The following is a 55,969-nucleotide window of genomic DNA, read 5'->3' on the forward strand; positions in this document are numbered from 1 at the left end:
GCGGTCCTGGACGAGGACGCGCTGGCCGATGGCCCGGGTGAGCGACTCGGCGGCCTGGGTGAGGGAGAGGGCGTACAAGGTGCGGCCGAAGCTCGCCTGGTTGCTGCTGCCGAAGCCCAGCTCGTTGGAGAGCTCCATGAGGGGGTGCTGGATCAGGTGGTACTTCTCCTCGGTCTGGACGCCGGGGAGCTTGTCCGTGAAGGCGTTCGCGCGCAGATCCGTCAGCGCCTTCTCGCCGGTGCGAACCGCGGCGACGCGCTGGAGGAGGCGCGTCGAGCGCGGCATGTTCGCCACCGCCCTGTCGAAGTCCTCGCGGTCCTGGTCGGTGATCGCGCGGGCCTTGGTGATCGCGCCGTCCGACCGCTTCCCCGTCAGGAGCGGGACGACCGAGACGTCCCGCTCGTTGATGACGTCACTGGCGTATTTGTTGGCCGCCTGCACGAGTTGGGCGACCCGCACGGCGTCCTCGGCGTCCGCCACCGTGTCGATCGAGCGTTTCACCCGGAAGGCGCCGAGGGAGAGCGCGACGAGCACGGGGATGAGGAGGACGACGTACAGGCGTTTCGCCATACGCCAGTTCCGCATGGACAAGGGTGCCCGGCGTGCTGTTCTCACGTGCGTGACGGCCTTTCTCGGTCGGATCAGGTGAACCGGCGCAGCAGCCGGTCCTTGCCGCGGGTGAACGGCGGATAGGCCAGCCGCAGGGTGTCCGGCAGCCGCGGCTTGTCGAGTACGGCCTTGACGTGGCTGAACGTGTCGAGGGAGTACGAGCCGTGGTACCGGCCCAGACCGCTCTCCCCGACCCCGCCGAACGGCAGCCCCGGCACGGCGAGATGGGCGTTGGGCACCCCGAACGCCAGGGCGCCGGAGGAGGTTTCCGCCGTGAGCCGGCGCTTGGACGCCGCCGAGGCGGTGAACGCGTAGAGCGCGAGCGGCTTTTCCCGCGCGGTGACGAACGCGATCGCCGCGTCCAGGTCGGGGACCCGCACGACGGGCAGGATCGGCCCGAAGATCTCCTCCCGCATCACCGGGGCGTCGAGGTCGACGTCGGCGAGGACCGTGGGCGCGAAGTAGAGCCGGGAGCGGTCGTGTTCGCCGCCGACCACGATCCGGCCGCCGGCCGGCAGCGCGGCGAGCCGGTCGAAGTGCCGCTCGTTGACGATCCGGCCGTAGTCCTCGCTCGTGGCCGGGTCCGCGCCGTACATCTCCCGGATCGCGGCGGCGAGCGCGTCCTGGAGGCCGTCGGCCGTGTCGCCGACGGCCAGGACGTAGTCGGGCGCCACGCAGGTCTGCCCGGCGTTCATGAACTTGCCCCAGGCGAGGCGGCGGGCGGCCGCGGTGAGGTCGGTGCCGGGTTCGACGACGGCGGGACTCTTGCCGCCGAGCTCCAGCGTGACGGGAGTGAGGTGCCGGGCCGCGGCGGCCATGACGACGCGCCCCACGGTGCCGTTGCCGGTGTAGAAGACATGGTCGAACCGTTGTTCCAGCAGGGCTGTCGTCTCTGCCACTCCCCCTTCTACGACGGCGACGGCCTCGGGGTTCAGCACCCGGGGCAGCCATTCGGCCAGGGCGGCCGACGTCGCGGGTGCCAGCTCACTCGGCTTGACGACCGCGCAGTTGCCCGCCGCGAGCGCGCCGACCAGCGGGCCCAGGGCCAGTTGGAGCGGATAGTTCCAGGGACTGATGACCAGCACCGTGCCCAGCGGCTCGCGCACGGTGCGGGCCCGGGCCGGCGCCAGGGCGAGGGGTACGCCGACCCGGCGCGGACGCAGCCACCGGCCCAGATGGCGCAGGGTGTGGTCGATCTCGTTGACCAGGAACCCGATCTCGGTGGTGTACGCCTCCGTGCGGCTCTTGCCGAGATCGGCGCGCAGGGCCGCCGCGAACACCTCCTCGTGCTCGGTCAACATCCGGCGCAGCGCACGTAGTTGGGACGTGCGCCAGGCCACCGGGCGGGTCAGGCCGGTGGCGAAGGCGGCGTTCAGGCGGGAGACGGTGCGGGCCGCCGTGTCGGGGCGTGCCAGGTCTGTGGAGGAGGGCATGCGGGCGAGCATAAACGAAACGAAAGCTTTTCGTTTCGGTATTGGGTTATTCTGTGACCCATGAGTTCGGCCACTTCCTCCAGTCCTCCCGCCCTCCACGAGTCGGCGGCGCTGCTCCGCGGCGCCCTCGACCGCCCCGAGCGGGAGCTGCTCGCCCCCGGCGGCCCGTGGAACCTCTCCCAGACGCTCCAGCACTGCGCCCAGACCGTCCGCTACTCCGTCATCGGATACCCGCGCCTGAAGCCCGCCCTGTTCCGGGCCACCGCCGGAGCGCTGGCCAAGCGGCTCTTCCTGCGCCGCGGCGCGATGAAGCACCCGCTCGGCGCGGAGATCGACGGCGCCCCGCCGCTGGTCGCCGACCGGCCGGTGGCGGAGGCCGCCGCCGACTTCGAGGACGCCGTCGCCCTGTTCACCGCCCACACCGGGGACCACGCACCGCATCCGGCGTACGGCCGCTGCACACACGCGGAGTTCGAGCGCCTGCACGCCCTGCACCTCGCCGAACACCTCCCGGGACTGACGCGTGGCTGACGCGGCACCGCAGCGGGGCCGGCCCCGGGACGCCGCGCGCGACCGGGCCCTGCTGGAGGCCGCGCTCGCCGTCCTGGCCGAGAGCGGGTACGGCGGGCTGACCACGGCCGCCGTCGCCACGCGCGCCGGTGTCTCCACGGCCACCCTCTACCGCCGCTGGTCCTCCAAGGAGGACCTGGTGATCGCCGCCGTGGCCGCCTACGCCGGGGACCTCGGGGCCCAGCCCGACACCGGCACGCTCGAAGGCGATCTGCGCGACCTCCTGCGGGACAAGGCCGTCGCGCTGACCGGTCGCAGCGGTCAGCTGATCCGCACCCTGATCGGTGAGGCCGCCCACAACGACGCCCTGGCCGAGGCGCTCACCGCAGCACTGATGGCGCCGGTGCGGGAGCGCGTGGACGTGATCGTCGAGCGGGCGATCGCCCGCGGTGAGATCCCGCCCCTGAAGGACCGCGACCTGGTCGGCGACCTGGTCATAGGCCCGGTCGTCAGCATGTTCACCCTCGCCCCGCAGCCGCCCCACGAGGTCGCCGAGGCCACGGCACGGGCGGCCGCGGACCGGCTGCTGCCGTTCGTGCTGCGCGCGGTGGGCGGGGCGACGCAGGCATAAGGCCTGATGGCGTGCGACGGGTGGGAAAACCCTGTGGAAGCGGTGTCGGTGGTGCCGTTTATGCTGCACCGAACGATCAGGCGGGGCCAGGGGAGGGCACGGCATGTTGGGGAAGCTGTTCGGGAGAAGCGCGGCGTCGGCGGAGGATCCGCACGCGCTTCCCGTCCCGCGCAGGCCGCGGGGCGGGGTGTACAAACTGGAGGCCCTCGGGGACGCGCGGGTGCTGGCGCTGGTCGAGGCGGCCCGCGCGCGTGACTGGTCGGCGGTCAAGACGGCGCTGGCCCCCTTCGACCTCGGCCACGAGCAGGCGGTCCTCGGGCAACTGTCCGTGGTGGACGGTCTGGAGGAGTGGATCGTCCAGGCCGCCGACGAGGACAAGGGCGACGACGAACTCCGGGCCACCGCCCTGCTCATATCGGGTGCGCGCCACATCTCCTGGGGCTGGGACGCACGCACCTCCGCCCGCGCCGTGGACGTCAGCCGCGAGCAGTGGCAGACCTTCTACGAGCGGCTGAACATCGCCGAGGAGCACCTGCTGGAGGCCGCCGAGCTGCGGCCCGAGTGGGTCACCCCGTGGCGCCAACTGCTCACCTCGGGACGCGGCATGTCCCTCGACGACCACGTCCAGGACGCCCGGCTCGCGGCCGGCCTGCGCCGTGACCCGCTGAACCTGGACATCCACCTGGAGTGGGTGTCGCACCTCCAGCCCCGCTGGGGCGGAAAGGCGGGCGAGGCCCTGGAGTTCGCCCAGAAGGCCTTCGCCGCCGCCCCCGACGGGCACCGGCTCGGCTGTGTCGTCGCCATGGCCCGGATCGAGGAATGGGTGGAGTCCGACCGCCGCGACTGCCTCCAGGACCCGCGGATCCGCGCCGAGTTGAGAGAGGCCGCCGAGCGCAGCATCCTGCACCACGCCTACGAGCGCCGCCTCGGCTGGCAGGGCGACTACAACATCTTCGCCATGGCCCTCTCCCTGGCGGGCAGCAGCACGGCCTCCAATGTCTTCCGCGAGCTGGAGGGCGTGTACACCGAGTGGCCGTGGGTCTTCATGTCGGACCCGCAGAAGGCGTACTCCCGCCTGCGCAAGGCCTTCTGAGCCACGGCCACGCAGCAGGTGCACACCCGCCTGCGCAAGGCCTTCTGAGCCACGGCCACGCAGCAGGTGCACACCCGCCTGCGCAAGGCCTTCTGAGCCACCGGCCACGCAGGACTGCACACCCGCCTGCGCAAGGCTCCTTGGTCACCGCCCACCTCAGCCGTTCCCTTCACCCCGGACTGACCCATGCCCCTGCGTCACAACGCCGCCGAGCCCGCCGCCACCGACCGCACCTTCCAGGTCGACCTGCGCGGCCTCGTCGACCTGCTCTCCCACCACCTCTACTCCAGCCCCCGCGTCTACCTGCGCGAACTGATGCAGAACGCGGTCGACGCCCTCACCGCACGGCACGCCATCGAGCCCACCGGCGGCTTCGGCATCCGCCTGTACGCGGACGGCGCGACGGTACGCGTCGAGGACGACGGCGTCGGACTCACCGAGGCCGACGTGCACACCTTCCTCGCCACGATCGGCCGCAGCAGCAAGCGCGCCGACCAGGTCGCCGAGCAACGCGCCGACTTCATAGGCCAGTTCGGCATCGGCCTGCTCTCCTGCTTCCTGGTCGCCGACGAGATCCATGTCGTCAGCCGCTCCGCCCGCACCCCCGACGCCCCCGCCGTGGAATGGCGCGGCCGCGGCGACGGCAGCTACACCGTCCGCACCCTGCCCGCCTCCGCCCGCCCCCGGCCCGGCACGACGGTCACGCTGACGCCGCGCGCCGACGCGGAGGAGTGGACCCGCCCGACCCAGGTCCACTCGCTGGCCCGTCACTTCGGCTCCCTGCTGCGCCACCCGGTGACCTTCCACGACGGCTCGGGCGGCGCGGCCGTACCCGTGAACCCCGAGCCCGCGCCCTGGTCGGGCACGTACCCCACCCCGGGAGCCCGCTCCCGCGCGCTGGCCGCGTACGGCGAAGAGGTCTTCGGATTCACGCCGCTGGACACCATCGAGCTCGACCTCCCGGCCGTCGGCCTCAAGGGCATCGCCTGCGTGCTGCCCGAGGCGGTGCCCGCCGGGCGGCGCCACGGCCACCGCGTCCACGTCAAGGGCATGCTGCTGTCCGAGCAGGCCGAGGAGATCCTGCCCGAGTGGGCCTTCTTCGTCCGCTGCGTCGTGGACGCCGAGAGCCTGCGCCCGACCGCGTCCCGCGAGGCGCTCTACGAGGACGACACCCTCGCCGCCGTCCGCGACGCCCTCGCCGAACGGCTGCGCGACTGGATCGCCCGCGCCGCCGCCAGCGACCCCGAACTGCTGGGCCGCTTCCTCCAGGCCCACCACCTGGCCGTGAAGTCCCTCGCCGTGCACGACGACGAGATCCTGCGGATGCTGCTGCCCTGGCTGCCCTTCGAGACCACCGCCGGGCACTGCACCCTCGACGAGTTCGCCCGCACCCACCGCACCGTCCTCGTGACGTCCAGCGTCGAGGAGTTCCGCCAGGTCGCGGCGATCGCCTCGGCCGCCGGACTCGGCGTCGTCAACGGCGGCTACACCTACGACCGTCAACTGGTCCACCGGCTGCCCGAGATCAGGCCCGAGGTCACGGTCGCCGACCTCGACCCGGCCACCCTCACCGCCCACCTCGACCCCGTCGACCGGGAGACGGAGCTGGCCGCCGCGGCCTACCTGGCCCAGGCCCGCGACGCCCTCGCCGTCTTCGACTGCGACGTCGCCCTGCGCACCTTCCAGCCCGCGTCCGCCCCCGCGCTCCTCGTCGACAGCCGCGAGGCCCGGCACGAACGCACCCGCTCCCAGCTCGCCCGCGAGCAGGAGGGCGGCCTGTGGGGCGACATCCTCGGCGCCCTGCGCCAGGAGGCACCGCGCGCCCAGCTGATCCTCAACCAGCTGAACCCGCTGGTGCGCACCGCCGTCACCATCGACGAACCCGAACTGGCCCGCACCAGCGCCGAAGCCCTCTACGGCCAGGCCGCGATGCTGTCCCGGCGCCCTCTGCGGCCCGCCGAGTCGAGCCTCATCAACCGCTCCTTCCTCGACCTCCTCGCCCACGCCCTCCGCAAGGACAGCTGACGATGACGACCGCACCCCACCCCCAGACCACGGACGAGCTGTACCAGGCGCTCCAGGAGAACGACCGCCGCCCCTACGGCCGCACCCGCACCGTCACCGCCGAGGAACTCGTCGACGCCGCCGAGCAGTTCGCGGAGCCCGGCCCGCTCATCGACGCGCTCCTCGAACTCCAGGAGGCGTACACCTACGGCTCCGAACCCCGTAAGTCCCCTGTCGTCTTCGCGCGCCTGCTCACCCTCTTCGACGAGCAGCCCGACGTCTTCGACGAGCGCCTGCGCCACCAGCTGTTCTGGCGGTTCAAGTGGGTGGCCCACGCCCTGCGCCAGCTCCCCGAGATCCCGCTGACCAGCCTGCGGCAGTGGCTCACGGAGATGCGCGAGCGGTACGAGAAGGCAGGCCTCGGCCTCCAGCCGTACTACGGACAGGCGTACCAACTCGCCGCGCACGTCGGCGAGGACACCGCCCTCGCCTACGACCTGTGGGCGGCCCGCCCCCGCACCCGGCTCAGCGACTGCGAGGCCTGCGAGACCTGCCAGCGTGCCCGGTACCTGCTCCGGGCGGGCGACGACGAAGGGGCCCTGCGCGCCTTCGAACCGGTCCTCGCGGGCAAGGAGTCCTGCAAGGAGGAGCCCGCCCGCTCCGCCTCGTACGCGCTGCTGCCGCTGCTGCGCACCGGCGACACCGACCGGGCCCGCACGCTGCACCTCACCGGCTACCGGGCCTGCCGCCGCAACCCCTCGATGTCCGAAGAGGTCGGCCGGCACCTGGAGTTCTGCGCGCTCACCGGCAACGAGGCACGCGGGCTGGAACTGCTCGCCGAGAACCGGAACCTGTTCGACGAGGTCGACTCGCCGCTGGACCAGCTCGGTTTCCTCACCGGCGTGGAGGTCCTCCTCCAGCGCGTCGAGTCCCTCGGCCACGGTGACCTGCCGACCGCCGGATACCCGGGCCGCACCTGGACGGTGGCCGCGCTGCGCGCCGAGGTGCGCGGTCGCGCCGACGACCTCGCCGCCCGGTTCGACGCCCGCAACGGCACCACGACCCACGCCGACCGCCGCAAGGCCCGCCTCGACCGGGCTCCGCTGCTGGAGCGGCTCGAACTGACCCTGCGCACGCGGGAGCTGGACGACGTGGCCCAGGCCGCTCCGGCAGCGGCGCCCACCACCACCCCAGCGGCACCCGCCGTCCCCGAGTCCCTGCCCGAACTCATCCTCCGGGCGAGGGAGCTGGACGAGGTGGGGCACCCGGACGCACAGGCCTGCTGGACCCGTCTGCGCACGCTCGTCGCCGACCCCGGCTACCGCCACCCCGACGACCCGGCCGTGGGACCGCTCGTCCGCCTGCGCGCGGACCTGCTGGCCGAAGAAGCCCACCGGGCGGGCGCCAAGGACGAGTACGCCGACTCCGCCGCCCTCCACGAGGAGGCCGCGGCCCTGTACGACGCCGCGGGCGAGCCGGCCGACGCCGCGGTCTCCCGCGCCTGCGCACTGCTCACGACCGCCGAGATCCCCCCGGAGGGCGAGGACGCCGCCGAGGTGCGCGTCGCCGGGCTGACCGACGCCCACGCCGCCATGGTCCGGCTGCACGAGGAGACGCCCGGCCTCGCCCCGTTCCAGGAGGCCCGGCTGCTGCGGGTGCGGGCCACCGCGCTCGCCGTACGCCTGCAGACGTCGGGGAACGAGGAGCACATCGCGCCGGTCCACGCCGAGATCGACCTGCTGCACACGCTCGCCACCCGGCACGAGCTCGCCGGGCAGATCTCCGGGGCGCTGCTGCTGCGGGCCAGCACGCACGCCGTCTCCGGCGACCTGCCCACCGCCGTCACCGAGATCGACGCCCTCGTCGACCGGCTCAAGGAGCACGGCCCCGCCTGGCATCTGCCGCGGACGCTCGGGCTGCGCGGCCGGCTCCAGCTCGGCCTCCGGGACGCCGAGGCCGCGTACCGGGACCTGAGCGAGGCCGTGCGGCTGGCCGCCGACTGGCCGGCCGACACCGTCGACACCACCCGGCTCCTCGGCGACCTGGCCGAGACCTGCATGCGCCTGGGCCGCCCCGAGGAGGCCCTGCGTCACCTGACGCGCTCTGCCGAGGCGGACCTGCGCCGCGGCAGCCGGACCGACGCGTTCTGCTCCTACAGCAACGCGGCCCAGCTCAGCCTCGACCTCGGCCGGGTGGAGGACTGCATCGCGCTGCTCGACTCCCTGCTGATCGAACCGGACGTGGTCTCCGGCGAGTTGGACGACCGGCTCGTGGCCCAGCTGCGGCTGACCCGCGCCCGCGCGCTGCGCACGGGGGAGGACCTCAAGGCCGCCACGGCCGAGTTCGTCGCCCTCGCGGCCGAGTCGGCGGGCTGGGACGACGACCCGGGCAGCCACGCCATGATCGCCGCGGAGACGGCCGTACTCCTCGGCGAGTCCGGCGAGTTCGACCAGGCTCGCGCGGTCGCGGACCAGGCGCTCGCCGCCCACGCCAAGGAGCCGCGCTACGAGATGCTCAGCAGCTGCCTGCGCGAGCTGGCCCGCCTCCAGGCCCAGCAGCAGGGCCCCGACGGTCTCGCCGACGCCCGCGCCTTCCTCACCGACGCCGAGCGGATAGCCGACGAGGCCCGCGCCGCGGAGTACGAGGCCCACGGCCGCTCCCTCGACAGCGCCCTGGCCTACGAGCACGGCCGGGTCAACGCCTACGCCGGCGAGTACGAGGACGCGCTGACCGCCCTGGACAAGGCCCTCGCCCTGCTCGGCGAGCCGGGCCGGGAGACGGACCACGCCGGGGAGTGGGCCGAGTGCGTCCGCCTCGCCGGCGCCGTGGAGGGCCTCTACCTGGAACGCCCCGCCCCGGCCCTGACCCGCCTCGACGCGGCGATCGCCCGCCTGACCGCCCTGGGGCACACCGAGGAGACGCAGTCCCTGACCGCCCTGGCGGCCCGCCTGCGCGACGAGGCGTGACCCACCGGTGCCGGGGCCACCGACGGCCCCGGCACCGACACCCGCCTCCAGGGGATGGTCGCCCGAGGGGTGGGTTCTAGAAGAAGCCCAGCTTCCGGGGCGAGTACGACACCAGCAGGTTCTTCGTCTGCTGGTAGTGCTCCAGCATCATCTTGTGCGTCTCGCGGCCGATGCCCGAGCCCTTGTAGCCGCCGAACGCCGCGTGCGCCGGGTAGGCGTGGTAGCAGTTCGTCCACACCCGGCCCGCCTGGATCGCGCGGCCCGCGCGGTACGCCGTGTTGACGTCCCGGGTCCACACGCCGGCCCCGAGGCCGTACAGCGTGTCGTTGGCGATCTTGATGGCGTCGTCGAAGTCGTCGAAGGAGGTCACCGAGACGACCGGCCCGAAGATCTCCTCCTGGAAGATCCGCATACGGTTGTCGCCCTCGAAGATCGTCGGCTGGACGTAGTAGCCGCCCTTCAACTCGCCGTCGTGCTCGATGCGCTGACCACCGGTGAGGACCTTGGCGCCCTCCTGCCGGCCGATGTCCAGGTAGGAGAGGATCTTCTCCAGCTGGTCGTTGGAGGCCTGGGCGCCGATCATGGTGTCCGTGTCGAGCGGGTGGCCGGTCTTGATCAGCTCGGTACGGGCGACGGCCGCCTCCATGAACTCGGCGTAGTGCCCGCGCTGGACCAGCGCCCGCGACGGACAGGTGCACACCTCGCCCTGGTTGAGGGCGAACATGGTGAAGCCCTCGAGCGCCTTGTCGCGGAAGTCGTCGTCGGCCCTCCAGACGTCCTCGAAGAAGATGTTCGGCGACTTGCCGCCGAGTTCGAGGGTGACCGGGGTGATGTTCTCCGAGGCGTACTGCATGATCAGCCGGCCGGTCGTGGTCTCGCCGGTGAACGCCACTTTCGCCACCCGCGGGCTGGACGCCAGCGGCTTGCCCGCCTCCACGCCGAACCCGTTGACGATGTTCAGCACCCCCGGCGGCAGCAGGTCCGCGACCAGGCTCAGCCAGTAGTGGATGGACGCCGGGGTCTGCTCGGCCGGCTTCAGCACGACCGCGTTGCCCGCGGCGAGCGCCGGCGCGAGCTTCCAGGTCGCCATCAGGATCGGGAAGTTCCACGGGATGATCTGCGCCACGACCCCGAGCGGCTCGTGGAAGTGGTACGCCACCGTGTCGTCGTCGACCTCGCCGAGCGAGCCCTCCTGCGCGCGGATCGCGCCCGCGAAGTAGCGGAAGTGGTCGATCGCCAGGGGGATGTCGGCGGCCAGCGTCTCGCGCACCGGCTTGCCGTTCTCCCAGCTCTCCGCCACGGCCAGCGGTTCGAGATGGGCCTCCATACGGTCGGCGATCTTGAGCAGGATGTCGGAACGCTCGGTCACCGAGGTCCGCCCCCAGCCCGGTGCCGCCGCGTGCGCCGCGTCGAGCGCCCGCTCCACGTCCTCCGCCGTGCCCCGCGCGATCTCGGTGAAGGGCTGCCCGTTCACCGGCGACGGGTTCTCGAAGTACTGCCCGCGGGCCGGGGGCACGTACTCGCCGCCGATGAAGTGGTCGTAGCGCGCCTGGTAGGAGACGATCGCGCCCTCGGTGACGGGCGCCGCGTAACGGGTCATGCTGCTCTGCCTCCTCGCGAAGCGCTGCCCGCCGTTGGGCAGCTCTCGGCGCGAGGCTAGGAAAGCGGACGTTGCAACTACGTTGCTGCCGGCCGCCGCCAGGCGAGCTCGGACTCCAGGGCCGCGAGCCGGGCCCGCACCGCCGCCGTCGGCCGCGCCGCCGCCAGTGCCCGCCATACGTCGAAGTCGTCCTCGCCCCAGGGTGTGTGCACCCAGTCCGCCAGCAGGTCGGGGTCGCCGCGGGCGATCAGAGCCGTACGGAGCCCGTCGGCGAGCCGCTCCCGCAGCCGCACCACCGCCGGGGCCTGCGAAGAGGGCAGCAGCGGACCGGAGTACGCCGTCGCCGCGGCCGTCACCGCGCCGGTCTCCAGCCGTCGCTCCACCACGGCGACATCCGACTCGACCGGCACGGTGAGCCGGTACGGGCGGGACTCCAGCAGGCCCGGCCCGAGCACCCGGCGCAGCCGCGCCAGTTCGGCCCGGAGCGTCACCGGTGTCACCGACTCGTCCTCGTACAGCGCGCACAGCAGCTCGTCGCCGGTCAGCCCCTCCGGATGGCGGGACAGCAGCACGAGGAGCTCGCTGTGCCGACGGCTGAGCCGGATCGCGCGCCCGCCGACCACCAGCCGCGCCTCGTCCCGGCCCAGCGCGCTGAGCTCCGCCAGGCCGGCGGCCGGCATCTCGGGCGCGAGCAGCGCCAGCTGGGACTCGGCGGCCCGCGCCACCGCCTGCACGAACCCCAGGCTGTGCGGATGAGCGAGCCCGTCCCCGCCGGTGATGTCGACGGCACCGAGCACCCGGCCCGTGCGCGGATCGTGCACCGGGGCCGCCGCGCAGGTCCACGGCTGCACCTGGCGTATGAAGTGCTCAGCCGCGAACACCTGCACCGGCCGGTCCACGGCCACCGCCGTACCCGGCGCGTTCGTCCCGACCGCGGTCTCCGCCCAGCGCGCACCCGGCACGAAGTTCATCCGGTCCGCCCGCCGCCGGGTCGACGCATGCCCCTCGACCCACAGCAGCCGGCCGTGTGCGTCGCACACCGCGAGCAGGTGCTCGCCGTCCGCCGCGAACGTGCCCAGCAGTTCACGGAACAGCGGCATCACCCGCGCCAGCGGATGCTCGGCCCGGTAGGCGCCGAGGTCGCCGTCCAGGAGCTCCACGCTCGGGGTGGCGTCCGGACCGACGCCGGCCCGCGCGGAACGCCGCCACGAGTCCGCCACCACCGGGCGCACCGGCCGCGGCACGGTACCCCCCTCGGTGAACGCCTCGTGCGCCCGGCGCAGCATGCGCACGTGCTCGGCAGGGTCGGCCCCCGGCTCCAGGGCCACCCACGGATCGGTCAACTGGGCCTCCCCGGCAGGTAATGCGGCTGCTGCCATCGTCACTCCCGGTACGCGCCCGGACAACCTTTTCGACCGCAGTCACCCGAAGGAACGTGACCGGGCGGCCTGTTCGACCGCTCTCAGGTAGCGCCCCCAGTCCCAGTACGGCCCCGGGTCGGTGTGGTCCGTGCCCGGCACCTCGTGGTGCCCGATGATGTGCGCCCGGTCGATCGGGATGCCGTGCCGGACGCAGATGTCCGCCGTGAGCGCCGCCGACTGCTCGTACAGGGCGCCGGTGAAGGACTCCGGCCGGTCCACCCACCCTTCGTGCTCGATGCCGATGCTGCGCGTGTTGTACGCCCAGTTCCCCGCGTGCCAGGCGATGTCGGCCTCCCGGACGCACTGCGCGATGTTCCCGTCCCGCGAGCGGACCACGTAGTGCGCGGAGACCTGCTTCGCGGCGCTCCGGAAGACGCCCAGGGTGTTGCGGTAACTGGACTGTGTGACATGGATGATCACCAGGTCGACCGGACGGGGCGTGGGGCCGCCCGCGGTCGTGAAGTTGGCGGCGGTCGCGGGATGCCATTCGGCGGTGGCGTGGTCGACGGCGTGGGTCTCCGCTCCTGCCGGGGGGTCGGGCAGCAGGGCGTACGGGACGGCCGCGAGGGCGGCGCCCTTGAGTAATCGGCGTCTGCTGGGCAGGGGTCTTGCCCGTTCCATGGTCGAAGAGCCTTTCTTTGGTGCGGCGTTGACCGAGACGCGGCTCAGGTGAGGAGGGTTGCGGCCGTCTCCCGGAGTCGCGCGTGCACGCCGCGGTGGGTCTCCCGGGCGGGCAGCCACTCCTTGCGGATCTTCGCCACGCAGGTGTAGTTGGTGTCGCACACGTTGGCCAGCGGCGACTCGACGGCCTGGGTGGCGAACTGGTACGCGTCCAGCTCGCTGAACCCGTAGTCCCGCACCAGCCACTGCACCAGATCGAGCTGGGATATCCGGAACGCGTCCTCCAGCGGGCGTGCCGACCCCGTCGAGATGATGTGGGTGTCCGACTCGATGCGCGGCCAGGGGGTGGCGAGGCCCTTCAGCAGCTCCACGATCACCACCGTGTTCATCGCGCACTCGACGGCGACCCCGCAGGTCTCGCCCTCGCCCTGCCGGGCGTGTCCGTCGCCGAGGCTGAGCAGCGCGCCCTCCACGTTGACCCCGAGGTAGCAGGTGACGCCGGCCCGTATCTCCGGTGTGTCCATGTTCCCGCCGTGCGCGTCGGGCACCAGCGCCGAGCGGACCTCCAGATTGGCCGGGGCCACGCCCACGGTGCCGTGCATCGGGTCCATGGGCAGCTCGACCGCTATGTCGCTGTCGCGCGCCTGGAACAACGCCGTGCGACGTGTCCGGTCCAGCTGCCAGATCCACACCGTCTCGGGCAGCGGCGGCTGGAGGGTGGCCGTGGTGTGCGTGGAGGTGAGCGCGCCGAACAGGGGGACCGTGGTGGACGCGGCCCAGTCCCTCGCCGGTTCGATCGACACGAAGTGCACGGCGACCGTGTCGCCCGGCTCGGCGCCCTCGATGTGGAAGGGGCCGGTCTGCGGATTCAGGAAGGGGAACTCGCACACCTCGGACACCAGGTCCTTCTCTGACCGCACCCGGCCGGCGAAGCAGTCCTCGGTGTACAGGTCGAGGACCGTGCCGGGCGCGATCCGCGCCACGGCTGGGGCGCCGCCGAAGGTCCAGGCGTACTCGCTCGGTTCGGGTCGGACGGTGAGGATCCGGGGCTCGCTCATTGCTGCACTGCTCCGTTCTGCTCAGGGGCGCCCGCTGCCATGGCGGTTGCGCCTCGCGTGAATCACGGTACGGCGCGGGCGGGGTGGGCAGCGGGGCGAGGCGGGTTTCGGTGGACGACGCCCGGTCTGTGGATATCTCGATCACCCGCAGGGGTGAAGTGGGCCTCGATTCAGGGCCGTTCGGGCTGGGAGTGGCCGTGGGATGAGGGCCGTTCAGGCTGAAGGCCCGTGGGATTACTCCCGCTCCGACAGGAACCGCCCGTGGAATCGGACCCGTTCGGACAGGAACCGCCCGTGGGATCAGGCCCGTTCGGCTACTGCGGCCGGGTCGTCCAGGACCCCGCGGACCACCGAGTGCGCGGCGCCCAGCAGCGGGCCCTCGGGACCGAGCCGCGACACCGACACCGGACAGGCGGGGCCCGCGGTGCGCCGGTCCAGCTCGGCCTCCAGCGCGGGCAGCAGCCAGGGCGCGAGCCCGGACAGCGCGCCGCCGAGCACGACGCTCTCCGGGTCCAGCAGGTTCACCGCCCCGGTCAGCGCGACTCCGAGCGCCGCCCCCGCCTCGCGCAGCGCGCGCCGTACGGCCTCGTCACCGTCGGCGGCCCGGCCCGCGAGGAGCCCGACACGGTCCTCGCCCGGTTCGAGCCCCGCGGCCCGCAGCACAGCTTCCTCGCCGGCGTACTGCTCCAGACACCCGCGCCCGCCGCACGGACAGAGCGGGCCCTCCGGCTGCACCGGCACATGCCCGAGCTCGCCCGCGAAGCCGCGGGTCCCGCGCAGCAGACCACCGGCGACGACGAGCGCCGCACCGATACCGATCTCCGCCGACACATGCAGGAAGTCGTGCGGCGTGGCGTCCCCGAGCCACAGCTCCGCGAGCGCGCCGAAGTTCGCCTCGTTGTCCACGGTCAGCGGGTACGTGAAGGGCAGCAGGGCGCCGAGATCGGTGTCGTGCCAGTCGAGGTTCGGGGCGCGGACGACGGTGCGGGCGTCGCGGGCGACCAGGCCGGGCACGGCGACCGCGAGCCCCGCGGGCCACAGCCCCGCACCCTGCGCCTCGGCGACGACCCGGTGCACCAGCTCGGTCAGTTCCTCGATCACGGGACCGGGGGCCCTGCCGCGGTTCGCCACGTGCCGTTCGGCCCGCGCCCGCACCTGTCCGCGCAGGTCGACCGCGCAGACCGCGAGATGGTCGACACCGATCTCGGCGCCGATCCCGGCGGGGCCGTGCCCGCTGACGGCGAGGGCCGACCCGGGGCGGCCCACCCGGCCCGGCCGCTCCGGTCCCAGCTCCTCCAGCAGGCCGGAGCGTATGAGTTCGTCGACGAGGCTGGACACGGCGGCCCGGGTCAGCCCGATCCGGGAGGCGACCGCGGCCCGGGACAGCGGGCCTTCGGCGCTGACCGCGTGCAGTACCCGGGCCAGGTTGCGGCGGCGCATGCCCTGCTGGGTGTCGGGCAGCGCGCGCCCCGGACCGGCCGTGTGGGTGTCGTGCAGCGGTGCGGTCATGCCTCCCTCAGTCCCTCAGCGACAGTCCTCGGTCATCGTTCCCCGGTCATCGGTTGTGGTTCTCAATGACCGCCCGCCAGCAGCGGAGCCGCGTCGGAGAGTACCCCGGAGATCCTCGCCATCGTCGCCTCGTCCCGCTCCACGGCCTCCAGCACCGGACCGGCGGTGGTGTTCCAGCGCCGGGCGACCGCGGCCGGGTCCTCGCCGGTCAGCAGGCCGGCGGCCTGTGCGGCGGCGCCCAGCGCGACCAGTTCCTTGGCCTCCGGGATCTGCACGGGACGCCCCGACAGCCGTCGTACGGTCTCCTGCCAGGCCCGGCCCCGGGCGCCGCCGCCGATCAGCAGCAGCGGCGTCGAACGGTCCGCCTCCTCGTCCAGGACCAGGTCGAGCGCGCCGAGGAGGGCGTGCACGGCACCGTCGTAGGCGGCCTGGAGCAGCTGGCCGCCGGTGGTGTCGTGGCGCAGGCCGTGCAGCAGGCCCGAGGCGTTCGGCAGGTTCGGGGTGCGCTCGCCGTCCAGGTAGGGCAGGAGCGTGACGTCGGAGGTGGGCTCCACGGCCTCGCGGTCCAGGCCGAGGAGGGCGGCGACGCGGTCGACGGCGAGGGTGCAGTTCAGGGTGCAGGCCAGCGGCAGCCAGTCGCCGTGCGCGTCGGCGAAGCCGGCCACCGTGCCGGTCGGGTCGGCGGGACGCCGCTTGGACACCGCGTACACCACTCCCGAGGTGCCCAGGCTCAGTACCGGCGTGCCGGGGCGCAGGCCGAGGCCCAGGGCGGCGGCCGCGTTGTCGCCGGTGCCGGGGGCGACCAGGGTGCCCTTGGAGAACGGCAGGTCGTGGCTGTCGCGCACGGTGCCCGCCACCTCTCCGGGGCGGACCACGCGCGGGAGGAGCGCCGGGTCGAGGCCCACGTGGGCGAGGATCTCGGCGTCGTACGACTCGGTCGCCGACGCCCACCAGCCGGTGCCGGAGGCGTCGCCGCGGTCGGTCGTGCCCTGGCCGGTGAGGCGCTCGGTGAGGTAGTCGTGCGGGAGGCGCACCGACTTCGTCGCGCGGATCGCGTCCGGTTCGTGCTCGGCCAGCCAGGCCCACTTCGTGACCGTGAAGGACGCGCCCGGCACGCTGCCGGTGCGCTCCGCCCAGGCCTTGGGGCCGCCCAGCTCCTCGATCAGCCGCGCGGCCTGCGGCGCCGAGCGGACATCGTTCCACAGCAGGGCCGGGCGCACCGGCTCGCCCCGCTCGTCCAGCGTGACCAGGCCGTGCTGCTGGCCGCCGATCGACACCGCCGCGGCCTCGTGCGCGGCGTCGCCGCACTGGCGCAGGGCCTCAGCCAGGGCGTCCCACCACTGACGCGGGTCGCTCTCGCGGCCGGCACCGGACGACACGGTGTGCGGCGCCTGACCGCTCGCGACCACGCGGCCGGTCGACGCGTCGACGACCAGGGCCTTGGTGGACTGCGTGGACGTGTCCACGCCGACGACGAGCGGACCCTCGGCAGCTGACATCGGGTTTCTCCCTCATGTGCGGCGTGTCTCCCTCTGGAGACATCTTGTCTCTTCCCTGAGACGCGTGTGCATACTAATTTGTAAACCGCCATGACGAAATAGTCGTGGAGAGCAGTCGTCAGCGAGTAGGAGCCGCGGCATGAACTACCAGCCCACCCCCGAGGACAGGTTCACCTTCGGCCTGTGGACCGTCGGCTGGCAGGGAAGGGACCCGTTCGGCGACGCCACGCGGCGGGCCCTGGACCCTGTCGAGACCGTGCAGCGCCTGGCCGAGCTCGGCGCCCACGGCGTGACCTTCCACGACGACGACCTGATCCCCTTCGGGTCCTCGGACAGCGAGCGCGAGGGTCACATCAAGCGCTTCCGGGAGGCCCTCGACGCCACCGGCATGAAGGTGCCGATGGCCACCACCAACCTCTTCACGCACCCGGTCTTCAAGGACGGCGGCTTCACCGCGAACGACCGTGACGTGCGCCGTTACGCGCTGCGCAAGGTCATCCGCAACATCGACCTGGCGGTCGAGCTCGGCGCCGAGACCTACGTCGCGTGGGGCGGCCGCGAGGGTGCCGAGTCCGGCGCCGCCAAGGACGTCCGCGTCGCTCTGGACCGCATGAAGGAGGCCTTTGACCTCCTCGGCGAGTACGTCACCGAGCAGGGCTACAACATCAAGTTCGCCATCGAGCCGAAGCCGAACGAGCCCCGCGGCGACATCCTGCTCCCGACCGTCGGCCACGCGCTGGCGTTCATCGAGCGCCTGGAGCGCCCCGAGCTCTACGGCGTGAACCCCGAGGTCGGCCACGAGCAGATGGCCGGGCTGAACTTCCCGCACGGCATCGCGCAGGCCCTGTGGGCGGGCAAGCTCTTCCACATCGACCTCAACGGCCAGTCCGGCATCAAGTACGACCAGGACCTCCGCTTCGGCGCGGGCGACCTGCGTGCCGCCTTCTGGCTGGTCGACCTCCTGGAGAGTGCCGGTTACGCGGGCCCGAAGCACTTCGACTTCAAGCCGCCGCGCACCGAGGACCTCGACGGCGTCTGGGCGTCGGCCGCGGGCTGCATGCGCAACTACCTGATCCTGAAGGAGCGTTCGGCCGCCTTCCGTGCCGACCCGGCGGTCCAGGAGGCGCTGCGTGCCGCGCGTCTGGACGAGCTGGCGCAGCCCACGGCGGCGGACGGTCTGAAGTCGCTGCTCGCCGACCGCACCGCGTTCGAGGAGTTCGACGTGGACGCGGCCGCCGCGCGCGGCATGGCCTTCGAGCAGCTCGACCAGCTGGCGATGGACCACCTACTGGGTGCGCGCGGCTGACACGTGCGCGTGCGCACGTCATGAACGCACGCGCGCGTGGACCCGCGGCGCATCTGCCGCCGCGGGTTTTGTCAGGCACGCGCGCGTGTAGGGGCGATCGGCCTCCGCACGGAATGCTCCGGAATCATGCCGTCCATGGCATGAGTCCGTATCAACTTCCGTGCGGGGGTCGCGCCCTGCCCCCTTCGCGGCGACTCTGGTCGGTATGGCCATGCCGCCCGTACCGCCTCAGCCGCCCGGGCCGCCGGGTGGCACACCGCCTTCCGGCGGCGGTTTCGGACCGCCTCCTGAGGGCTTCGGCCCCGGGGCAGGAGGGGGCTACGGGCCTCCCGGAGGGTACGGCCCTCCTCCCGGAGGCAACGGGCCGCCGTCCTACGGAGGATGGCAGCCGCCCCCGCCCCCGCCGGACCCGCCCGAGGGCCCGGGCGGGCGGCGCGGTCCGGGACGCAACCCGCTGTTCATCCTGCTCGCCGTGCTCGCGGTGGGCGCCGCCGTGGCAGCCGTCGTCCTGATGGGGGCCGGGAGCGACGACGACTCACCCGGTGACAAACCGAGTGCCGGCGCCAGCAGTTCGCCCCGCCCCACGCTGAGCTTGCCCAGCAAGCTCCCCAGCAGGCTCCCCAGCGAGGTGCCTTCGCGGCTGCCGTCACAGTTCCCCACCGAGCTGCCGAGCGAGTTCCCGAGCGGCCTGGAGTCGCTGATCCCGTCCCTGGCGGCCGACGAGGTGCCGTACTACCTGCTCCAGGCCGGCGACTGCTTCGACACCGACGCCGCCCGGCCCGGACAGGCAGCCAAGCGTTCCTGCCAGGAGCCGCATGACGCCGAGGTCGTGAAAGTGACCGAGCTGGAAGGCGACTACGCGACCGACAGCGCCCTGGAGAAGGCCGCCTCGGACCTGTGCGAGCAGACCCTGAACAGCAAGGCGGAAAGCCAGCCCGAGGACACCGTGCGCGGCATCCTCGTGCAGTACCCGGACACCACCGGCTACCGGGTCGGCATCGACGACGTCGCGTGCAGCCTGGCTGCCGACACGGGTGCCGGCAGCCGCAAGCTCACGCAACCACTGACGTGATCAGATCCCGCGCGGCAGCCGCACGTACGTCACCGTCGTCTCCACACCGCTGTCGACCAGCCGACCCTGCGCGTCGAACGCGCCCGCGCCGTCGGTCATCCCGAAGTCGTTGTCGTTGATCAGGGCGAGCGTGTCGTGGTCCACGCGTGCGATCCCCTCGATCTTCCCGGGCACCCCGTCGACCGTCCCCAGGTCGACGGCGAGGCGCTTGCCGAGCACCGGCACCCCCGCGGCGGCCGGGTCGCCGAGCTGCTCCAGCGACGGCGACGTCGTGTCGTCGTCCCAGGCGCCGCCGAGGATGTCCGCACCCCGCTCCAGGCGCACGAGCTGAAGCCGCGCGGCCTTGTCGGTGCGCTCCTCGACCAGCAGCCGGTCGCCGCCCACGGCGACCACCGAGGAGATCTTCAGCTCCGAGGTGTCGTCCTCGCCCGGGTCGACGACGTCCACCGGGTCGAAGCGGTACGCGTACTCGGCCGTGACGGCCTGCCTCCTGGGCGAGAACCGCAGCAACCGGGTCGTGCGCGACGCCTCGCCCGCGGCGGTGTTCGGCAGCGACAGCGGGCTCTGCACCGCCATCACCAGGTCGCCGCAGGGGAGTTGGGCGAGCCCCTCGAAACCGCGGTTGATCTTCCGGTGCAGCAGCACGGAGGGCAGCGCCTCGATGACCGGGTAGTCGGTGCCGGTGAGGCCGAGCCCTTGGGGCACGTACCGGGTGAGCACCTTCCCGCGCGCGGAGACGTGCACCAGACTCGGCCCGTACTCGTCCACGAGCCAGAAACTCCCGTCCGCCGCCCGCACGATGCCCTCGGTGTCCAGCCCGTTCGGGTCGTACGCGAGCCGCGTGCGCGCGTCATAGGTGTACGGCGCTTCGTCGCGCCCCTCCTGGTTCGGCAACCCGGTGACGGATTTCCCGGACGAGGTGGTGATCGGGATCGCGTTCAGCACCTCGACGGTGTCCCCGGACACCCTGATCTTGACGATCGCCGGGTCGAAGCCGGGCACGGGGAACGTACGGCGCTTCTTGCCGTCGATCTTGATCTGGCCGTTGGGGCCGCGATCGGTGACCGTCCAGAACTCGCCCTTGCGGCCCGCCGGGTAGAGGTCGCTGCCGATGCCGCCGAGGTCCACGCCCCGGTCGTCGTCCACCGTGCCGGGCAGCAGTGTGTTGCTGAAGGTGCCCAGCGGGATGTTCCCGAGGGTCGCGGTACGCGTCACGTGCGCCGTCTCGGGCGCGGCGCCCTGCGCGGGGGCGGCCGCCACGAGCGCGGCCAGCACGGCGAGAGGCACGCCCGCAGCGACGGAACGGTAGACGCGGCGCCGGCCGGTGGCGTGCGGGGACATCGGACCTCCTGGGAACAAGTGCGCTGACAGCGGCCAGATTTGGGTCCCGCGCGGAACGCTGTACGACGACCGGGTGAACGGGGCGTGGCGGGGGGCTCGTCGAACTCGCGTGCAACACCTCGACGAGCCCCCTATGTCAACTCGTGGTGGCGGCCTCCTCCGCCGAAGCCAGCGCCGTCGCAGGGTCGTTGGCCGGTGGGCCGGCGGGCGTCCAGCGTCCCCGCTCCTCCCGGTACGGCCACCAGCGACCGTCGCGCCCCAGACGCAACTGGCTCCGGCTGTCGGCAACGGTCCATCGGCAGCCCCGCGCGGACAGCGACGGCCGTTCGTCCTCGTCCCATGCCGCGTCGAGGACGGCACGCGCGCGTGCGAGCTCCTCGCCCTCGACCGTGCGCTCCTCCTCCAGCACGGACAAAGCGGCCACTCCGCCGTACCGCCAAGCGCGCACGGCCGTCTCCAGCGCCTGCGCATCCCGCCCCGAGCCCGCGGCCAACCGGTCGGCCACGGCCCCGCCCGGGTCGCCGAGCGCGAGCCGGACCGCGTCCTGCCCGATCGTCAACTCCTCCTCCGCGGCCCCCTGTTCACGCAACGCCTCGATCAGCAGCCGGTGCGCCTCCGCGGCGGTCCGGGCCGCGAGGTACTCCAAGGCGGCCGGGTCGACGTCGGGCGGGGCCGGTGTCCCGGTGTCCAGGGACGGCGGTATGCCCGGTTCCGCGGGGAGTTCCGGCAGTGCCGGGAGCGGCGGCAGGATGTCCCCGGCCGCGAACGTCTCCGCCGCGTCCACGCCCTCCTGACGGGCAGCCGTCTCGACCGGCGCGGGGGCGGCGGTACGGGCCTGGAGGTCGTCCAGCACGGCCCGTTCGGAGCGTCCGCGCATCAGCAGCAGGACGAAGGGGTCCTGGTCCAGCAGGCGCGCCACCTGGTAGCAGAGTGCCGCCGTGTGCCCGCAGTGGTCCCAGGCGCCGCAGTCGCACTCCGGCTCCAGATCGCCCAGGCCCGGCAGCAGATCGACGCCCGTGGCCGCCGCGTCCTCGACCAGGAGCGGAGGCATCTCGCGGTCCAGAAGCGCCGCGATGTGCCCGGCCCGCTCCACCGCCGTCTCCAGGAAGCGGTCCCACTGTTCGCCGGACAGCTGCTCCAGCAGCACGTCCGCCCGGTGCGGGGTGCGGTCGCGGTCCTGGACGACGGCCGTGATCCTGCCCGGCCGCACCGACACCGCACCGACGGCTCCCGCGCGCGCGAGCGCGCGTCCCGTCTTCACCTGCTTCGTGTCCAGCGCGGTGACCTCCAGCGCCTTCAGCCAGGCCTGCCCCCACCAGGTCCGGGCGAAGCCCCGCCCCTGCGGGGGCGGGAACGCGGCGAACGTCCGCTCCGTCGTCCCCTCGTACGGGTTGGTCTCGTCGTACGGGTTGGTCTCGTCGTACGGGTTCATCGCGCGCCCCCTCGCAGTTCGACCAGGTCGGCCAGCTCGGCGTCGGTCAGCTCCGTGAGTCCCGCCTCGCCCGCCCCGAGCACCGCGTCGGCCAGCTCCCGCTTGCGGCTGAGCATGTCGGCGATGCGGTCCTCGATCGTGCCCTCCGCGATCAGCCGGTGCACCTGCACGGGCCGGTGCTGGCCGATGCGGTACGCGCGGTCGGTGGCCTGGGCCTCGACGGCGGGGTTCCACCAGCGGTCGTAGTGCACGACGTGCTCGGCCCGCGTCAGGTTCAGCCCGGTCCCGGCCGCCTTCAACGACAGCAGGAAGACCGGCACTTCACCGTCCTGGAAGCGCCGCACCATCGCCTCGCGCGCGGCGATCGGCGTCCCCCCGTGCAGGAACTGCGAGGACACTCCGCGCGCGGCGAGGTGTTGCTCGATGAGGCGGGCCATCCGCACGTACTGCGTGAAGACCAGCACGCCCGCCCCTTCGGCGAGGATCGTGTCGAGCAGCTCGTCGAGGAGCTCCAGCTTGCCGGACCGTCCGGCGATGGCCGGCCGCTCCTCCTTGAGGAACTGCGCCGGGTGGTTGCAGATCTGCTTGAGACCGGTGAGCAGCTTCACGACCAGTCCGCGGCGCGCCATGCCGTCGGTGCCGGAGATCTCCGCCAGCGTCTCGCGCACCACGGCCTCGTACAGACCCGCCTGTTCCGCGGTGAGTGAGACGGCGCGGTCGGTCTCCGTCTTCGGCGGCAGCTCCGGGGCGATCCCCGGGTCCGACTTGCGGCGGCGCAGCAGGAACGGGCGCACGAGCCGGGAGAGCCGTTCGGCGGCGGCCGGGTCCTGGCCGCCCTCCACCGCTTGCGCGTAGCGGGTGCGGAAGGTGCCGAGGCGGCCCAGCAGACCGGGGGTCGTCCAGTCGAGGATGGCCCACAGCTCGGACAGGTTGTTCTCCACCGGGGTGCCGGTGAGCGCCACACGCGCGCGTGCGTCGATGGACCGCAGCTGCCGTGCCGTCGCCGAGTACGGGTTCTTCACATGCTGGGCCTCGTCCGCCACGACCATGCCCCAGGACACGGCGGCCAGCCGGACCGCGTCGAGCCGCATCGTGCCGTAGGTGGTGAGGACGAACTCCCCGTCCGCGAGGGCGTCCAGGTCGCGGCGCGGCCCGTGGAAGCGGCGCACGGGCGTGCCGGGCGCGAACCTCTCGATCTCGCGCTGCCAGTTGCCCATCAGGGACGTCGGACACACCACGAGGGTCGGACCGGCGGCCGAGGGATCGGTCTGACGGTGCAGATGCAGGGCGATGAGGGTGATGGTCTTGCCGAGTCCCATGTCGTCGGCGAGGCAGCAGCCCAGCCCCAGGGAGGTCATCCGGGCCAGCCAGTCCAGGCCCCGCCGCTGGTAGTCGCGCAGGGTCGCCGCGAGCGCAGCGGGCTGCTCGACGGGCTCCTGCGTCTCCGGGTCCGCGAGACGCTCCCGCAGGCTCGCCAGCCACCCTGTGGGCTGTACGTCGACCCGGCGGCCGTCTACCTCCGTGGAGCCGGTCAGGGCGGCGGCCAGCGCGTCGATCGGGGTGACCTTGCGGTCCTGCCGGTCGCGGGCCCGGCGCACCTCCCGGGGATCGACCAGGACCCACTGGTCACGCAGCCGCACGACCGGGCGGTTGGCCTCGGCGAGCCGGTCCAGTTCCTCGCGCGTGAGCCGCTGCTCGCCCAGCGCGAACGACCAGTTGAACGCCAGCAGCGCGTCGGCCGACAGGAACGACGGAGTGCCGGAGAAGGCCCTGCCGGGGGCCGACTCCTCGTCCGGCGGGCCGACCACCGCGCGGGCCGTCAGCTTGCGGGCCAGCTCCTTGGGCCAGTGGACGTCGACCCCGGCGGCGCCGAGCGAGCGGGCGCCCTCCGTGAGGAGGTCGGTGATCTCGTCGTCGGCGAGTTCGACGGCGCCCGGCACGGGCGCCGACAGCAGCGGTGCGAGCGGCGGCCAGGCGTGTGCCGCGCGGCGCAGCGCCAGCAGTGCGTCCATCCGCGCGCGCGGGCCGAACGCGTCCTGGGCGCCGGTCCACACCGCGGCGGCGTCCGCGACCAGACCCGGGTCGCTCACGCTGTGCACCTGCGGTACGGCCAGGAGGACCGGGTCCGCGTCCTCCTGCGTCGCCGTTTCCAGGCCGGGCGCCTCGATCCGCAGCGACAGCCGCACACCCGCGTCATGGCCCGCGGCCACCTCGGCGGCCCAGGGGCGGAGACCGGGCAAGTGCCGAGGTTCCGGCACGGCATAGGCGGGCCCGCCCGTCACGAGCGAGGCCGCGGGGGAGCGGGGCAGGCCGTCGGCCACCGCGTCCAGGAAGGCCCGCAGCAGCCGCTCGGGGTCGGGCAGACGAAGGGAATCGAAGCCGCCCGAGTCCCCGCCGTCGCCCAGAGGCACGGCGTGCGCCTCGGGTGGCATCGCGGCGGCGAGCGCGCGGATGCGCTCCACGTCCTCGGTGCGCAGCGGCCCCGCCCGCCACGCGTCGTGGTCGCCCTCGGACAGGCCGGGCAGCAGCAGCCCGCGGGCCGCCAACTGGAGGGCGTGCACGGCGGCCGCGCCCCAGAACACGGCCGCCCGGTGGCCGTCGGCCACGGCACGCACGCGCGTGAGGACGGGCAGCGCCGACCGCACGGGCAGCAGCACCGCCGGTACGACCACCGCCGTCACGCCGCCCTCGCCGGGGACGACGACGCTCAGGTCCTCCACGGTCCCCGACGCGACACCGGGCGGCGTGTCGGCCTCGGGGTCCCAGAAGGCGACGCGGCCGGTACGAGCCGGGTCGCCGGGTACGAACACGGCACAGCAGCGCGCCAGTTGAGAGATCTCGGACGGTGTTGCCGCGGGAATCCTCGGCACAGGAATGCAGCACTCCTCAAATTTGACTACTCGATGCGCGACGGCCGAGAGTACAGCACGGCCAGGGGGAGTCCGGCATGACCCGGCTGTGAGCCGGGTCACTTGGGTGAGCGGATGGGTATCCCGTCCCAGGGACGCCTAACTCAGGGACGTGTACTTCAGGGACGAGCGCCTCAGGGACGCATAGGGGTCGCTCCTCAGGGACGTCTCAGGGTCGCGGTGCGGAACCGCCGGGAGCGCGGGCCCGTTTTCAGGACAGAGAGCGGCAGTGGCCGCTAAGGAGGCGACACATGTCGAAGAACGCGAAGATCGCCGCAGGCGGTGTGGCGGTAGGCATCATCCTGCTGTTCTGGCTGCCGTGGTGGGCCGCGCTCCTGATCGTCCTGGGAGTGCCGGCCGCGGCGTACCTCACGCTGGACCCCTCGCAGCGGCGCAGGCTGCGCCGTGTCACGCGCAAGGAGCTCGGTCGCTGAGACTCGCCGGTCACCGGTCCGCCGGGCCACCAGTCCGCCGGGCCACCGGGCCACCGGGCTACCGGGCCGCCGCGGCCCGGTGGTCCAGAGCGCAGGAGTCGACCACGTCGCCGCTCGCGGGCCGGTCCACGATCTGGTCCGCGGGCGGCGGGGTGCCCCGCTCCACCCATGCCACCAGCGCGTCGAAGGCCGTCCGGTAGCAGGGCAGGATCGGACGCAGCCGGTCCGGATAGGTGTCGTACAGCCCGTCGACGTGTGTTCCGCCCTGGACCGTGTAGTAGCGGTGGAGACGGCCCTTCCCGCGCGCGTCGATCATGCGGGCGTACACGTCGGAGTCCGCCGCCTTGGGCAGCAGCGCGTCCAGGTCGCCGTGGAGCGTGATCAGCGGACGTCCGATGCGCCCGGTCAGCGCGACCCTGGCCACGGCGCGCCGGACCGACTCGGGACGCGACGCAAGGTCGTAGGCGGCGTCGGTGGCGCAGGGCGACAGGATCTGTTCCGGGGTCGTCCCGGCCGTCGGGCCCGGGCAGGCGGGGTCGTAGGCCGGGTCGAACTCGGCGCGGTAGATCTTCTGCGTGACCCCCCAGTAGGCCTTCTCGTGGTACGGCCACAGGAACTCGGAGCCGCGCGCGAACCCCACCGCGTACAGGTCGTCGTCCGTCGCCGAACCCGTCATACGGGCCACGGCGGTGGGCAGCGAGGTGAGCAGGCCGGTGCCGTCCTCGGTCCACAGGGCGCCTTCCCAGTCCACGCCGCCGTCGTACAGCTCCGGGTGGTTCTCCAGCTGCCAGCGCGTCAGATAGCCGCCGTTGGAGATCCCGGTCATGTACGTCCGGCGCGGTGACCGCCCGTAGTGCCGAGCGACGGCGCGCTTGGCCGCGCGCGTGAGCTGGGTCGTGCGCGTGTTCCACTCGGCGACCGCGTCGCCGGGGCGGGTGCCGTCGCGGTAGAAGTCGGCGCCGTTGTTGCCCTTGTCCGTCGCGGCGTACGCGTAGCCCTGGGCGAGCACCCGGTCGGAGATCGCCTTGTCCGTCGCGTACTGCCTGCGCGTCCCCGGGGCGCCCGTGACGACCAGCCCGCCGTTCCAGTGGTCCGGCAACCGGATCACGAACTGGGCGTCGTGCCGCCAGCCATGGGTGGCGTTGAAGCCCGACGAGTCCGGGAAATAGCCGTCGATCTGCACGCCGGGCACCCCGGACGGCGTTCGTGTCCCCTGGGCCGTGAGCCCCGCCTGGTCGGCCGGGTCGGTGTACGGCGTACCGGCGAGCCCGGCCGTGGTCAGGTCCGCGAGGCAGGCGCTCTGCTGGAAGGCCGAGCCCGGTACCCGGGGCCGCTCCTGGTACGCGCAAGAGCCGCCCACGGCGTCCGTGCCCGCCGCGGGAGCGGGCAGGGCCAGGGCTGCCGTCAGGGCGGTCGCCACCAGGGCGGGGGCGACGACGGGAACACCTCGGGACACACGCATGACCGGCCTCCAGGACGGGACGGGGAGTCGAGAGCTGCCCCATCGTGCGAGGGCACCGCCCAGTCATCCATGGGGTGGGACCACATGGAATGACGCCGTGGCATGGGTGTTGCGCCGCGCACCGTCCGTCAGTTGGACCAGCCGTCCCGGCCGCGCCCGCTCGAAGGCGGCGTCTTTGGCGCCCCCGCTCAGAGCGGCGTTCAGGCCGCCCCGGCTCAGAGGGGTCGTACCGCCATCTTGTCGAGCGCCTCCAGCAGCCCCGGAAGCTCCGGGCCGCGGCCCACCGGGAGGACCTCGCCCGGCTCCTCGTCCAGCAGGACGAAGGCGATGTCGTCGGTCCTGGCCACGAGCGACCAGCCGGGGCCGTCCGCGCGCAACGTGCGGGCGTCCCCCGGTGCGAAGGACGACCGGACGCGGCCCAGCGGCGGCGGCGTGTCCACGTATCCGCGCGCCTCCGCGAGAACGCGCCGGATGCCCTGATGGCCGCCGTCGCCCCCGTTCCCCTCGGTCTTCTCCGCGCTCTCCGCATCCCCTGAGGCCTCGGCGGCCGCCCCCGGCACCGGGAACTCCGCGTCGTCGATCTGCTCCCGCCACAGCGACCACTGGACGGCGATCTCGTCCGCGCCCAGACGCCGCTGGGCCGGCCCCCACGTGGAGGTGTCCGGCGGCGTCAGCGGCGGGCGGTCCGCCACCTCCGGCCCGGGATCGTGCGGAGCGGGCACGCCCGGCGCGGCGACGGCCACGGCGAGCGGCCAGCCCGGCAGGGCGGCGACGACCGTGTGCTCGTCGGGAGACAGCTCGTACTCCATGCCGCAGTCCCACGACGCGATGGCGACGGCGACCAGTGAGACGTCGTCGATGACGACCGTCCAGCGGGAGCCGTCGCCGTCCTGGCCGAGCACCAGGCCGTATCCGTCGGCGAGCGGCGCGAGACCGAGCGCCGCACAGGCCTCCGGATAGTCGTCGCCCAGCACGCTCGGGAACTTCGCCGGCGTCAGCAGCACCGCCGTGAGCACATAGAGCGCATCGTCCGCGGCGGCGACGGCGTCCTCGTCCGTCCCGGCCATCCCAGCCTCCCCATCGGTTCGTCCAACGGCGCGCACCCTAGTGCGAGCGGAAGCAGCTTGTCACGACTCCCATGCACCCCGGAGCTGCAGTTTTCCGGTCGGACGGGGCGAATCGACCGCGGTTGACGTGCTTCAGGCCGCCGGAAGCCCCAGCAGGGCGCGGGCCACAGTCTGCGGCGACTCGTCGCGCTCACGCGCGAGCGCGATGACGGCCCGGCACGCCAGCTCGCTCACCCCGAACGACAACGCTTCCGGCGACACCCAGCCCGCGGCCTCGTCGATCTGCTCCTGGTCGTCCTCCGCGCAGGCCGACACATAGGCCGCCGCGGCCTCGAACAGGTTGTGCGTCCGCTTGTCCCGGCCGTTGTCGATGTCGGCGCGCACGGTGTTGACGAATCTGACGAACGACTTGCGCATCCTGCCCCACATGCTGACCACCTTCCCCCTGCGTGGTGTGACGCCTGTACTGATCGTTCATCTCCTCTTACCCAACGTAGAGTTGGAGCTTCGACGGCAGAAGGGGGGCGCCGCGGTGAAGCGGTACGAGCGGCTCGAGCGGATACGGCGGATGGACCCGTACGACGACGCCTCGGAGATCTACCGGCTGATGGCCGCGTACGAGTTCCCCTGGGACTTCACCCGCTCCCTGGAGCTGGCCCTCTACCGCACCTACGCCGTCCCGAGCATCGGCCGCCTGCTCGCCGAGACGGCGGAGCTCACGGACCGGCCGCAGAAGCGGTACGACGACACCTCGCTGCTCCTGGACGCCGTCGTCGAGCACGGCTTCGGCAGCGAGGAGGGCCGTACGGCGATCCGCCGCATCAACCAGATGCACCGCAGCTACGCCATCACGAACGATGACATGCGCTACGTCCTGTGCACGTTCGTGGTGATGCCCAGACGGTGGATCGACACCTACGCGTGGCGTCGACTGTCCCGTCACGAGATCGTCGCCTCGACCGTCCATTACCGCACTCTGGGGCGGCACATGGGCATCACGGACATCCCGGAGACCTACGAGGAGTTCGAGGACTGCCTCGACGCCTACGAGAAGGCCCACTTCGGCTGGGACGAAGGGGCGCGGCGCGTCTCGGACGCCACGCTCGACCTGATGGCGTCCTGGTATCCGCGCCCCTTGGCGCCCCTGCTGCGGACCTCGACGCTCGCTCTCCTCGACGACCCGCTGCTGCGCGCCTTCCGCTATCCGGCTCCCGGCGCGGCGACCCGCAGGCTCGTGCGGGGCGCCGTCCGCCTGCGCGGCCGCGCGGTCCGGCTCCTCCCGCCGCGCAGCGCACCGCACTTCGCCCGCCAGAACTGGGAGGTCAAGGGTTACCCGGACGGCTACCGGCTGGCGGAACTGGGCACCCGCCCCGTTCCGGGCGTACGCGGCTGCCCCGTGCGGCATCGGGACGGTTCAGCCGCCGAGTGAGGCCAGGGTGTCCCGCAGCCAGCCGAGTTCGGCGCGGGACGTCGCGCGCGCGATCGTCAGGATCCCCCGCCGGAAGGGATCGTCCAACTCCTCGGCGCGCAGGGGCCGGTCACCCTCGTAGAAGAAGCTCGCCGGCTCCTCCAGGAACGCCAGCCTGCGCCGCAGCACGGCCGCCTGCGCGGGCGCGTCCTCCAGGTGCCGGAGGAACGCGAGCAGCGTGAACCAGCGGTTCTCGTCGGTGATGTCGCGCTGCACCGGCTCGGCGAGCCGTCGGCGCAGTTCGTGACGACCGTCCTCGGTGAGGGTCAGTACGTGCCGCGGCGCGGCGACGGAGCCGGGCTCCGTCGCGCGCTCCAGCAGTCCGGCCTTCTCCAGGCGCTTGATCGCCGGGTAGAGCGTGCTCTCGGCGATCGGTTTCACGTGCCCGGTGAGCGCGGTGATGCGTTTGCGCAGCTCGTAACCGTGCAGGGGGGCGTCGTACAGGAAGCCGAGGATGGCGAGTTCCAGCATGCCCGCATTCTGCCCTACGCGCGGTGTACATCGCTCAGTGGATACATCGCTTACTAAATACCTCGTAGTCGATGTATTGTGTCGCTGACGCCGACAAGGGAGGACGCGATGCAGCAGGCCGAGTTCGACAGCAAGGGAAGCCGTGTCCGCTGGACGGAGGTGCCCGGCGACGAACCCGCGCGCGTGTACGTGCACGGGCTGGGGGCGATGTCCTCCGTGTACCACGCCCACATCGCCGCCCGGCCCGAACTCGCGGGCAGGCGCAGCCTGTTCGTGGACCTGCCCGGGCACGGCCTCAGCGACCGGCCCGAGCACTTCGGCTACACGCTGGAGGAGCACGCCGACGCCCTGGCGGCGGCACTGGACGCGGCGCAGCTCACCGGTGCCGAGGTGATCGGGCACAGCATGGGCGGCGCCGTCGCGATCGTGCTCGCCCACCGGCGGCCCGAGCTGGTCTCCCGGCTGGTGCTCACCGAGGCCAACCTGGACGCCTTCCCGCCGCCGACCGCGGGCAGCAGCGGAATCGCCTCCTACGACGAGGACGCCTTCGTCGACGGCGGCCACGCGCGCGTGCTGGAGGCGGTCGGACCGCTGTGGGCCGCGACCATGCGGCTGGCCGACCCGCGCGCCCTGCACCGCTCGGCGGTCGGGCTGCGGCGCGGCTCCGACCCCGTGATGCGCACGATCCTCGAAGGGCTCACCGTCGACCGCGTGTACCTGCAGGGCGAGTCGAGCGGCGAACTCGACGGCAGGGAGGGGCTGGAGAAGGCAGGCGTGCGCGTGGTGACCGTGCCCGGCGCCGGCCACAACGTCATGTTCGACCACCCCGAGGCGTTCGTGGCCGCGGTCGCCGGCCCGGCGTGAGGGCGGTCAGTCCTCGCGCACCGCCAGTGCCAGGAACCGCGCGTCCTCGTCGACGTACGAGGTCATCCGCCACCCGGAACCGGCCAGCAGGGACCGGAGGTTGGGCTCGGCGCGCAGATCCTCCGGAGTGATCCGACGGCCTTGACGCGCCGCGAGCGCCGCCCTGCCGATCGGGTGGAACAGCGCCAGGATGCCGCCCGGGCGCACTACGCGCGCCAACTCCCGCAGGTTCTCGGCCGGATCGGGCAGGTGGGAGATCAACCCCGCCCCGAACACCGCGTCCAGGGAGTGTGAACGCAACGGCAGTGCGGCCACGTCGGCGAGCAGCAGCTGCCCGTCGCGGTCCCGTCCCGCTCGTACGGCGGCCTGCAGCATGGCCGGGGTCAGATCGGCCCCGAGGACCGCTCCCGAGGGGCCCACGGCCGCACGCAGGGGCGTCAGGGCGCGTCCGGTGCCGCAGCCGGCGTCGAGCACACGGTCCCCTTCGCGCAGCCCGAGTTCGGCGACCGCGGCCGCGTAGGCGGGACCGTCGTCGGGGAACCGGGTGTCCCAGTCGGCCGCCCGGGCACCGAAGAACTCCTGGACATGTGTGTGGTCGTCGCTCATGTTCCGCATGATCCCTCACCGACAAGGGTGACGCTTTCTGTGCGCACGTTCGAGCGGGACGCGATCGTTCAGGTACATCGCTGCGTCATATTCCAGCAGCTTTCGAAATGCGCCCCCTTTGTGCACCCGTGCCCCGACTAGCGTCCCGGGGCCATGGGACACCTGGACCACGCAGCCCTCGGCTGGCTGACCCCCGTGCTGTCGTACGTGATGGCCTGCATCGGCGCCGCACTCGGCCTGCGCTGCACCATGCGCGCGCTCGGCGCCACCGGACGCTCGCGCCGCAACTGGCTCATCACCGCGGCCTCGGCGATCGGCACCGGCATCTGGACCATGCACTTCGTGGCCATGCTCGGCTTCAGCGTCAGCGGCACGGACATCCGCTACGACGTGCCGCTCACCATCGTGAGCCTGCTCGTCGCCATGATCGTCGTCTGTGCCGGCGTCTTCGCCGTCGGCTACAGCCGCGACCGCGCCCGCGCGCTCTTCCTCGGCGGGCTCACCACCGGACTCGGCGTCGCCAGCATGCACTACCTGGGCATGGCGGCCGTTCGCCTGCACGGGCAGGTGCACTACGACCCGGTGCTCGTCGGACTCTCCGTCCTGATCGCCGTGGTGGCCGCGACCGCCGCGCTGTGGGCGGCGCTCAACATCAAGTCGCCCGTCGCCGTCACCATCGCCTCCCTCATCATGGGCGCCGCGGTGAGCAGCATGCACTACACCGGGATGTTCGCGGTGAGCGTGCGCGTCACACCGTCCGGCGCCGCGCTGCCCGGGGCGACGGCGATGCAGTTCATCTTCCCGCTCGCCGTCGGGCTCGGGTCCTATCTGTTCCTGACCTCGGCCTTCGTCGCGCTGTCGCCCTCGACGGGAGAGCGCGAGGCGTCCGCCTCCGCCCAGCGGCCGGTCGAGAACGCCGTCGCTCTCTGAGGGCCCTCCGGGCGAGCCGAACCACTCTCCGAGGCAGGAGGCCATGCGAACACCCCGTAGGACCCCCACGACCGGCTCCGAGCCACCATCCGCCGGCCCGGCCCGCGGCCGCCGCGCACACGCCGGACCACCGGCCGACGAAGGACCGGACGACCCGATGGGCGCCGTCCCCGACGACCCGCCCACGCGCGCGGGGGGCTGGCGGATACGCCCGCGCACCGTGCGCGCAAAGATCGTCTGCCTGCTGATGGTGCCGGTGGTGTCGCTGCTCGCCTTGTGGGCGTACGCCACCGTGACCACCGCCCAGGACGTCTCCCGGCTGCGGCAGTTGCAACGCGTCGACTCCGAGATCCGCACCCCGGTCGCCGCGGCCGTCGCCGCCCTCCAGGCCGAACGCGCGGCCGCGGTCCGCTATGCCACCGACCCGGCCGCCAACCGCGCCGGCGACCTCAAGACCCTCGCGGACCGCACCGACCGGGCCGTGGCGAAGCTGCGGCTCGGTGAGGACAACACCGTCGCGGACAGCGAGGAGTTGCCCGCCGGTGTGGCCCAGCGTCTCGAGACCTTCGTCAGCGGCGCCGAGGCACTGAGCTCCCTGCGCACCGCGGTCCTCGACCGCCGCGCGGGCTGGGACGAGACGTACGGCCGCTACACGCGCACCATCTCGACGGCCTTCTCCGTCGGCGGCGCCCTCACCGGCATCCAGGACGCCGAACTGGGCTCCGACGCGCGCGTGCTGCTCGAGTTCTCCCGCGCGGGCGAGGCCCTGGCCCAGGAGGACGTCGTGCTCTCCAGCGCACGGCTCGCCGGACGCCTCGACGGAACACGGCTGCGGCTGTTCACCGGCGCCGTCGACACCCGCCGCGCGCTCACCGAGGCCGCCGTCGCCGACCTGCGCGGCTCCGAACGCGGCGCCTGGCGGGACCTCGCCGACGGCGGTGACTACGTCGCCGTCGCGACCGTCGAGGACCGGGTCCTCACCAGTCGGCCCGGCGCCTCCGCGATCAACGCGGCACCCGAGGCGACCTGGGCGAAGGCACACGCGCGCGTGCAGGACGGCATGCGGACGATCGAGGCCGACGCGGGACGCGGGGTTGCCGACCGCGCCGACCCGTTTACCCGCGGACTGCTCACCCCGGCCGGCGCGGCCGTCCTGCTCGGCCTCGTCGCCGTCGCCGCCTCCCTGGTCATCTCCGTGCGCATCGGACGCGGTCTGGTCGTCGAGCTGGTGAGCCTGCGCAACAGCGCCCTGGAGATCGCCCGGCGCAAACTCCCCGAGGCCATGCGGAAGCTGCGGGCCGGGGAGGAGATCGACATCCGCGCGGAGGCCCCGTCCGGGCCGCCCTCCGAGGACGAGACGGGGCAGGTCGCCGAGGCCCTCGGCACCGTGCACCGGGCCGCGCTGCGGGCCGCCGTGGAGCGTGCCGAGCTCGCCAGCGGCATCTCCGGGGTGTTCGTCAACCTCGCCCGGCGCAGCCAGGTCCTGGTCCACCGTCAGCTGAGCCTCCTGGACAGCATGGAACGCCGCTCCGAGGACCCGGGCGAGCTGAGCGACCTCTTCCGCCTCGACCACCTCACCACCCGGATGCGGCGGCACGCGGAGAGCCTGATCATCCTCTCCGGCGCGGCACCCGGCCGGGCCTGGCGCATGCCGGTCTCCCTCACCAACGTGGTCCGCGCTGCCGTCTCCGAGGTCGAGGACTACGCGCGCGTGGAGGTGCGCCAGCTCCCTGAGGCGTCCGTGGTCGGCGGCGCCGTCGCCGACCTCACCCACCTCCTCGCGGAGATCGTCGAGAACGCCGCACAGTTCTCACCGCCGCACACGCGCGTGCGCGTCACCGGCGAGCCCGTCGGCAACGGATACGCCGTCGAGGTCGAGGACCGCGGGCTCGGCATGGGCAAGGAGACCCTCACCGAGGCCAACCGCCGTATCGAGCAGTCCGAGGCGCTCGACCTCTTCGACAGCGACCGGCTCGGCCTGTTCGTGGTCAGCCGGCTGGCGGCCCGGCACGGCATCAAGGTCCACCTGCGCACCTCGCCGTACGGCGGCACCACCGCGGTGGTCCTGCTGCCCACCGCCCTGCTGCACAGCGGCGCGGAGGAACGTTCCCCCCGCAAGGTGGCCGACACGGAACGCGAGTACGCGCGCATGCCCGGTGCCGCCCGGCTCCAGGAATCCGTCCACGCACCCGCCGACCGGCCCGCACTGGTGGCCCCCGCGCCACCGGCCCCGGCGGAGCACAGGGCGACGGCGAGGGCGGAGTCCGCCGGTGACACCCCGCCTCCCGGAGTCGCCACCCTGCGTCTGCACCGCCCCCAGGACGACCCCGAAGGACCCGACGCGACGGACGACCTCCCGCGCCGCGTCCGGCAGGCGAACCTGGCTCCTCAGCTGCGTGCGCCGCGCAGCGAGGAACCGGAACCGCGGCCCGACCCCCAGGCCGACGACCGGCGCACCCCCGAGCTCGTACGGGACCGGATGGCGGCCTACCGCGACGGCTGGGCACGCGGCGGCGGCCGCCGGCCCGGACACGGCGCCGCCCCGGATTCGCCCGCGCCAAGAGACAGCAGCGAAGGAGACCCCGAATGATCCAGGACCCGGCCATGAGGGCCGCTCAGCGGTCCGGCGAACTCGACTGGCTGCTGGACGATCTGGTGTTGCGCGTCAGCGAGGTACGGCACGCCGTGGTGCTGTCCAACGACGGCCTCGCCGTGGGGGCGTCGACCGACCTGCGCCGCGAGGACGCGGAGCACCTCGCCGCCGTCGCCTCCGGCTTCCACAGCCTGGCCAAGGGCGCCGGACGCCACTTCGGCGCGGGCGGGGTGCGGCAGACGATGGTCGAGATGGACGACGGCTACCTGTTCGTGGCCGCCGCCGGTGACGGTTCCTGCCTCGCGCTCCTCACGGCCGTGACCGCCGACATCGGCCTTGTGGCCTACGAGATGGCCCGCCTGGTCAAACGCGTCGGCGAGCACCTGTACACGGCGCCGCGGGTAGCCGCACGGCCGCCCGCCGGATGAGACGAGAAGGCGGTCCGCTCATGACGGAGGACATGACGGGCGCCCCGCGGGAGCAGGGCAGCCAGTGGTACGACGGCGAGGCCGGACCTCTCGTCCGCCCGTACGCCATGACGGGCGGACGGACCAAACCCGGCCCCACCGGGGTGCGCTTCGACCTGATCGCCCTCGTCACGCTGGACGCGGCGGCGCCCGGTCCCGACGAGGACACCTCGCTGGGGCCGGAACACCGGGCGCTGATCGAACTGTGCCGCCTGGAGACCCAGTCCGTCGCCGAACTCGCCGCGGGCGCGGACCTGCCCCTGGGTGTGGTGCGGGTGCTGCTCGGTGACCTCCTGGAACTCGGCTGCGTCACCGTCAGCCGCCCCGTGCCGCCCGCGCAGCTTCCTGACGAACGGATTCTGCGCGAGGTCATCGAAGGACTGCGAGCTCTGTAGATGAAAGTTCGAAACCGCATGCGCACGACTCGGTCACATCGGTCTAATAGCGGTCCAACCCCTCGAAGGGGTGCCGCAGTTGTCATCATGCTGACTTCACGCACCTGCACGGCCGACCGTTGCCGGCACTCCCGAGAGAAGTGATCGATGGTCTCCGAGACTTCCGATGCCCAGGGCGGCGAGCAGGCCGCGCTGGCGTTGAAGATACTGGTTGCCGGTGGGTTCGGCGTGGGCAAGACGACCCTGGTGGGTGCGGTTAGTGAGATCAGGCCGCTGCGGACCGAGGAACTGCTCAGCGAGGCCGGTCAGTTGGTCGACGACACGGACGGCGTGGACCAGAAGGTCACGACGACGGTCGCCATGGACTTCGGCCGCATCACCATCCGCTCCGGCCTCTCCCTCTATCTCTTCGGCACTCCCGGGCAGGACCGTTTCTGGTTCCTGTGGGACGAGCTGTCCCAGGGTGCGCTCGGTGCCGTGGTCCTCGCGGACACCCGGCGGCTGGAGGACTGCTTCCCTGCGGTCGACTACTTCGAGCACCGGCACATCCCGTTCGTGGTGGCCGTCAACTGCTTCACGGGGGCCCGCACTTACGGCGCCCAGGACGTCTCACGCGCCCTCGACCTGGACCGCGGCACCCCGGTGGTGCTGTGCGACGCCCGGGACCGCGACTCCGGGAAGGAGGTGCTGATCCGGCTCGTGGAGTACGCCGGGCGGATGCACACCGCCCGGCTCCTGGACTCCGTGGGCTGAACGCGGCCGGGCTTCGACACCGGCGGGCCCCGCCGCGGCGAACTGACCGAAGGCCGCCGTTCTTACCCGTGCCATGCCCTGTTCTCCTTGCCCCGGCGTCGGTCGTCGGGAAGGGTGGCGAGGAACTCCTCCAGCCAGGGGGAGACGTCACACGGGGAGACGGAAGACATGGCGCAGAACCAGGGACTCGGCTGGCTGCTGGACGATCTGACCGAGCGCGTCGACCACGTCCGGCACGCGTTGGTGCTGTCCAACGACGGCCTGGTGGCGGGGGCCAGCACGGGTCTGCGACGCGAGGACGCCGAGCACCTCGCCGCCGTCGCGTCCGGACTGCACAGCCTGGCCAAGGGTTCCGGCCGGCACTTCGGCGCGGGCAGAGTCCGCCAGACGATGGTCGAGTTCGACGACGCGGTGCTGTTCGTCACCGCGGCGGGCGCCGGCAGCTGTCTGTGCGTGCTCAGCGGCGCGCAGGCCGACATCGGTCAGATCGCCTACGAGATGACGCTGCTCGTCAACCGGGTCGGCGAGCACCTTGGCGTGGACGTCCGGCAGCCCGAGCGGAGCCCGGCCGCAGACCTCTGACCTGCTGATTCGTCACCCCCCATGGAGTTATCCACAGGCCCGCTCGGAGATTCGCTCGACGGGCTACGGTTTGTGTCACGGCGAACGCACACAGCGTGAGCACCGACTCCACGGGGGAGTACGACCATGACCGGCAGCACCCTCACCAGGCCCCAGCAGCTCACTCTCACCCCGGGCCGCGCGGCGCGCGAACTGGGTCTGAAGCGGAACGAGTTCGATCTGGGCGTCCATCTCGGCCATATCCGGACCGTGCCCGACGAAGGGGGAGGGGGCCGCCGGGTCCCCCGCACCGAACTGGACCGGCTCCGCGCGCAGGACGACTTCCCCGAAGCTTTCCAGCAGCGGGTGCGGATCGTGGGCACCACCGAGGGCGCGGACGTCATGGACATCCCCGTCGGCAGGTTCACCCGCCTCGCGCGCCTCGGCGTCGTGGCACCGGTGCGCTTTTATCTCAACAGGTACCGGGCCGTCGTCTGGCTCTATCTCGCCGAGGAACTCGAGCAGTTCGCTGCCGACGAGCGGAACACCCCGCTGCTGCACGCACGTCGCACACCCGAGGGGATGCGGGGCCTGCTGGCGGAGGGCGTGGACCTGCGTCCCCGCAACTGGCGTGCCCGGCACCGCGAGTTCCTGCTGCGGACGGCCGACGGCCCGTGGGAGAGCGCCGGAGCCCTCGCCGCCTTCCTCGACTCCGCCCAGATCGCGGAGCTCGTCCGGGACCCGTACGAGCGCTCTTGTCTGAACCGCTTCCGCCCTGCGCCGCCGAACCAGGGCACACCGGGCACGCCGACCGCGCAGCTCACCGAGAAGATCATGACCGCCGACGACCCGGACGAGATCAGCCGACTGCGAGCCGACCTGGCCCGGGCCATGGAGGACGCCCGCACCCTCCGGCCCGCGCCGCGCCCGGCGGGGGAGCAGCGGCCGACCGCGCCCCTGCCCCTGTCCCCGCCCTCCCCCGAGGAGGCCGCCTCCCGGCAAGCAACCCGAGGACTCATGGGCTGGCTGCGCCGCAGAAGCGCATGACGGAAAGACGCGAGAGCCCATGACGGAAGGGCACGCAGGCGCATGACGGAAGGGCACGCAGGCGCATGACGGAAGGGCACGCAAGCGCATGACGGAAAGGCACGCCCGACACGTACCCGCCCGGCCCGGGGCCTACAGCGCCCGGAACAGCCCTTCCTGGACGACGGACACCAGCAGGCGCCCCTCCAGGTCGTAGATCCGCCCCCGCGCCAGGCCCCGTCCGCCGGTCGCGATCGGGGACTCCTGGTCGTAGAGGAACCACTCGTCCGCGCGGAACGGCCGGTGGAACCACATGGCGTGATCCAGCGAGGCGATGTCGAAGCTGCGCGGCCCCCACAGCGGCTCCACCGGGATGCGCACGGCGTCCAGGAGCGTCATGTCGCTGGCGTAGGTCAGCGCGCAGGTGTGCACGACCGGGTCGTCCCCGAGCGGCCCGACCGCACGCATCCACACCGCGCTGCGCGGCTCGGCGTCCTTGACCTGCTCGGGCGTCCAGCGCAGCCGGTCCACATAACGGATGTCGAAGGGCTGCCGGCGCGCCATCCGCTCCAACTGCTCCGGCAGCGCGCCCAGATGCTCGCGGATCTCCTGCGTGACCGTCGGCAGTGACTCGGGGTCCGGGACCTTGCGGGCCGGCGGCAGCTGATGCTCGAACGACCCTTGCTCAGGCTTGTGAAAGGAGGCGGTGAGATTGAAGATCGTGCGCCCCTGCTGCACGGCGGTGACCCGGCGGGTCGTGAACGACCGGCCGTCCCGCACCCGTTCGACCTGGTACACGATCGGCACGCCCGGCCGCCCCGGGCGCAGGAAGTACGCGTGCAGCGAGTGCACGGGCCGGTCGCCCTCGGTGGTGCGGGCGGCGGCGACCAGCGCCTGGCCCGCCACCTGGCCGCCGAAGACCCGCTGCAAGGACTCCTGCGGGCTGCGGCCCCGGAAGATGTTGACCTCGATCTGCTCCAGGTCGAGCAGGTCGACCAGGCGCTCGGCCGGGTTCGTCGTCATGACCGCGTCTCTCCCCTGCTCACAGCTGGCCGACGTCGGTGACCCGGACGACCGCGCGGCCCTCCGCGTCGGAGGCCGTCAGGTCGACCTCCGCGCTGATGCCCCAGTCGTGGTCGTCGTTCGGGTCGTCGAAGATCTGCCGGACCCGCCACAGACGGTTCTCCGGCTGCTCCTCGATGATGAGGAGCTTCGGGCCGCGGGCGTCCGGGCCGGTGCCGAGGTCGTCGTACTCGTCCCAGTACTTGTCCATCGCCTCGCCCCACGCGTCGGCGTCCCAGCCGGCGTCGGCGTCCATCTCGCCGAGCTCCTCGACCTGGTCCAGGGCGGCGAGCTCCACGCGGCGGAACATGGCGTTGCGGACCAGGACGCGGAAGGCGCGCGCGTTGGTGGTGACCGGCTTGACCTCGTCGGCCTTCTCCTGGGCCTCCTCGGCGGTCATCTCCTCCGGGTTGGCGAGCTGCTCCCACTCGTCCAGCAGACTGGAGTCGACCTGGCGGACCGTCTCGCCGAGCCACTCGATGAGGTCCTGGAGGTCCTCGGACTTGAGGTCGTCGGGGATGTTGTGGTCGAGGGCCTTGTAGGCGCTGGCGAGGTAGCGCAGGACGATGCCCTCGGTGCGCGCGAGCTCGTAGAAGGACACCAACTCCGTGAAGGACATGGCCCGTTCGTACATGTCACGGATGACGGACTTCGGGGAGAGCGGATGGTCGCCGACCCAGGGGTGGCTCTTGCGGTAGGTGTTGTACGCGTGGAAGAGCAGCTCCTCCAGGGGCTTCGGGTACGAGATGTCCTGGAGGCGCTCCATGCGCTCCTCGTACTCGACGCCGTCGGCCTTCATCGCGGCGACGGCCTCCCCCTTCGCCTTGTTCAGCTGGGCGACGAGGATCTGCCGGGGGTCGTCCAGCGTCGACTCGACGACGGAGACCATGTCCAGGGCGTAGGACGGCGATTCGGGGTCGAGGAGTTCGAACGCGGCGAGGGCGAAGGTGGACAGCGGCTGGTTCAGCGCGAAGTCCTGCTGGAGGTCGACCGTGAGGCGGACGATCCGGCCCTCGGCGTCCGGCTCGTCCAGCTTCTCGACGATGCCGCCGTCCAGCAGCGAGCGGTAGATGGCGATCGCCCGGCGGATGTGCTTCAGCTGCGCCTTGCGCGGCTCGTGGTTGTCCTCCAGCAGATGCCGCATCGCCTCGAAGGCGTTGCCGGGGCGGGCGATCACCGACAGCAGCATCGTGTGTGTCACCCGGAAGCGGGACGTCAAGGGCTCCGGCTCGGAGGCGATCAGCTTCTCGAAGGTGTTCTCCGTCCAGCCGACGAAGCCCTCCGGCGCCTTCTTGCGGACCACCTTGCGCCGCTTCTTCGGGTCGTCGCCCGCCTTGGCGAGCGCCTTCTCGTTCTCGATGACATGCTCGGGCGCCTGGGCGACGACGAAGCCCGCCGTGTCGAAACCGGCCCGCCCGGCGCGGCCGGCGATCTGGTGGAACTCGCGGTTGCGCAGGGTGCGGACGCGGTTGCCGTCGTACTTGGTCAGGGCCGTGAACAGCACGGTACGGATGGGGACGTTGACGCCCACGCCGAGCGTGTCGGTGCCGCAGATGACCTTCAGCAGACCCGCCTGCGCGAGCTTTTCGACCAGGCGCCGGTACTTGGGCAGCATGCCGGCGTGGTGGACCCCGATGCCGTGCCGCACGTAACGGGAGAGGTTGCGGCCGAACTTGGTGGTGAAGCGGAAGTTGCCGATCAGATCGGCGATCTGCTCCTTCTCCTCCTTCGAGCACATGTTGATGCTCATCAGCGCCTGCGCCCGCTCCACGGCCTGCGCCTGGGTGAAGTGCACGATGTAGACCGGCGCCTGCTTGGTCTGGAGCAGCTCGGTCAGGGTCTCGGTGAGCGGGGTGAACTTGTACTCGTAGGACAGCGGCACCGGACGGGTCGCCGAGCGGACCACCGCCGTCGGGCGGCCGGTACGCCGGGTGAGGTCCTTCTCGAACATCGAGACGTCGCCGAGCGTGGCCGACATCAGGATGAACTGCGCCTGCGGCAGCTCCAGGATCGGGATCTGCCAGGCCCACCCGCGGTCGCCCTCCGCGTAGAAGTGGAACTCGTCCATCACGACCTGGCCGACGTCCGCCTGCTTGCCGTCGCGCAGCGCGATCGACGCCAGCACCTCGGCGGTGCAGCAGATGACGGGGGCGTCGGAATTGACGGAGGCGTCGCCGGTCAGCATGCCGACGTTCTCGGTGCCGAAGATCTTGCACAGCTCGAAGAACTTCTCCGAGACCAGCGCCTTGATCGGAGCCGTGTAGAAGGTGACCTCGTCACGGGCGAGCGCGGCGAAGTGGGCGGCCGCCGCGATCATGCTCTTGCCGGAGCCGGTGGGCGTCGACACGATCACGTTCGCACCGGAGACCACCTCGATCAGCGCCTCCTCCTGATGGGGGTAGAGCGTGAGCCCGCGCTCCTCGGCCCACGACTCGAAGGCTTCGTAGAGGGCGTCGGGGTCTGCGGTCGGCGGCAGCTGATCGATGAGGGTCACCCACCCATCTTGCCTGCCCTTCCCCACTACAGGGGAATCGGATGCGGGTACGAAGATCACGAGCAGTACGCTGTGTCGCCGACGAGGCGTCAGGGCATCCGGTCAACTGCGCAGCGGTACACGAGGAATGGGGCGGGCAACGGCGATGATGGGACCAGCACACTCACTGTCGGGGGCCGCGGCCTGGCTGGGCGTCGGAGCGGCGGCCGCCGCCGCGGGGCACGCGATGCCCTGGCCGGTCCTGCTGGCCGGAGCCCTGATCTGCGCGGGGGCGGCGCTCGCCCCCGACCTCGACCACAAGGCGGCCACCATCTCGCGCGCCTTCGGGCCCATCTCGCGCGGGCTCTGCGAGATCGTCGACAAGCTCTCCTACGCCGTCTACAAGGCCACCAAGAAGCCGGGCGACCCCCGTCGCTCCGGTGGGCACCGCACGCTCACCCACACGTGGCTGTGGGCCGTCCTGACCGGCGCGGGCGCCTCGGTCGCGGCGATCACCGGGGGCCGCTGGGCGGTCCTCGCGATCCTGTTCGTGCACATGGTGCTCGCCATCGAGGGCCTGCTGTGGCGGGCGACCAGCGGTTCCAGCGCCGACGTCCTGGTCTGGCTGCTGGCCGCGACCAGTGCCTGGATCCTCGCAGGGGTGCTGGACAAGCCGGGCAACGGCGCGGACTGGCTGTTCACGGACCCGGGCCAGGAGTATCTGTGGCTGGGCCTGCCGATCGTGCTGGGCGCGCTGGTCCACGACATCGGGGACGCGCTGACGGTCTCGGGCTGCCCGATCCTGTGGCCGATCCCGGTGGGCCGCAAGCGCTGGTATCCGATCGGCCCGCCCAAGGTCATGCGGTTCCGGGCCGGAAGCTGGGTCGAGCTGAAGGTGCTGATGCCGGCGTTCATGCTGCTGGGCGGGGTGGGCTGCGCGGCGGCGCTGAACTTCATCTGACCGCGGCGCGGGACTCGGCGCCGGGGGCGCGCCGCTCAGCCCTCGGCGTCCTGGCCCGCCGCACTCCCGTAGCGCCGCTCGAAGCGGGCGACGCGTCCCTCGGTGTCCACCGTGCGGGCCTTGCCGGTGTAGAAGGGGTGGCTCTCCGAGGAGATCTCCACGTCCACCACCGGGTACGTCTCGCCGTCGTCCCACTCGATGGTCTGTTCACTGGTCGCGGTCGACCGGGTGAGGAAGGCGTAACCGGCGGAGCGGTCACGGAAGACGACCTGGTGGTAGTCGGGGTGCTTGTCCTGCTGCATGCGTGCTCCTCGGGGTCAGCCGGACAGGGCGTCCTCGGCGTCGTCGTCGACGACGTGCATCGCGGCCTCCTCGGCGGAGGCGGCGGCACCGTCGATGCCCACGTCCGTGGCGATCAGGGCGCTCTCCTCGTCCTCGTGAGCGCCTTCGTCGGGCGCGACGAGACGGCCGGAGCGGCGTGCGCCGACCTCGTTGTCGAGGAGTTCACCGTCGGTGCCGTCGATGTCGCCGATGCCGTCCCCGTCGGGGACGGGGAGGTCCGGCAGTTCCTCGGCGAGCCGCTGGTCCAGGCTCTCGCGCTCGGCCGCCGTCACACCGGTGTGCTCGACCGCCCAGGGGCGCTCCGGAGGGGACCAGCCCCGGTCGAGGGGGTCGTCGACACCGTCGTCCTCCAGGGTGTCCTCCACGTCGAGCAGCCCGGAGTCCTCCTGGATCTCGGATCCGTCGGGCTGGTAGACGTCGTCGCCCCATCCGTCGGCGCTGTTCACGGGTACCTCCAGGTGATGGGGACGGGACACTCCCCGAGCCGGTGCCGTTATCCAGCCTTCCACCCCCTCTCGGGACCGCGCAACGGCACGGGCGCTTGGTGTCCCGTGTCAGGAGTCCAGCCCCGCCGACGACCACACCCGCCCCCCGTCCGTCACCAGCTCCACCCGGTCCACGGAGTCTGCGGCCCCGTAGGCGATCCAGGTGGCCCGGCCGGAGGACGGGACTCGCCAGTCGCCGGCCTCGCGGGCGGTGCCGTCCTTGAGGAGGAGCCGGCAGGTGTAGTGCGTGCCGGGCCGGCCGTCCGTGATCTGCATGACGAGGACGGGCTCGGCGCCGAGCCGGCTGGGCTCGACGGTGCCGACGGTCGCCCCCGACCCGGTGACCAGCAGCGCCCCTCGGTCGCTCACGGCCACCTGGGAGGCGGACGGCGACCCGAGGTCGACGACCACCGCACCGGCCGCCCCCAGACAGATCCCGGCCGCCGCGGCGGCGGCGACGAGCAGCGGCCTGCGGTACGACCGGCGCCGCACCGTGCGTCCCGCCGACGCGGGCAGCTCCAGCCGTTCGAGGACCCGCGCCTCGAACCCGGCGGGAGGCGCCACGGAGGGTGCCGCGGGCAGCACGGAGTCGGCGGCCGCCGAGAGGTCGTCGTACGTCGAGCGGCAGGCCGGGCAGACGGTGAGGTGGCGCAGCAGCCCGGCCGGCTCACCGGGGAGGGTGCCGAGGGCCAGGGCGAGCAGTTCGTCCTCGTCCGGGTGGGTGTCCGGCCCGGGGTCATGTGCCATCGCGGCCTCCCTCCTTCAGCGCCTCGCGCAGCCTGCGCAGGCCGGTGCGGATCCGGGTCTTGGCGGTGCCCAGCGGGATGTCCTCGTGCCGGCCCACCTCCGCCGCCGTACAGCCCCCGATCACGGCGAGGGCGACCGCCCGGGCCTGTTCCTCCGGCAGGGACCGCAGCCGGGCCAGGGCACGCTCGCTCTCCAGGGCGGCCAGCGCGAGCCGCTCCGTGCCGTCGGTCTCCTCCGCGTCGGTTCGCAGGGTGACGTCGATGAGCCGTTCGAGGGTCTCGGCCAGTACGGGCGTGGGTCTGCGGGCGCGGACGGCGTCGATGGCGGCGTTGCGGGTGATGGTCAGCAGCCAGGTGAGGGCCGAGGCACGGCGGGGGTCGTAGCTGCCGGCCGCCCGCCAGGCCCGTACGAACACCTCCTGGCTCACGTCCTCGGCGAGGCCCGGTTCCCGGGTCACCGACAGGGCGAGGCCGTAGACGGCGTTCTGGAAGCGGCGGACGAAGGCGGTGGCCGCCTGCTCGTCGCCCAGCGCGAGACCGGCGACGAGCGAGGCGTCGTCGACCCGGTCCGCGCGGGGGAACAGTTCCACGCTTCTGTATACGTCCGATCCGGGCGGAGGGATTGCGCGGCAATCCGTTCGCCGACGGCAGCCGTACAACCTCCGTCGGAAGGAACGGAGACGATCATGAGCCGAAACAGGATCACCCTGACCGGGATCTCATGCGTGGCGGCAGTGGCGGCACTGGGGCTGGCCGGGTGCGGGGGCGGTGGGTCGTACGGCGGCGGATCCGACGGCAAGGCATCCACCGCGACCCGTGAGGCATCCACCGCGGCGCACCCCTCCACCGTGAAGGTGAGCGACTCGCCGCTCGGCGACATCCTCGTCGACGGCACGGGTCGCACGCTCTACCTGTTCACCGCCGACGGCAAGAACACCAACTCCATGAAGTGCGACACCGCCTGCCTCAAGCTGTGGCCGCCCGCGGAAGGCAAGCCCAAGGCCGGTTCCGGCTCCAACGCGAGCCTTATCGGGACCACGCAGGGCAGCGCACCGCAGGCGACGTACGCCGGACATCCGCTCTACTACTACGCGAAGGACAAGGCGCCGGGTGATCTCAAGGGGCAGGGGATCGACGGGATCTGGTACGTGCTGAACGCGAAGGGCACGGCGGTGAAGCAGGCCGCACCCTCGACGGACGGCGACGGCGACAGCGGCTACGGGTACTGAAAGGGGGCCGTCGCCCGAAGACGACGGCCCCCACAGGTCTCCTCACGCCTGCCATGACTCACGCCTGCCATGACTCACCCGTGCCAAGACCTCCACAGCGCCGCGTACGCCCCGTCCGCCGCGACCAGCTCGTCATGGCTGCCCAGTTCGCTGATGCGGCCGTTCTCGACGACGGCGATCACGTCCGCGTCATGGGCGGTGTGCAGCCGGTGCGCGATGGCGACGACGGTGCGGCCGTCGAGGACGCGGGCCAGGGACCGCTCCAGATGACGCGCCGCGCGCGGGTCGAGCAGGGACGTCGCCTCGTCCAGGACCAGCGTGTGCGGGTCGGCCAGCACCAGGCGGGCCAGCGCGATCTGCTGGGCCTGCGCCGGCGTGAGCGCGAGCCCGCCCGAGCCGACCTCGGTGTCGAGGCCGTCGTCGAGCGCCCGTGCCCAGCCGTCCGCGTCGACCGCGCCGAGCGCCGCCCACAGCTCGGCGTCCTCGGCGCCCGTGCGGGCGAGGAGGAGGTTGTCGCGCAGGGACCCTACGAAGACGTGGTGCTCCTGGTTGACCAGGGCGACATGCGAGCGGACGCCCTCCGCCGTCATCCGGGACAGCTCCGCGCCGCCCAGGGTGATCCGGCCGTCCCGCGGTGCGTAGATGCCCGCGAGCAGCCGGCCCAGGGTCGACTTGCCGGCGCCGGAGGGGCCGACCAGCGCCATCCGGGTGCCGGGGGCGACCTCCAGGGACACCTTGCGCAGCACGTCCACGCCTTCGAGGTAGCCGAAGTGCACGCGGTCGGCGTGCACATGGCGTCCCTCGGGGGCCACGGCGGCGTCACCGGCGTCCGGTTCGACCTCGCGGACGCCGACCAGCCGGGCCAGCGACACCTGGGCGACCTGCAACTCGTCGTACCAGCGCAGGATCAGTCCCACCGGGTCGACCAGCATCTGCGCGATCAGCGCACCGGTCGTCAGCCGGCCGACGTCGATCCAGCCGTGCAGCACCATCACCCCGCCGACCATCAGGACCGAGCCGAGGACCATCACGTGGGTGATGTTGATGAACGGGAACAGCACCGACCGCAGCCAGAGCGTGTACCGCTCCCACGCCGTCCACTCCTTGATCCGCCGCTCCGACAGCTCGACGCGGCGTTCCCCGAGCCGGTGCGCCTCGACGGTGCGCCCGGCGTCCACGGTCTCGGCGAGCGCGGCGGCGACGGCGGCGTACCCGGCGGACTCCGACCGGTAGGCGGACGGCGCCCGCTTGAAGTACCAGCGGCAGCCGATCACCAGCAGCGGCAGGGCGAGCAGCACGGCCGCGGCCAGCGGCGGCGCCGTGACGACGAGCCCGCCGAGCAGCAGCACCACCCACACCACGCCGATCGACAGCTGCGGCACGGCCTCGCGCATGGCGTTGGCCAGCCGGTCGATGTCGGTGGTGATCCGGGACAGCAGGTCACCGGTGCCGGCCCGTTCCAGGACGCCCGGCGGCAGGCCGACCGAGCGCACGAGGAAGTCCTCGCGCAGGTCGGCCAGCATCCGCTCGCCGAGCATCGCGCCGCGCAGCCGCACCTGCCGTACGAACACGGCCTGCACGGCGAGCGCGGCCACGAACAGGCCCGCGGTCAGCTCCAGATGAACCTCCCGGGCCCCGTCCGAGACCCGGTCCACGAGTCCGCCGAGCAGCCACGGCCCCACCATCGACGCGATCACCGAGACCGTGTTGACGGCAACGAGGACGAGGAAGGCGCGGCGGTGCCGGCGGAACAGTTCGGCCACATAGGCGCGCACGGTCGCGGAGCTCCCGACGGGCAGGGTGTTCGCCGTCGTCGGGGCCGCCGGGTCGTACGCCGGTGGCGCCACGCCGATCATGCTGTCTCCTCGATCTCTTCCAGTTCCTGCAGTTCATCCGATGCGGTCTCGCGGGTGACGACCGCGCGGTACCGGGGTTCCTTGTGCACGAGTTCGCGGTGCACGCCCACGGCCACGACCTCGCCCTCGTGGACCAGGACGACCCGGTCCGCGCGGTCCAGCAGCAGCGGCGAGGAGGTGAACACCACGGTGGTGCGGCCCGCCCGCAACTCCCGCACGCCCTCGGCGATACGGGCCTCGGTGTGCGAGTCCACGGCCGAGGTCGGCTCGTCCAGGACGAGGACCTCCGGGTCGGTGAACAGCGACCGGGCCAGCGCGAGCCGCTGCCGCTGACCGCCCGACAGGGAGCGCCCGCGTTCGGTGATCCGGGCGTCCAGCGGGTCCTCGGCGCCGAGCGAGCCCTGCACCAGGGCGGCCAGGACGTCCTCGCACTGCGCCGCCGTCAGCGCCTCGCGGGCGTCGACGTCCCCCGACGCGGGCACGTCGAGGAGTTCGCGCAGTGTGCCGGACAGCAGGACCGGGTCCTTGTCCTGCACGAGGACGGCCGTGCGCGCGGCGGAGAGCGGCAGCTCGTCGAGCGGCACACCGCCCAGCAGCACCGACGTCTCCTCCTCGGTCGACGACGGGTGGCCGCCGAGCCGTTCCGCCAGCCGTCCCGCCGCGTCCGGGTCCCCGCACACCACGGCGGTGAGCCGGCCCGCGGGCGCGAGCAGCCCGGTCGCCGGGTCGTAGAGGTCACCCGTGGGTGCCGTACCGGCCTGCGAGCCGTCCTCGGAGGTGGCGCGCCGCAGCGACAGCACGCGCGCGGCCCGGCGGGCCGAGGGACGCGAGAAGGAGTACGCCATGGCGATCTCCTCGAAGTGCCGCAACGGGTAGGTCATGATCATGACCGAGCTGTAGACGGTGACGAGTTCACCGACCGTGATCCGGCCCTCGCGAGCGAGGCCCACTCCGTGCCAGACGACCGCGACCAGCAGCAGCCCCGGCAGCAGCACCTGGATCGCCGAGATCAGCGCCCACATCCGGGCGCTGCGCACGGCGGCGTGCCGCACCTCCTGGGAGGCACTGCGGTAGCGGTCGAGGAACAGTTCCTCGCCGCCGATGCCACGCAGCACCCGCAGCCCGGCGACGGTGTCCGAGGCCAGCTCGGTGGCGCGGCCGGCCTTCTCGCGCTGGAAGTCGGCGCGCCGGGTCGCCCGGGGCAGCAGCGGCAGCACCGCGAGGGCCAGGACCGGCAGACCGACGGCCACGACCACGCCGAGCGCGGGCTGGTAGACCAGCAGTCCCACGCAGACGAGCACGATGGTGAGGGCGGCGGCGGTGAACCGGGAGACGGCCTCCACGAACCAGCCGATCTTCTCGACGTCGCCGGTGGAGACGGCCACGACCTCACCGGCCGCGACCCGCCGGGTCAGTGCCGAGCCCAGCGTCGCCGCCTTGCGGGCGAGCAGCTGCTGGACGCGGGCGGCGGCCGTGATCCAGTTGGTGATGGCGGTGCGGTGCAGGAAGGTGTCGCCGAGCGCGATGGCGGCACCGACCAGCGCCAGCAGCCCGCCCGCGAGGGCGAGCCGGCTCCCGGACCGGTCGACGACGGCCTGGACGGCGAGGCCGACACAGAACGGCAGGGCGGACACGGAGGCGAAGTGCAGGAGTCCCCAGGCCAGTGATCTGAGCTGGCCGCCCAGCTGATTCCGGAAGAGCCACCACAGGAATCGGGGACCCGAGCGCGCGTCCGGCACACCTGGGTCGGGATAGGGAAGGTCTTGAATCTGCATGACGGATGACGTCCCAGTGGCTCGTGTCAGGGGGGTGGGTGGGACCGCGGACGGCGGTAGCAAACCGTGAAAGGTTCGCGTCATTGCGTGGTCGGAAGCAAGCGGTTTTCCACGCGGCCGGGTGCGACCATGGCGGGGTGGCGATCGATGTACGGCGTGCGGTGCTCTGCGGCTTCCTGACGCTGGCCCTGGCCGGCTGCGCGGCGCCTCGGGACGCCGGCCCACCGGCGAAACCGCAGGCCCGGGCCACCGCCACGGTCCCGACGGGCATCCCCGGCATCGGTGACCGCCTACAGCGCCGCATCCCCGCCGGCGCCCGCCAGGTCGTCGCGGTCTACGGCGAGGGCATCGACGCGCCGGACTCCACGGTCGTGCTCTACACGAAGCGGGGCACCGGCTGGGACCGCACGCGCAGTTGGCCCGCGCACAACGGCAAGAAGGGCTGGACGACCGACCACCACGAGGGCGACAGACGCAGCCCCGTGGGCGTGTTCACGCTCACCGACGCGGGCGGCGTGCTGAAGGACCCCGGCTCGAGACTCCCGTACACGCAGTCCGCCGCCTTCGCGGCGCCGCGTTGGTGGGCGAAGTCGCACTGGCACGACTTCGACTACGTCATCGCCATCGACTACAACCGCGTCAAGGGCACCCCGCCGAACGACCCGACCCGCCCCGAGGGCGACCGCAAGGGCGGCGGGATCTGGCTGCACATGGACCACGGCAGCGGAACGTCGGCCTGCGTCAGCCTCTCCAGGTCCGCGATGGAGTACCTGCTGCGCACGCTCGACCCGGCCCGGCATCCCGTGGTGGTGATGGGAGACAGGGCCGCCCTGGCGGGCTAGTCCCCGTGCCGGAGGCGTCATTGCGCCGGGTGCCCGACTCGCCGTAGAACACCGGCCATGAAGAGACGGATCATCATGTCCATGCTCGCCGGAGCGACCCTCCTCGCGAGCACCCTCCTGGGAGCGGCACCGGCCCAATCCGCGGACGTACCGGCGGAGTTCGGCAGCGACTGGCACGACCCGGTCACCGCGGCCCCGCCCGTCAGCAGGCCCTCCGGGCAGTCCTGCCAAGTCACCCTCGCGGAAGCCCGGTTCCGTGACTTCACTCCCTACCAGGGGAGTTACACGCCGCCCGCACACTGCGGCGACCGCTGGAGCAAGGTGGTCCTGCGGATGGACGGCAAGGTGAAGGGCCGTCAGTACGACCGGCTCGGCTATCTGCGGGTCGGCGGGGTGGAGATCTTCCGTACCTCGACTCCGGAACCGTCGCCGGACGGGATCGAGTGGTCGGTCGAGAAGGACGTGACGCGTTACAGCGACACCCTCCGCTCCGGCCAGGACGTCGAGATGCTCATCGGCAACGTCGTCGACGACACGTACACCGGTGTCATCGACGTGAAGGTCACCCTGACGTTCTACGCGGGCCGGCCGGACGCCGCGAAGACCCCCGACCGGGTCCTGCCCCTCACCGACGGCACCGTCACCACCCCGCGCAACAGCGAACGGATCGTCGCCGAGGTGTACGCGACCGGCTCCGGCGGCGGGTGCGAGGAGTACTGGTATCTGACGGTGCCCGACACGGCGCCGTACTCCTGCAAGGCCGCGGGCGGCCCCTACCGCGAGGTGCAGATCAAGGTCGACGGCCAACTCGCCGGAATCGCCGCGCCGTTCCCGCACGTGTGGACCGGTGGCTGGTCCAATCCCTTCCTCTGGTACGTCGTTCCGGGACCGCGCGCCTTCGACGTCAAGCCGATCGAATACGACCTGACCCCGTTCGCCGGTCTCCTCAACGACGGCGAGCCGCACCGCGTGCAGGTCGATGTCGTCGGCGTCCCCGAAGGGCAGAGCGGCTGGAGCGCGCCCGTGAACGTCGCCGTCTGGCAGGACGCGAAGCGCGCCCACGTCACCGGCAAGCTCATCGCCCACACCGTAGGCGACCTCACCAACTCCTCGGTTTACACACCCGGTTCGGAGCACCGCCTGGACACCGAGGGCGCCCACCGGCTCACGGTCGCCGGATACGTCGACACCTCCCACGGCCGGGTGACCACCACCGTCCGCCGGTCGCTGACGAACACCTCCGCGCACCGCTGGACCGAGGGCGAGAACCTCGACGGACTCGACGCGACCTGGACGGACACGGAGTCGGTCACCGTCGACGGACGCGGCCCGGCGCACACGACGCGCACGCAGCGGACGTACACGATGAACGGCACCACCACGATCGGCACGGACGACCGGCTGCGGACGGTGCTGACGCTCGGCGACCGCGCCTCGGTCGTCGCCGACGGACGCCTGCGGCAACGCCTCCACGACACCTACACCGGCGACGCCACCTGGACCCTCAACGTCCCGCGTGACCAGCGGCACGCGGTCGGCACGACGAGTGAGCACTACCGGCTGGAGGGCCCGGGCCGCTGCTACGACCGTTCACTGACCACCGTCCAGGGGGTGCTCACCGAGGACCGCGCGGGCTGCTGAGCGGCCGGAACCGCGACCAGGCCACGCGAGTTGTGTGCGATGCGTCACTCGGGGAGTGATTTACGCGGCCGAAACGCGGCGGTCTCGTGGGTGATCAACGGCGCGGTCAAAGTGATCGTCACGGAAGCCGCTTTCCGTATCGCAGAAGTTCTTCCCTGGACTTCCGCGCGCCAACGTCCCCACAAGGAGTGCCCGTGCCGCCGTCCGTCCCGTCCCTGCCGCGACGCGTCGCACACATACTGCGTACCTCTCTCTTCGCGCAGGTCCTCTGTGCGCTGGTCCTCGGCATCGTTGTCGGCAAGCTCTGGCCCGACTTCGCCGCCGACCTCAAGCCGCTCGGCGACGGCTTCACCCGGCTCATCAAGACGATCATCTCCCCGCTCGTGTTCTGCGTGGTCGTCGTCGGGATCGCCAAGGCCGGTGACCTCAAGGCGTTCGGCCGGATCGGGCTCAAGGCCCTGATCTGGTTCGAGGTCGCGAGCACGCTCGCGCTGGTCATCGGCCTGCTCGCCGCGAACGTCGTCCAGCCGGGCTCCGGCATGCACGTCGACCCGTCGACACTGGACGCCTCCGCGGTCGACGCGAAGACCGGCGGGGGCTCGCTGCCCTCGACGACCGAGTTCGTCGTCAACGCCATCCCGACCAGTTTCATCGGGGCCTTCGCCGAGAACAGCCTCCTCCAAGTCCTCATCCTGGCCTGCCTGGTGGGCGCCGCACTGCTCCACCTCGGCCACACCAAGGTGCCGCAGGTGCTGCCCGCCGTCGAGCAGGCCCAGGAGATCATCTTCGCGGTCGTCGGCTTCATCATGCGGCTCGCCCCGATCGCGGTGTTCGGCGCGATGGCCGTCCTGATCGGCCAGTACGGGCTCGGTGTCATCGAGACCTACGCCAAGCTGATCGTCCTGTGCTACGTGGCCGCCGCGTTCTTCATCGCGCTGCTCGCCGTCGCCCTGCGCATGGTCACCGGGCTCAGCCTCTGGAAGTTCCTGCGCTACATCCGCGCCGAGATGCTGCTCGCGCTCGGCACCGCGTCCACCGAGTCGGTCATGCCGCGTGTCATGCAGAAGCTGCGCAAGGCGGGCGCCCGCGACGACGCCGTGGGCCTGGTGCTGCCGACCGGCTACTCGTTCAACCTCGACGGTGCCTCGCTCTACCTGTCCATCGGCACGCTGTTCATCGCCCAGGCGGTCGGCGTCGACCTCAGCCTCGGCCAGCAGATCACCGTGATCCTCGTGCTGATGCTCACCAGCAAGGGCATGGCCGGCATCCCCGGCTCGGCGTTCCTCGCCCTGTCCGCGACCGCGTCCTCGCTGGGCGCGATCCCGGCCGGCGCGGTGGCGCTGCTGCTGGGCGTGGACCGGATCATGGACTCGATGCGCGTCGTGACGAACCTGCTGGGCAACTGCGTCGCCGTGTTCGCGGTGTCCCGGTGGGAGGGGGCACTGGACCTGGAGAAGGCGAGGAAGGTACTCGACGGCGAGACCGAGGACGTCAAGGACGCCGCTCCCGAGGTCCCTGCCCGGCAGGCCAAGGAGGCGGTGACCGAGGCCGGCTGACCTCCACCACCGAAAAAGGGGCCGCGGCGATCAGCCGCGGCCTCTCTTCATGTCCTCAACAGCGCTTCCCCGCCTCCGGAACATCCCCGTCCACCAGCGTGTCCAGCAATCCGCCCAGCACCCGCCGCTGTTCCTCCGTCAGCGGCGCCAGAATCTCCGCCGCCGCCGACCGCCGTGCCCCCCGCAGTTCGCTCAGCGCCTTGCGCCCGTCGTCCGTGAGCTCGATCCGGATGACCCGCCGGTTCGTGGGATCCGGCACCCTCCGTACCTTGCCGCCCGCCTCCAGTCCGTCGACCAGCGTGGTCACCGCCCGAGGCACGACCTCCAGTCGCTCGGCGAGATCGGCCATGCGCGGTGGCGAGCCGTAGTGCGCGAGGGTGCGCAGCAGCCGCGACTGGGCGGGGGTGACGCCCAGGCCGCTCTGTTCGATGTGCCGCTTCTGGATGCGGTGCACACGCCGCGTGAACCGGAGCAGCTGCTCGGCAAGCAGGCTGTCGGGATCGGGGGTGGTCATGCGGGAACAATATCAGGACTATGTGCATTGTGAGTATAGGTAACAATGAGCTACGCTCCGTCAGTCAGTCTTCCCATGCCTTCCTAGGAGCCCATTGCACCCCGACAACGCACCCGCATGGACACCGGCCGCCGACTCCCACACCCCGGAGCAGCCCCGGCAGGTCCGCCGCATCCTGAAACTCTTCCGCCCCTACCGCAGCCGCCTCGCCGTCGTCGGCCTCCTGGTCGGCGCCGCCTCGCTGGTCTCCGTCGCAACCCCCTTCCTGCTGAAGGAGATCCTGGACGTCGCGATCCCCGAGGGCCGCACCGGCCTGCTCAGCCTCCTGGCGCTCGGCATGATCCTCAGCGCCGTGCTGACCAGCGTCTTCGGCGTCCTGCAGACCCTGATCTCCACCACGGTCGGCCAGCGCGTCATGCACGACCTGCGCACCGCCGTCTACGACCGCCTCCAGCGCATGTCGCTCGCGTTCTTCACGCGCACGCGCACCGGCGAGGTCCAGTCCCGCATCGCCAACGACATCGGCGGCATGCAGGCCACGGTCACCTCCACCGCGACCTCCCTGGTCTCCAACGCCACCAGCGTCGTCGCCACGATCGTCGCGATGATCGCCCTCGACTGGCGCCTGACCGTCGTCTCGCTGCTCCTGCTCCCCGTCTTCGTGTGGATCAGCCGCCGGGTCGGCAACGAACGCAAGAAGATCACCACCCAGCGCCAGAAGCAGATGGCCGCGATGGCCGCGACCGTCACCGAGTCCCTCTCGGTCAGCGGCATCCTCCTCGGCCGCACCATGGGCCGCTCCGACTCGCTGACGCAGTCCTTCGCGGAGGAGTCCGAGCGCCTGGTCGACCTCGAAGTGCGGTCGAACATGGCGGGCCGCTGGCGCATGGCCGTCATCACGATCGTCATGGCCGCCATGCCCGCCGTCATCTACTGGACCGCGGGACTCGCCCTCCAGACGGGCGGCCCGGACGTCTCGATCGGCACCATCGTCGCCTTCGTCTCGCTCCAGCAGGGCCTGTTCCGCCCGGCGGTGAGCCTGCTCGGCACCGGCGTCCAGATCCAGGCCTCCCTCGCCCTGTTCCAGCGCATCTTCGAGTACCTCGACCTGCCGATCGACATCACCGAGCGCGAGAACCCCATCCACCTGGACACCGTCAAGGGCGAGGTCCGGTTCGAGAACGTCGAGTTCCGCTACGACGAGAAGAGCGCCCCCACCCTCACCGGCGTCGACATCACCGTCCCCGTGGGCGGCAGTCTGGCGGTCGTCGGCCCGACCGGCGCCGGCAAGTCCACCCTGGGCCACCTGGTGCCGCGGCTCTACGACGTGACCGGCGGCCGGGTCACCCTGGACGGCGTCGACGTCCGCGACCTCGACTTCGACACGCTCGCGCGCGCGGTCGGCGTCGTCTCCCAGGAGACGTACCTCTTCCATGCCTCGGTCGCCGACAACCTGCGCTTCGCCAAGCCGGACGCCACCGACGAGGAACTGCACGCGGCGGCGAAGGCGGCCCAGATCCACGACCACATCGCGGGCCTGCCCGACGGCTACGACACGGTCGTGGGCGAGCGAGGCCACCGCTTCTCGGGCGGCGAGAAGCAGCGGCTGGCCATCGCCCGGACGATCCTGCGCGATCCGCCGGTCCTGATCCTCGACGAGGCGACCAGCGCCCTGGACAACCGCACCGAACGCGCCGTCCAGGAGGCCATCGACGCCCTGTCCGCCAACCGCACCACGATCACCATCGCGCACCGGCTGTCCACGGTCAGGGGTGCCGACCAGATCGTGGTCCTGGACTCCGGCCGCACCGCCGAGCGCGGCACGCACGAGGAACTGCTGGAACTGGACGGGCGGTACGCGGCCCTCGTACGCCGGGATGCTCAACTGGAACCGACAAGCTGAAGATATGCCGGGTTTGTAACGATGTGGGGGTTACCGTGCCCGCATGTACCAGAACACTCCGTCACGGAGCACGATTCGACTGACGCGCCGGGGCCGACTCGTCCTCATCGCGACCGGGGCCGTCGTGGCCGGCACCGCCGTGGCGGTGCCGCTGCTGAGCCTGGACAGCGACAAGGCCGCCAAGCCCACCGCACTGGTCATCCCGGAGGGCTGGCGCGCCGGCCAGGTGTACGCCGCCATCGACAAGGCCCTCGCCCGCCCGGCGGGCACCGCCAGGAAGGCGTTGGCCAGGGCCGCTCTGAAGCTGCCGACCGACGCCGAGGGCAACCCGGAGGGCTACCTCTTCCCGGCGACGTATCCGCTCAACGACAAGACGACGCCCGAGTCGCTGCTGTCGTTCATGGTCGACACCGCGAACCAGAAGTTCAACGGGGCGCCGATGGCCGCCGGCGCCCAGCGCAACGCGATGAACG

At 72.3% G+C, this 55,969-nt stretch carries 49 protein-coding genes (2 of these 49 running past the window's edge); 24 read left to right on the forward strand and 25 right to left on the reverse strand.

Annotated elements, in window-relative coordinates:
- Positions 1–570, reverse strand: partial view of a nitrate- and nitrite sensing domain-containing protein gene (locus tag ACFUO4_RS25025; protein WP_383488471.1) — the 5' portion only. Its footprint begins 1,410 nt before the window's first position; only the first 570 of its 1,980 coding nucleotides appear in the window; its start codon is at positions 568–570; its stop codon lies beyond the left edge, outside the window.
- Between the two features lie 71 nt (positions 571–641).
- The gene (locus ACFUO4_RS25030; protein WP_383488473.1) at positions 642–2,042 is read right to left on the reverse strand and encodes an aldehyde dehydrogenase family protein; all 1,401 of its coding nucleotides are present in this window, start codon (positions 2,040–2,042) and stop codon (positions 642–644) included.
- 60 nt (positions 2,043–2,102) lie between these two features.
- On the opposite strand from ACFUO4_RS25030, the gene ACFUO4_RS25035 reads away from it, so the two are divergent.
- From ACFUO4_RS25035 to ACFUO4_RS25055, 5 genes are all read left to right on the forward strand, one after another.
- Positions 2,103–2,573, forward strand: coding sequence for a DUF1569 domain-containing protein (locus ACFUO4_RS25035; RefSeq protein ID WP_383488476.1), 471 nt, complete (start codon positions 2,103–2,105; stop codon positions 2,571–2,573).
- Positions 2,566–3,183: a TetR/AcrR family transcriptional regulator gene (locus ACFUO4_RS25040; protein WP_383488479.1), complete on the forward strand. Its 618-nt coding sequence runs from the start codon at positions 2,566–2,568 to the stop codon at positions 3,181–3,183. The genes ACFUO4_RS25035 and ACFUO4_RS25040 overlap by 8 nt, the downstream gene beginning before the upstream one ends.
- 103 nt (positions 3,184–3,286) lie before the next feature.
- Positions 3,287–4,276 carry a hypothetical protein gene (locus tag ACFUO4_RS25045; protein ID WP_383488481.1) on the forward strand — a complete coding sequence of 330 codons (990 nt, stop codon included), beginning with the start codon at positions 3,287–3,289 and terminating at the stop codon, positions 4,274–4,276.
- Between the two features lie 186 nt (positions 4,277–4,462).
- Complete coding sequence (locus tag ACFUO4_RS25050) at positions 4,463–6,301, forward strand: HSP90 family protein (RefSeq protein WP_383488484.1); 1,839 nt, start codon at positions 4,463–4,465, stop codon at positions 6,299–6,301.
- A 2-nt stretch (positions 6,302–6,303) separates the two neighbouring features.
- Positions 6,304–9,246: a hypothetical protein gene (locus ACFUO4_RS25055; protein WP_383488487.1), complete on the forward strand. Its 2,943-nt coding sequence runs from the start codon at positions 6,304–6,306 to the stop codon at positions 9,244–9,246.
- Positions 9,247–9,322: 76 nt separating this feature from the next.
- Here the strand turns inward: ACFUO4_RS25055 and adh are convergent, their stop codons facing one another.
- From adh to xylB, 6 genes are all read right to left on the reverse strand, one after another.
- Complete coding sequence (gene adh, locus ACFUO4_RS25060; protein ID WP_383488490.1) at positions 9,323–10,846, reverse strand: aldehyde dehydrogenase; 1,524 nt, start codon at positions 10,844–10,846, stop codon at positions 9,323–9,325.
- A gap of 77 nt (positions 10,847–10,923) precedes the next feature.
- Entirely contained in the window at positions 10,924–12,189 is a 1,266-nt protein-coding gene (locus ACFUO4_RS25065; protein ID WP_383489764.1) for a GAF domain-containing protein, read from the reverse strand.
- A 78-nt stretch (positions 12,190–12,267) separates the two neighbouring features.
- On the reverse strand, positions 12,268–12,888 hold the full coding sequence (locus ACFUO4_RS25070) for an N-acetylmuramoyl-L-alanine amidase (RefSeq protein ID WP_383488493.1): 621 nt from the start codon (positions 12,886–12,888) through the stop codon (positions 12,268–12,270).
- A gap of 44 nt (positions 12,889–12,932) precedes the next feature.
- Complete coding sequence (locus tag ACFUO4_RS25075) at positions 12,933–13,946, reverse strand: acetamidase/formamidase family protein (protein WP_383488496.1); 1,014 nt, start codon at positions 13,944–13,946, stop codon at positions 12,933–12,935.
- A gap of 300 nt (positions 13,947–14,246) precedes the next feature.
- Complete coding sequence (locus tag ACFUO4_RS25080; RefSeq protein WP_383488499.1) at positions 14,247–15,455, reverse strand: ROK family protein; 1,209 nt, start codon at positions 15,453–15,455, stop codon at positions 14,247–14,249.
- A 62-nt stretch (positions 15,456–15,517) separates the two neighbouring features.
- On the reverse strand, positions 15,518–16,954 hold the full coding sequence (xylB, locus tag ACFUO4_RS25085) for a xylulokinase (RefSeq protein WP_383488502.1): 1,437 nt from the start codon (positions 16,952–16,954) through the stop codon (positions 15,518–15,520).
- Between the two features lie 139 nt (positions 16,955–17,093).
- Between xylB and xylA the strand changes: the two genes are divergently transcribed.
- Both xylA and ACFUO4_RS25095 read left to right on the forward strand, forming a co-directional pair.
- The gene (xylA, locus tag ACFUO4_RS25090) at positions 17,094–18,260 is read left to right on the forward strand and encodes a xylose isomerase (RefSeq protein WP_383488505.1); all 1,167 of its coding nucleotides are present in this window, start codon (positions 17,094–17,096) and stop codon (positions 18,258–18,260) included.
- Between the two features lie 472 nt (positions 18,261–18,732).
- The gene (locus ACFUO4_RS25095) at positions 18,733–19,332 is read left to right on the forward strand and encodes a hypothetical protein (RefSeq protein WP_383488508.1); all 600 of its coding nucleotides are present in this window, start codon (positions 18,733–18,735) and stop codon (positions 19,330–19,332) included.
- On the opposite strand, the gene ACFUO4_RS25100 is transcribed toward ACFUO4_RS25095, so the two are convergent.
- The 3 genes from ACFUO4_RS25100 to ACFUO4_RS25110 form a co-directional block, all read right to left on the reverse strand.
- Positions 19,333–20,673: an esterase-like activity of phytase family protein gene (locus tag ACFUO4_RS25100; protein ID WP_383488511.1), complete on the reverse strand. Its 1,341-nt coding sequence runs from the start codon at positions 20,671–20,673 to the stop codon at positions 19,333–19,335.
- A 136-nt stretch (positions 20,674–20,809) separates the two neighbouring features.
- Positions 20,810–22,105 carry an SWF or SNF family helicase gene (locus tag ACFUO4_RS25105; protein ID WP_383488514.1) on the reverse strand — a complete coding sequence of 432 codons (1,296 nt, stop codon included), beginning with the start codon at positions 22,103–22,105 and terminating at the stop codon, positions 20,810–20,812.
- Positions 22,102–24,975, reverse strand: a complete 2,874-nt coding sequence (locus ACFUO4_RS25110; RefSeq protein ID WP_383488517.1) for a DEAD/DEAH box helicase — start codon at positions 24,973–24,975, stop codon at positions 22,102–22,104. The genes ACFUO4_RS25105 and ACFUO4_RS25110 overlap by 4 nt, the downstream gene beginning before the upstream one ends.
- A gap of 290 nt (positions 24,976–25,265) precedes the next feature.
- On the opposite strand from ACFUO4_RS25110, the gene ACFUO4_RS25115 reads away from it, so the two are divergent.
- On the forward strand, positions 25,266–25,448 hold the full coding sequence (locus tag ACFUO4_RS25115; RefSeq protein ID WP_059198412.1) for a hypothetical protein: 183 nt from the start codon (positions 25,266–25,268) through the stop codon (positions 25,446–25,448).
- Between the two features lie 58 nt (positions 25,449–25,506).
- Here ACFUO4_RS25115 and ACFUO4_RS25120 read toward each other — a convergent pair whose 3' ends face one another.
- The 3 genes from ACFUO4_RS25120 to ACFUO4_RS25130 all read right to left on the reverse strand — a co-directional run bounded on the left by ACFUO4_RS25120 (position 25,507) and on the right by ACFUO4_RS25130 (position 28,406).
- Entirely contained in the window at positions 25,507–26,910 is a 1,404-nt protein-coding gene (locus ACFUO4_RS25120) for a tannase/feruloyl esterase family alpha/beta hydrolase (protein ID WP_383488521.1), read from the reverse strand.
- Positions 26,911–27,125: 215 nt separating this feature from the next.
- Positions 27,126–27,977: a hypothetical protein gene (locus tag ACFUO4_RS25125; RefSeq protein WP_383488524.1), complete on the reverse strand. Its 852-nt coding sequence runs from the start codon at positions 27,975–27,977 to the stop codon at positions 27,126–27,128.
- A 132-nt stretch (positions 27,978–28,109) separates the two neighbouring features.
- On the reverse strand, positions 28,110–28,406 hold the full coding sequence (locus tag ACFUO4_RS25130; RefSeq protein ID WP_059198415.1) for a hypothetical protein: 297 nt from the start codon (positions 28,404–28,406) through the stop codon (positions 28,110–28,112).
- Between the two features lie 103 nt (positions 28,407–28,509).
- Here ACFUO4_RS25130 and ACFUO4_RS25135 point away from each other — a divergent pair, with 103 nt between their 5' ends.
- Complete coding sequence (locus tag ACFUO4_RS25135; RefSeq protein WP_383488527.1) at positions 28,510–29,406, forward strand: oxygenase MpaB family protein; 897 nt, start codon at positions 28,510–28,512, stop codon at positions 29,404–29,406.
- On the opposite strand, the gene ACFUO4_RS25140 is transcribed toward ACFUO4_RS25135, so the two are convergent.
- Complete coding sequence (locus ACFUO4_RS25140; RefSeq protein WP_383488530.1) at positions 29,392–29,916, reverse strand: PadR family transcriptional regulator; 525 nt, start codon at positions 29,914–29,916, stop codon at positions 29,392–29,394. The two genes, ACFUO4_RS25135 and ACFUO4_RS25140, sit on opposite strands and share 15 nt — an antisense overlap.
- Before the next feature lie 108 nt (positions 29,917–30,024).
- Here ACFUO4_RS25140 and ACFUO4_RS25145 point away from each other — a divergent pair, with 108 nt between their 5' ends.
- On the forward strand, positions 30,025–30,780 hold the full coding sequence (locus ACFUO4_RS25145) for an alpha/beta fold hydrolase (RefSeq protein ID WP_383488533.1): 756 nt from the start codon (positions 30,025–30,027) through the stop codon (positions 30,778–30,780).
- Positions 30,781–30,786: 6 nt separating this feature from the next.
- On the opposite strand, the gene ACFUO4_RS25150 is transcribed toward ACFUO4_RS25145, so the two are convergent.
- On the reverse strand, positions 30,787–31,386 hold the full coding sequence (locus tag ACFUO4_RS25150) for a class I SAM-dependent methyltransferase (RefSeq protein ID WP_383488536.1): 600 nt from the start codon (positions 31,384–31,386) through the stop codon (positions 30,787–30,789).
- 153 nt (positions 31,387–31,539) lie between these two features.
- Between ACFUO4_RS25150 and ACFUO4_RS25155 the strand changes: the two genes are divergently transcribed.
- The 7 genes from ACFUO4_RS25155 (at position 31,540) to ACFUO4_RS25185 (ending at position 38,132) form a co-directional block, all read left to right on the forward strand.
- Entirely contained in the window at positions 31,540–32,316 is a 777-nt protein-coding gene (locus ACFUO4_RS25155; RefSeq protein WP_079309534.1) for an MHYT domain-containing protein, read from the forward strand.
- Between the two features lie 43 nt (positions 32,317–32,359).
- Positions 32,360–34,906: a nitrate- and nitrite sensing domain-containing protein gene (locus ACFUO4_RS25160; protein ID WP_383488539.1), complete on the forward strand. Its 2,547-nt coding sequence runs from the start codon at positions 32,360–32,362 to the stop codon at positions 34,904–34,906.
- The gene (locus ACFUO4_RS25165) at positions 34,903–35,337 is read left to right on the forward strand and encodes a roadblock/LC7 domain-containing protein (protein WP_059198419.1); all 435 of its coding nucleotides are present in this window, start codon (positions 34,903–34,905) and stop codon (positions 35,335–35,337) included. Before ACFUO4_RS25160 ends, ACFUO4_RS25165 begins: the two co-directional genes overlap by 4 nt.
- Before the next feature lie 20 nt (positions 35,338–35,357).
- A complete protein-coding gene (locus ACFUO4_RS25170) occupies positions 35,358–35,771 on the forward strand; it encodes a DUF742 domain-containing protein (protein ID WP_079309535.1) in 414 nt (137 codons plus the stop codon).
- Between the two features lie 147 nt (positions 35,772–35,918).
- The gene (locus ACFUO4_RS25175) at positions 35,919–36,524 is read left to right on the forward strand and encodes an ATP/GTP-binding protein (RefSeq protein WP_079309536.1); all 606 of its coding nucleotides are present in this window, start codon (positions 35,919–35,921) and stop codon (positions 36,522–36,524) included.
- A 168-nt stretch (positions 36,525–36,692) separates the two neighbouring features.
- Positions 36,693–37,106 carry a roadblock/LC7 domain-containing protein gene (locus ACFUO4_RS25180; protein WP_383488544.1) on the forward strand — a complete coding sequence of 138 codons (414 nt, stop codon included), beginning with the start codon at positions 36,693–36,695 and terminating at the stop codon, positions 37,104–37,106.
- 126 nt (positions 37,107–37,232) lie between these two features.
- Entirely contained in the window at positions 37,233–38,132 is a 900-nt protein-coding gene (locus ACFUO4_RS25185; protein ID WP_383488547.1) for a DUF6397 family protein, read from the forward strand.
- 132 nt (positions 38,133–38,264) lie between these two features.
- Here ACFUO4_RS25185 and ACFUO4_RS25190 read toward each other — a convergent pair whose 3' ends face one another.
- Both ACFUO4_RS25190 and ACFUO4_RS25195 read right to left on the reverse strand, forming a co-directional pair.
- Positions 38,265–39,134, reverse strand: coding sequence for an acyl-CoA thioesterase II (locus tag ACFUO4_RS25190; protein WP_079309538.1), 870 nt, complete (start codon positions 39,132–39,134; stop codon positions 38,265–38,267).
- A gap of 19 nt (positions 39,135–39,153) precedes the next feature.
- Entirely contained in the window at positions 39,154–41,667 is a 2,514-nt protein-coding gene (locus ACFUO4_RS25195; RefSeq protein WP_383488550.1) for a DEAD/DEAH box helicase, read from the reverse strand.
- Between the two features lie 145 nt (positions 41,668–41,812).
- Between ACFUO4_RS25195 and ACFUO4_RS25200 the strand changes: the two genes are divergently transcribed.
- The gene (locus tag ACFUO4_RS25200) at positions 41,813–42,607 is read left to right on the forward strand and encodes a metal-dependent hydrolase (RefSeq protein ID WP_383488553.1); all 795 of its coding nucleotides are present in this window, start codon (positions 41,813–41,815) and stop codon (positions 42,605–42,607) included.
- A 35-nt stretch (positions 42,608–42,642) separates the two neighbouring features.
- Here the strand turns inward: ACFUO4_RS25200 and ACFUO4_RS25205 are convergent, their stop codons facing one another.
- The 4 genes from ACFUO4_RS25205 to ACFUO4_RS25220 all read right to left on the reverse strand — a co-directional run bounded on the left by ACFUO4_RS25205 (position 42,643) and on the right by ACFUO4_RS25220 (position 44,770).
- Positions 42,643–42,909, reverse strand: coding sequence for a type B 50S ribosomal protein L31 (locus tag ACFUO4_RS25205; protein WP_059198427.1), 267 nt, complete (start codon positions 42,907–42,909; stop codon positions 42,643–42,645).
- Positions 42,910–42,924: 15 nt separating this feature from the next.
- Positions 42,925–43,395, reverse strand: a complete 471-nt coding sequence (locus tag ACFUO4_RS25210; protein WP_383488558.1) for a DUF5709 domain-containing protein — start codon at positions 43,393–43,395, stop codon at positions 42,925–42,927.
- Positions 43,396–43,503: 108 nt separating this feature from the next.
- The gene (locus tag ACFUO4_RS25215; protein ID WP_383488561.1) at positions 43,504–44,181 is read right to left on the reverse strand and encodes a hypothetical protein; all 678 of its coding nucleotides are present in this window, start codon (positions 44,179–44,181) and stop codon (positions 43,504–43,506) included.
- Complete coding sequence (locus tag ACFUO4_RS25220) at positions 44,171–44,770, reverse strand: sigma-70 family RNA polymerase sigma factor (RefSeq protein WP_079309542.1); 600 nt, start codon at positions 44,768–44,770, stop codon at positions 44,171–44,173. Before ACFUO4_RS25220 ends, ACFUO4_RS25215 begins: the two co-directional genes overlap by 11 nt.
- A 96-nt stretch (positions 44,771–44,866) precedes the next feature.
- Here ACFUO4_RS25220 and ACFUO4_RS25225 point away from each other — a divergent pair, with 96 nt between their 5' ends.
- Entirely contained in the window at positions 44,867–45,409 is a 543-nt protein-coding gene (locus ACFUO4_RS25225) for a hypothetical protein (RefSeq protein WP_383488564.1), read from the forward strand.
- A gap of 74 nt (positions 45,410–45,483) precedes the next feature.
- Here the strand turns inward: ACFUO4_RS25225 and ACFUO4_RS25230 are convergent, their stop codons facing one another.
- Both ACFUO4_RS25230 and ACFUO4_RS25235 read right to left on the reverse strand, forming a co-directional pair.
- Complete coding sequence (locus ACFUO4_RS25230; protein WP_383488567.1) at positions 45,484–47,265, reverse strand: ABC transporter ATP-binding protein; 1,782 nt, start codon at positions 47,263–47,265, stop codon at positions 45,484–45,486.
- Entirely contained in the window at positions 47,262–49,040 is a 1,779-nt protein-coding gene (locus tag ACFUO4_RS25235) for an ABC transporter transmembrane domain-containing protein (RefSeq protein ID WP_383488570.1), read from the reverse strand. The genes ACFUO4_RS25230 and ACFUO4_RS25235 overlap by 4 nt, the downstream gene beginning before the upstream one ends.
- Positions 49,041–49,177: 137 nt before the next feature.
- Here ACFUO4_RS25235 and ACFUO4_RS25240 point away from each other — a divergent pair, with 137 nt between their 5' ends.
- The 3 genes from ACFUO4_RS25240 to ACFUO4_RS25250 all read left to right on the forward strand — a co-directional run bounded on the left by ACFUO4_RS25240 (position 49,178) and on the right by ACFUO4_RS25250 (position 53,079).
- A complete protein-coding gene (locus ACFUO4_RS25240) occupies positions 49,178–49,882 on the forward strand; it encodes a L,D-transpeptidase family protein (RefSeq protein ID WP_383488573.1) in 705 nt (234 codons plus the stop codon).
- A gap of 57 nt (positions 49,883–49,939) precedes the next feature.
- Positions 49,940–51,523, forward strand: a complete 1,584-nt coding sequence (locus ACFUO4_RS25245) for a peptide-N4-asparagine amidase (RefSeq protein WP_383488576.1) — start codon at positions 49,940–49,942, stop codon at positions 51,521–51,523.
- A 194-nt stretch (positions 51,524–51,717) separates the two neighbouring features.
- Entirely contained in the window at positions 51,718–53,079 is a 1,362-nt protein-coding gene (locus ACFUO4_RS25250) for a cation:dicarboxylate symporter family transporter (RefSeq protein ID WP_383488579.1), read from the forward strand.
- Positions 53,080–53,134: 55 nt separating this feature from the next.
- Here the strand turns inward: ACFUO4_RS25250 and ACFUO4_RS25255 are convergent, their stop codons facing one another.
- Positions 53,135–53,593, reverse strand: coding sequence for a MarR family winged helix-turn-helix transcriptional regulator (locus ACFUO4_RS25255; protein WP_079309546.1), 459 nt, complete (start codon positions 53,591–53,593; stop codon positions 53,135–53,137).
- 94 nt (positions 53,594–53,687) lie between these two features.
- Here ACFUO4_RS25255 and ACFUO4_RS25260 point away from each other — a divergent pair, with 94 nt between their 5' ends.
- Together ACFUO4_RS25260 and mltG are read left to right on the forward strand one after the other, a co-directional pair.
- The gene (locus ACFUO4_RS25260) at positions 53,688–55,496 is read left to right on the forward strand and encodes an ABC transporter ATP-binding protein (protein WP_383488582.1); all 1,809 of its coding nucleotides are present in this window, start codon (positions 53,688–53,690) and stop codon (positions 55,494–55,496) included.
- Positions 55,497–55,539: 43 nt separating this feature from the next.
- Positions 55,540–55,969 carry the 5' portion of an endolytic transglycosylase MltG gene (gene mltG / locus ACFUO4_RS25265; protein WP_383488585.1) on the forward strand. The gene runs 413 nt beyond the window's last position, so 430 of the gene's 843 nt are visible here — the first part of the coding sequence; it begins with the start codon at positions 55,540–55,542; the stop codon falls past the right edge of the window.

The organism is Streptomyces sp. NPDC057280, from assembly GCF_042668605.1.
Lineage (GTDB): Bacteria > Actinomycetota > Actinomycetes > Streptomycetales > Streptomycetaceae > Streptomyces.

What these genes read in the sequence shown, in the direction of transcription:
- ACFUO4_RS25185 (WP_383488547.1), top strand. Translation starts at nt 37,233, where the DNA reads ATGACCGGCAGCACCCTCACCAGGCCCCAGCAGCTCACTCTCACCCCG.
- ACFUO4_RS25200 (WP_383488553.1), top strand. Translation starts at nt 41,813, where the DNA reads ATGATGGGACCAGCACACTCACTGTCGGGGGCCGCGGCCTGGCTGGGC.
- ACFUO4_RS25225 (WP_383488564.1), top strand. Translation starts at nt 44,867, where the DNA reads ATGAGCCGAAACAGGATCACCCTGACCGGGATCTCATGCGTGGCGGCA.
- ACFUO4_RS25045 (WP_383488481.1), top strand. Translation starts at nt 3,287, where the DNA reads ATGTTGGGGAAGCTGTTCGGGAGAAGCGCGGCGTCGGCGGAGGATCCG.
- ACFUO4_RS25100 (WP_383488511.1), bottom strand. Translation starts at nt 20,673, where the DNA reads ATGTCCCCGCACGCCACCGGCCGGCGCCGCGTCTACCGTTCCGTCGCT.
- ACFUO4_RS25050 (WP_383488484.1), top strand. Translation starts at nt 4,463, where the DNA reads ATGCCCCTGCGTCACAACGCCGCCGAGCCCGCCGCCACCGACCGCACC.
- adh (WP_383488490.1), bottom strand. Translation starts at nt 10,846, where the DNA reads ATGACCCGTTACGCGGCGCCCGTCACCGAGGGCGCGATCGTCTCCTAC.
- ACFUO4_RS25215 (WP_383488561.1), bottom strand. Translation starts at nt 44,181, where the DNA reads ATGGCACATGACCCCGGGCCGGACACCCACCCGGACGAGGACGAACTG.
- xylB (WP_383488502.1), bottom strand. Translation starts at nt 16,954, where the DNA reads ATGTCAGCTGCCGAGGGTCCGCTCGTCGTCGGCGTGGACACGTCCACG.
- ACFUO4_RS25150 (WP_383488536.1), bottom strand. Translation starts at nt 31,386, where the DNA reads ATGAGCGACGACCACACACATGTCCAGGAGTTCTTCGGTGCCCGGGCG.
- ACFUO4_RS25070 (WP_383488493.1), bottom strand. Translation starts at nt 12,888, where the DNA reads ATGGAACGGGCAAGACCCCTGCCCAGCAGACGCCGATTACTCAAGGGC.
- ACFUO4_RS25105 (WP_383488514.1), bottom strand. Translation starts at nt 22,105, where the DNA reads ATGAACCCGTACGACGAGACCAACCCGTACGACGAGACCAACCCGTAC.
- ACFUO4_RS25120 (WP_383488521.1), bottom strand. Translation starts at nt 26,910, where the DNA reads ATGCGTGTGTCCCGAGGTGTTCCCGTCGTCGCCCCCGCCCTGGTGGCG.
- ACFUO4_RS25130 (WP_059198415.1), bottom strand. Translation starts at nt 28,406, where the DNA reads ATGTGGGGCAGGATGCGCAAGTCGTTCGTCAGATTCGTCAACACCGTG.
- ACFUO4_RS25115 (WP_059198412.1), top strand. Translation starts at nt 25,266, where the DNA reads ATGTCGAAGAACGCGAAGATCGCCGCAGGCGGTGTGGCGGTAGGCATC.
- ACFUO4_RS25190 (WP_079309538.1), bottom strand. Translation starts at nt 39,134, where the DNA reads ATGACGACGAACCCGGCCGAGCGCCTGGTCGACCTGCTCGACCTGGAG.
- ACFUO4_RS25235 (WP_383488570.1), bottom strand. Translation starts at nt 49,040, where the DNA reads ATGCAGATTCAAGACCTTCCCTATCCCGACCCAGGTGTGCCGGACGCG.
- ACFUO4_RS25145 (WP_383488533.1), top strand. Translation starts at nt 30,025, where the DNA reads ATGCAGCAGGCCGAGTTCGACAGCAAGGGAAGCCGTGTCCGCTGGACG.
- ACFUO4_RS25030 (WP_383488473.1), bottom strand. Translation starts at nt 2,042, where the DNA reads ATGCCCTCCTCCACAGACCTGGCACGCCCCGACACGGCGGCCCGCACC.
- ACFUO4_RS25155 (WP_079309534.1), top strand. Translation starts at nt 31,540, where the DNA reads ATGGGACACCTGGACCACGCAGCCCTCGGCTGGCTGACCCCCGTGCTG.
- ACFUO4_RS25035 (WP_383488476.1), top strand. Translation starts at nt 2,103, where the DNA reads ATGAGTTCGGCCACTTCCTCCAGTCCTCCCGCCCTCCACGAGTCGGCG.
- ACFUO4_RS25170 (WP_079309535.1), top strand. Translation starts at nt 35,358, where the DNA reads ATGACGGAGGACATGACGGGCGCCCCGCGGGAGCAGGGCAGCCAGTGG.
- ACFUO4_RS25175 (WP_079309536.1), top strand. Translation starts at nt 35,919, where the DNA reads ATGGTCTCCGAGACTTCCGATGCCCAGGGCGGCGAGCAGGCCGCGCTG.
- ACFUO4_RS25055 (WP_383488487.1), top strand. Translation starts at nt 6,304, where the DNA reads ATGACGACCGCACCCCACCCCCAGACCACGGACGAGCTGTACCAGGCG.
- ACFUO4_RS25245 (WP_383488576.1), top strand. Translation starts at nt 49,940, where the DNA reads ATGAAGAGACGGATCATCATGTCCATGCTCGCCGGAGCGACCCTCCTC.
- ACFUO4_RS25140 (WP_383488530.1), bottom strand. Translation starts at nt 29,916, where the DNA reads ATGCTGGAACTCGCCATCCTCGGCTTCCTGTACGACGCCCCCCTGCAC.
- ACFUO4_RS25205 (WP_059198427.1), bottom strand. Translation starts at nt 42,909, where the DNA reads ATGCAGCAGGACAAGCACCCCGACTACCACCAGGTCGTCTTCCGTGAC.
- ACFUO4_RS25075 (WP_383488496.1), bottom strand. Translation starts at nt 13,946, where the DNA reads ATGAGCGAGCCCCGGATCCTCACCGTCCGACCCGAACCGAGCGAGTAC.
- ACFUO4_RS25165 (WP_059198419.1), top strand. Translation starts at nt 34,903, where the DNA reads ATGATCCAGGACCCGGCCATGAGGGCCGCTCAGCGGTCCGGCGAACTC.
- xylA (WP_383488505.1), top strand. Translation starts at nt 17,094, where the DNA reads ATGAACTACCAGCCCACCCCCGAGGACAGGTTCACCTTCGGCCTGTGG.
- ACFUO4_RS25125 (WP_383488524.1), bottom strand. Translation starts at nt 27,977, where the DNA reads ATGGCCGGGACGGACGAGGACGCCGTCGCCGCCGCGGACGATGCGCTC.
- ACFUO4_RS25255 (WP_079309546.1), bottom strand. Translation starts at nt 53,593, where the DNA reads ATGACCACCCCCGATCCCGACAGCCTGCTTGCCGAGCAGCTGCTCCGG.
- ACFUO4_RS25080 (WP_383488499.1), bottom strand. Translation starts at nt 15,455, where the DNA reads ATGACCGCACCGCTGCACGACACCCACACGGCCGGTCCGGGGCGCGCG.
- ACFUO4_RS25180 (WP_383488544.1), top strand. Translation starts at nt 36,693, where the DNA reads ATGGCGCAGAACCAGGGACTCGGCTGGCTGCTGGACGATCTGACCGAG.
- ACFUO4_RS25160 (WP_383488539.1), top strand. Translation starts at nt 32,360, where the DNA reads ATGCGAACACCCCGTAGGACCCCCACGACCGGCTCCGAGCCACCATCC.
- ACFUO4_RS25230 (WP_383488567.1), bottom strand. Translation starts at nt 47,265, where the DNA reads ATGATCGGCGTGGCGCCACCGGCGTACGACCCGGCGGCCCCGACGACG.